General features: G+C 64.0%; 33 protein-coding genes and 1 CRISPR repeat array. Of the genes, 10 read left to right on the top strand and 23 right to left on the bottom strand.

Going from position 1 to position 43219, the window contains the following annotated elements:
* Window positions 1-271 precede the first annotated feature (271 nt).
* Together D779_RS22275 and D779_RS13110 are read left to right on the top strand one after the other, a co-directional pair.
* Complete coding sequence (locus D779_RS22275) at window positions 272-952, top strand: hypothetical protein (protein WP_157726399.1); 681 nt, start codon at window positions 272-274, stop codon at window positions 950-952.
* A gap of 112 nt (window positions 953-1064) precedes the next feature.
* Window positions 1065-1475: a VOC family protein gene (locus tag D779_RS13110; RefSeq protein WP_043754734.1), complete on the top strand. Its 411-nt coding sequence runs from the start codon at window positions 1065-1067 to the stop codon at window positions 1473-1475.
* 165 nt (window positions 1476-1640) lie between these two features.
* Here the strand turns inward: D779_RS13110 and D779_RS21180 are convergent, their stop codons facing one another.
* The 5 genes from D779_RS21180 to D779_RS21175 all read right to left on the bottom strand — a co-directional run bounded on the left by D779_RS21180 (window position 1641) and on the right by D779_RS21175 (window position 5657).
* The gene (locus tag D779_RS21180; protein WP_052348118.1) at window positions 1641-2483 is read right to left on the bottom strand and encodes an OmpA family protein; all 843 of its coding nucleotides are present in this window, start codon (window positions 2481-2483) and stop codon (window positions 1641-1643) included.
* A 58-nt stretch (window positions 2484-2541) separates the two neighbouring features.
* Window positions 2542-3513 (bottom strand): SLAC1 anion channel family protein, encoded by a 972-nt coding sequence (locus D779_RS13100; protein WP_043754733.1) that lies wholly within the window; start codon window positions 3511-3513, stop codon window positions 2542-2544.
* Between the two features lie 277 nt (window positions 3514-3790).
* Entirely contained in the window at window positions 3791-3970 is a 180-nt protein-coding gene (locus D779_RS13095) for a YgaP family membrane protein (RefSeq protein ID WP_043754730.1), read from the bottom strand.
* Window positions 3971-4087: 117 nt separating this feature from the next.
* The gene (locus tag D779_RS13090) at window positions 4088-4774 is read right to left on the bottom strand and encodes a Crp/Fnr family transcriptional regulator (RefSeq protein WP_043754728.1); all 687 of its coding nucleotides are present in this window, start codon (window positions 4772-4774) and stop codon (window positions 4088-4090) included.
* A 43-nt stretch (window positions 4775-4817) separates the two neighbouring features.
* Window positions 4818-5657 (bottom strand): hypothetical protein, encoded by an 840-nt coding sequence (locus D779_RS21175; protein ID WP_052348117.1) that lies wholly within the window; start codon window positions 5655-5657, stop codon window positions 4818-4820.
* A 90-nt stretch (window positions 5658-5747) separates the two neighbouring features.
* Here D779_RS21175 and D779_RS13080 point away from each other — a divergent pair, with 90 nt between their 5' ends.
* Window positions 5748-7037: a dicarboxylate/amino acid:cation symporter gene (locus D779_RS13080; RefSeq protein WP_043754726.1), complete on the top strand. Its 1290-nt coding sequence runs from the start codon at window positions 5748-5750 to the stop codon at window positions 7035-7037.
* 76 nt (window positions 7038-7113) lie between these two features.
* Here the strand turns inward: D779_RS13080 and D779_RS13075 are convergent, their stop codons facing one another.
* Together D779_RS13075 and D779_RS13070 are read right to left on the bottom strand one after the other, a co-directional pair.
* Window positions 7114-7479 carry a 4a-hydroxytetrahydrobiopterin dehydratase gene (locus tag D779_RS13075; protein ID WP_043754724.1) on the bottom strand — a complete coding sequence of 122 codons (366 nt, stop codon included), beginning with the start codon at window positions 7477-7479 and terminating at the stop codon, window positions 7114-7116.
* A gap of 40 nt (window positions 7480-7519) precedes the next feature.
* Entirely contained in the window at window positions 7520-8461 is a 942-nt protein-coding gene (locus tag D779_RS13070; RefSeq protein ID WP_043754722.1) for a CysB family HTH-type transcriptional regulator, read from the bottom strand.
* Between the two features lie 123 nt (window positions 8462-8584).
* On the opposite strand from D779_RS13070, the gene D779_RS13065 reads away from it, so the two are divergent.
* Complete coding sequence (locus D779_RS13065; RefSeq protein WP_081763502.1) at window positions 8585-10798, top strand: VTT domain-containing protein; 2214 nt, start codon at window positions 8585-8587, stop codon at window positions 10796-10798.
* On the top strand, window positions 10788-11564 hold the full coding sequence (locus tag D779_RS13060) for an endonuclease/exonuclease/phosphatase family protein (RefSeq protein WP_043754719.1): 777 nt from the start codon (window positions 10788-10790) through the stop codon (window positions 11562-11564). Before D779_RS13065 ends, D779_RS13060 begins: the two co-directional genes overlap by 11 nt.
* Here D779_RS13060 and D779_RS13055 read toward each other — a convergent pair.
* Both D779_RS13055 and D779_RS13050 read right to left on the bottom strand, forming a co-directional pair.
* Window positions 11559-12302 (bottom strand): glycoside hydrolase family 19 protein, encoded by a 744-nt coding sequence (locus D779_RS13055; protein ID WP_043754717.1) that lies wholly within the window; start codon window positions 12300-12302, stop codon window positions 11559-11561. The two genes, D779_RS13060 and D779_RS13055, sit on opposite strands and share 6 nt — an antisense overlap.
* A gap of 272 nt (window positions 12303-12574) precedes the next feature.
* Window positions 12575-13630 carry a ribonuclease T2 family protein gene (locus tag D779_RS13050; RefSeq protein ID WP_232424177.1) on the bottom strand — a complete coding sequence of 352 codons (1056 nt, stop codon included), beginning with the start codon at window positions 13628-13630 and terminating at the stop codon, window positions 12575-12577.
* A gap of 266 nt (window positions 13631-13896) precedes the next feature.
* Here D779_RS13050 and D779_RS13045 point away from each other — a divergent pair, with 266 nt between their 5' ends.
* Window positions 13897-14568, top strand: coding sequence for an RBBP9/YdeN family alpha/beta hydrolase (locus D779_RS13045; RefSeq protein ID WP_052348116.1), 672 nt, complete (start codon window positions 13897-13899; stop codon window positions 14566-14568).
* 2 nt (window positions 14569-14570) lie between these two features.
* Here the strand turns inward: D779_RS13045 and D779_RS21170 are convergent, their stop codons facing one another.
* The 3 genes from D779_RS21170 to D779_RS21730 all read right to left on the bottom strand — a co-directional run bounded on the left by D779_RS21170 (window position 14571) and on the right by D779_RS21730 (window position 18644).
* Window positions 14571-16949 carry an FG-GAP repeat domain-containing protein gene (locus D779_RS21170; RefSeq protein WP_157726398.1) on the bottom strand — a complete coding sequence of 793 codons (2379 nt, stop codon included), beginning with the start codon at window positions 16947-16949 and terminating at the stop codon, window positions 14571-14573.
* 83 nt (window positions 16950-17032) lie between these two features.
* Entirely contained in the window at window positions 17033-18478 is a 1446-nt protein-coding gene (locus tag D779_RS23140) for a methyl-accepting chemotaxis protein (RefSeq protein ID WP_269747387.1), read from the bottom strand.
* Window positions 18468-18644 carry a hypothetical protein gene (locus D779_RS21730; RefSeq protein WP_198295715.1) on the bottom strand — a complete coding sequence of 59 codons (177 nt, stop codon included), beginning with the start codon at window positions 18642-18644 and terminating at the stop codon, window positions 18468-18470. Before D779_RS21730 ends, D779_RS23140 begins: the two co-directional genes overlap by 11 nt.
* Window positions 18645-19058: 414 nt before the next feature.
* On the opposite strand from D779_RS21730, the gene pabB reads away from it, so the two are divergent.
* Both pabB and D779_RS13020 read left to right on the top strand, forming a co-directional pair.
* A complete protein-coding gene (gene pabB / locus D779_RS13025; RefSeq protein ID WP_043754738.1) occupies window positions 19059-20447 on the top strand; it encodes an aminodeoxychorismate synthase component I in 1389 nt (462 codons plus the stop codon).
* A 701-nt stretch (window positions 20448-21148) separates the two neighbouring features.
* A complete protein-coding gene (locus tag D779_RS13020) occupies window positions 21149-21622 on the top strand; it encodes a hypothetical protein (protein WP_043754711.1) in 474 nt (157 codons plus the stop codon).
* 124 nt (window positions 21623-21746) lie between these two features.
* On the opposite strand, the gene D779_RS21165 is transcribed toward D779_RS13020, so the two are convergent.
* The 11 genes from D779_RS21165 to cas3 all read right to left on the bottom strand — a co-directional run bounded on the left by D779_RS21165 (window position 21747) and on the right by cas3 (window position 42138).
* Window positions 21747-27407 (bottom strand): PAS domain S-box protein, encoded by a 5661-nt coding sequence (locus tag D779_RS21165; RefSeq protein WP_052348114.1) that lies wholly within the window; start codon window positions 27405-27407, stop codon window positions 21747-21749.
* Window positions 27408-27769: 362 nt separating this feature from the next.
* A CRISPR array of direct repeats spans window positions 27770-32497; the repeat unit is 29 nt; unit sequence CGGTTCATCCCCGCAGGCGCGGGGAACGG.
* A gap of 93 nt (window positions 32498-32590) precedes the next feature.
* Window positions 32591-32890 (bottom strand): type I-E CRISPR-associated endoribonuclease Cas2e, encoded by a 300-nt coding sequence (cas2e, locus tag D779_RS13010; protein ID WP_043754709.1) that lies wholly within the window; start codon window positions 32888-32890, stop codon window positions 32591-32593.
* A complete protein-coding gene (cas1e, locus tag D779_RS13005; protein WP_043754707.1) occupies window positions 32871-33788 on the bottom strand; it encodes a type I-E CRISPR-associated endonuclease Cas1e in 918 nt (305 codons plus the stop codon). The genes cas2e and cas1e overlap by 20 nt, the downstream gene beginning before the upstream one ends.
* Window positions 33789-33857: 69 nt before the next feature.
* The gene (locus D779_RS13000) at window positions 33858-34286 is read right to left on the bottom strand and encodes a PIN domain-containing protein (RefSeq protein ID WP_043754706.1); all 429 of its coding nucleotides are present in this window, start codon (window positions 34284-34286) and stop codon (window positions 33858-33860) included.
* Window positions 34276-34503, bottom strand: coding sequence for a hypothetical protein (locus D779_RS12995; RefSeq protein ID WP_043754704.1), 228 nt, complete (start codon window positions 34501-34503; stop codon window positions 34276-34278). Before D779_RS12995 ends, D779_RS13000 begins: the two co-directional genes overlap by 11 nt.
* 119 nt (window positions 34504-34622) lie before the next feature.
* On the bottom strand, window positions 34623-35252 hold the full coding sequence (gene cas6e / locus D779_RS12990; RefSeq protein WP_043754701.1) for a type I-E CRISPR-associated protein Cas6/Cse3/CasE: 630 nt from the start codon (window positions 35250-35252) through the stop codon (window positions 34623-34625).
* Window positions 35249-35932, bottom strand: a complete 684-nt coding sequence (gene cas5e, locus D779_RS12985) for a type I-E CRISPR-associated protein Cas5/CasD (protein ID WP_043754698.1) — start codon at window positions 35930-35932, stop codon at window positions 35249-35251. The genes cas6e and cas5e overlap by 4 nt, the downstream gene beginning before the upstream one ends.
* 11 nt (window positions 35933-35943) lie before the next feature.
* A complete protein-coding gene (gene cas7e, locus D779_RS12980; RefSeq protein ID WP_043754695.1) occupies window positions 35944-37119 on the bottom strand; it encodes a type I-E CRISPR-associated protein Cas7/Cse4/CasC in 1176 nt (391 codons plus the stop codon).
* Window positions 37120-37578: a CRISPR-associated protein Cse2 gene (locus D779_RS12975; RefSeq protein ID WP_043754693.1), complete on the bottom strand. Its 459-nt coding sequence runs from the start codon at window positions 37576-37578 to the stop codon at window positions 37120-37122.
* The gene (gene casA, locus D779_RS12970; protein WP_043754692.1) at window positions 37575-39092 is read right to left on the bottom strand and encodes a type I-E CRISPR-associated protein Cse1/CasA; all 1518 of its coding nucleotides are present in this window, start codon (window positions 39090-39092) and stop codon (window positions 37575-37577) included. Before casA ends, D779_RS12975 begins: the two co-directional genes overlap by 4 nt.
* 397 nt (window positions 39093-39489) lie before the next feature.
* Window positions 39490-42138 (bottom strand): CRISPR-associated helicase/endonuclease Cas3, encoded by a 2649-nt coding sequence (gene cas3, locus D779_RS12960; RefSeq protein ID WP_043754689.1) that lies wholly within the window; start codon window positions 42136-42138, stop codon window positions 39490-39492.
* A gap of 151 nt (window positions 42139-42289) precedes the next feature.
* Between cas3 and D779_RS12955 the strand changes: the two genes are divergently transcribed.
* Both D779_RS12955 and D779_RS12950 read left to right on the top strand, forming a co-directional pair.
* On the top strand, window positions 42290-42940 hold the full coding sequence (locus D779_RS12955) for a type IV toxin-antitoxin system AbiEi family antitoxin domain-containing protein (RefSeq protein ID WP_043754687.1): 651 nt from the start codon (window positions 42290-42292) through the stop codon (window positions 42938-42940).
* Window positions 42937-43182 (top strand): nucleotidyl transferase AbiEii/AbiGii toxin family protein, encoded by a 246-nt coding sequence (locus D779_RS12950; protein WP_043754686.1) that lies wholly within the window; start codon window positions 42937-42939, stop codon window positions 43180-43182. Before D779_RS12955 ends, D779_RS12950 begins: the two co-directional genes overlap by 4 nt.
* Window positions 43183-43219 lie beyond the last annotated feature (37 nt).

The following is a 43219-nucleotide window of genomic DNA, read 5'->3' as shown; positions in this document are numbered from 1 at the left end:
TTCGTTCACAACGCTCGCGTACGCGGCAAAGGGCTGCTACCTGCTCTCCTGGGAACGTTGGTGGCGTAACTGTCCGGAATGCAGATTGAGCCATTGGCTTTACAGTGATCGGTCGCTCACCAGTCGATAGACAGGGAAAGCCATATCCGCTGTTGCATATGGCGCTATAAAATTTAACAAAGCTAGGCACGGCGAAGTATTTTTCGTTGCGGCTTCGTCTTCACTATAAGGTCGCGCGTGCTGGCGGCGTTAGCGTAATCAAGGAAAGAGAATGCAGATAGTCAAGCTAGAGAATTTGTATTCGGATTTTCGATTGCGTTGTTTTGACCTGACAAACAATGTTCAATGGGCAATTGATAGACTCGAGCGGGGTGAGGATCTTGGGGATTATGAGATAGCGGTTTTGGCAAGCGCTACTGAGGATGGCGAAATTATTAATTTGACCCGCAGATTAATAGTAAGGTACGGAGACTTGAGAAAGCTGGAACCAGATAAGGGTGAATTGGTAAGCCGCATATATCAGTGCTTTCCTGTGAATCCTATTCCACAAGCTATCACCGAGTATTTTGATAATGACCCTAGAGACTATGATGGGGAGGGCCAATCAGTAACGGACTTCTTTTTAAGCAAAGCATGGCCTGAAGTAAAACTCGACAATATCGGCGGCTATGTTCTCACGTATATGCGTGAAGGAGCATTGCTGTATTACTTGCCGTCATTCTTGATGTACGTTGTGACAGTTGATAAAGTATACAAGGATTTATTCGGGCGTATCTATTCGTTGTTTGGTCACGCAACAGATTGGGAAGCCCGAAAAGCGAGTAAGGTCGTTGATATGTTAGATTCTGAGAAGATATGCATTGTACGTCAGTCGTTAGAATACGGATCTGTAAAACAGGGCAATATCCCTAAATCAGAGCTGTGCCGTATAGCAAGTACTTTAATGTGCTAACAGGCGGCTCAAGGTGAGCGTATACTGCGTCGTTGAGTGCGTGAGTTAATTAAGTTAAGTCAGTGCTAAGCCTGAGCCTTCACGTTAGGTATAATCTGAAGTGGAGGAATTAATGGAAGTCAAGTGCATAGCCGGTTTTGCGTCAATCACCAAAGACCCGGAGGCAAGTGCATCGCTGTACCAGAAAATGCTGGGTCTGCCACTGGAGAAAATGGACGATTACCGCTTCATGGATAACTTTCCTGGGGCGAATCATTTTGGTGTATGGCCTCTTGCAATGGCAGCTCAGTCTTGTTTTGGGCGGGATGAATGGCCCGAGAATGTTCCAGAGCCGACAGCTACGATCGAGTTCGAGCTAGCGGATGCCGCTGCTGTCGAGGCGGCGGTGCAAGAAATGAAAGAGAGTGGACAGGAGTTCGTCCACGAAGCCCGTGTCGAACCATGGGGACAGACAGTGGCAAGGTTCATGAGCCCCGAGGGTGTATTGGTGGGACTGAGTTATGCGCCATGGCTCCATGACTGACCACCCAAACATGGCGTCAACGTGGACCGGCTTTTCGCTGGCGCTACAGAGAAAAGGGGATGTCTTTATTTCCCAGTAGCCGTTGCTAATCGAAACGGTGGCATTCAGCCAAGTGGATGCGGGTGATCCGCATACAACTTGGCGGAATATCGCGAGCGACAAACCTCAGGGCTGGGTCAGATAGATATCCACACGGCGATTCCGCGCGCGTCCCTCTTCGGTCTCGTTGGTGGCGATGGGGACGCCTTCGCCCAATCCCTCGGCCCGGATGCGGGTCTCCTCGATCCCGGATGCGGCCAGGAGCGTCTTGACCGCGAGGGCGCGCCGCTCGGAGAGTTCCAGGTTGCCTGTTGCACTGCCCTGGCTGTCGGTGTGGCCGCGCAGCAGGATCCGCACATCCGGGCGCTCGGAGAGCAGCTCGGCCACCTTGGCCAGGGTCGCCGGACGGCCGTCGGGCAGATCGGCCGAGCCCGGGGCGAAGCGCAGCTCGGACTCGGCGAGCGAGATCCGCAGTCCATCGGGCGTCTGGCGGGGCTCGAGCATGGCCAGCTCCTCTTCCAGGGACGCTGCGGGTGCGCTCTCTTCCTGGGCCTCGGGTCCCTCCTCGGTGGCCGGCCGACTGGCACGGACGAGATCGGCCAGTTCGGCCGCGAGACGTCGATGCGCGTTCTCGAAGGCGGCGGCCTGATCCCGTTCGAGCGAGACCAGTGACTCCTCGAGCCTGTCCATGCGCTGCCGGGTCGTCGCCATCTCCTGCTCCAGCTGCTCCTGGGCGCGCGCGAGCTCCGCTTCGGGGGCCGGTTCGGCGGTTGGCGAGACGGCCGCGTCGGTGGCGGGTGCTGTCTCGGCGGCCTTGGGTGTCGACGGCGCGGGCGATTCGGCCGTCTCGTCGTTCGGGATGTAGGCACCGACCGAATAGACGAACAGCAGACCGGCCGCGAAGCTCAGGGCCAGATAGCCGATGGCGAGACCCGATTTGGGGGACTGTTTGGGTTGGTTTTCGGACATGGCAGTCTCTCGGAATGAATGGGGCGACGGCAGGGGCGGGCGGCGTCTGGCCCTCGGCTCAATGATCGGGCGAGCAGATCCGGCGATTGCTTACCGCTTTCAGCGTGTTCGCGAGCAGGACCAGGATGATTCCGGTGAGCATGGTCAGCATGCCGACCCCGAGATAGCGGTAGAAGTCGCCACCGGTGCGCTCGAACATCAGCATGCTGGCGATGCTGAAGGCGGCCAGCGGGAAGGAATAGGCCCACCAGGAGAGGAAAAAACCGAGCTTGAGGAAACGCTGCACCTGGGTGAAGAGCAGCAGGGTCAGGAAGAAGGCGCTGTAGTAGAGCACGCGGGCGAAGGTGTCCAGCTCCTCCACCAGCCGCAGATAGGCGATGAAGCCGACCGCCGGCGGTGCGATGAGGATGAAGAGGGTCGGCATCAGGCGTTCCTCGATCGGCTGATGGAAGAGCACCCGGTTGAAGATGATGGTCATGAGGACCAGCCAGAACAGCATGCCGACGCTGAAGAAGAACCAGGACACCTCGGGATGGCCGAGCGGCACGCCGGCCACCGGCACCAGGACGTTACCGACCGCCGGGATGAACCAGGCCGGGTTCATATGGTGGACCTGGAAGTGATCGTGATGGATCCAGACGCTCACGACATAGAGGGTGAATATCAGGTGCAACGTGGCGCCGGCGGTCCAGAGCGCGGCACTCACCTGCTGCGCGAGCGGCAGGAAGGCGATGGCCAGCAGCAGCAGGCTGATCGAGATGGTCGGAAAGAAGTTGAGCTTGACCGGGTGCCTGAGCTCCTTGACGACGAACGCGCGGTACAGCGCCAGCTTGGTGGCGTAGAGGAACGCCAGGACCAGGAACAGGGTCGAGCTGAGTCCGACCAGCCAGGGGCTGATGCCCAGGTCGAGGTGCAGGATATGCTGGGCCTTCTCCCAGCCGATGGTCAGGCCGGTCAGGCCCATGACCATGGCGAAGAAGGAGATCGGAAAGTGTTGGATGCGCGAATGGGATTCTGTCGTCGTGGTCATGGGATCTCCAGGCGTGGATCGCCCGCGTGTCGGTCTTCGAGATGGGCCAGCGGCCTGGGGATGCGTCTGAAATCTCCGCGTCCGAGCGATTCGGTCCGCACGGCGTCCCCTGGAGTTGCCGCTTCGGTAGGGTCCGCTGTGCGGACCGGACCTTCGGCGTCAGGTTATCAGACGGTCCTTGAACGAGGGAGACTCGGCCGTCCCTGGCCGAGTCTGTTGCGTCCCTCCTCGGGGAGGGACCATGCTGCCAATGGCGCTGGCGATCCGGAGCGAAAGATTACTTTTTAGTGTTGAGACCGAGCGGCGTGTAGGCCGGGCACCAGCCGATCAGGCCGGTGGCGAGCGGGATCAGGCCGATGGCACCGAGCCAGTTCTGGGCGAAGAGGCCCCAGGCGGCGATGAGGATGCCGGCGACGATACGGATATTGCGGTCGAGCTTGCCGATGTTCTGGGTCATGGGTGAGTCTCCTGAGTTGCGCTGGCCCCTGGGGGCCGTTTCGTATGACGGTGGTAGGAGACTATCCAGCTCGGTTTTTCGGCTCAGTGACTTTGTCACTCAGGTTTGAATTTTTCCTCAGCCCTCGCGCGCGCGCCGCTCCAGCTCGGGAATGTCCAGCAGCTCGATGTGACCGCGGGTGATGCGCAGCAGGCCCTGTCCCTCCAGTCCCTTGAGGACGCGGCTGATGACCTCGCGCGAGGATCCGAGCTCTGCGGCCAGTGCCTGATGGGTCATGCGGATGTCGCGCCCGGGCGCGGCCTTGCGCATGCCCAGCAGCAGGGCGACGAGGCGTTGATCCAGACGCTGGAAGAGTACCGCGTCGAGAACGCCGAAGACCTCCTGGAGCCGTCCGGCGATCAGACCGAAGACGTATTCGCGCCAGGGCGTGGAGGTCCCCATCCATTGACGCACCTCGCTCGGCCGCACGACCAGTGCCTCGACCTGGGTCTCGCACTCGGCGATGGCGGGGAAGGGGCGTCCGCTGAGGATGCAGGAGGCCGTGACCACGCAGCTCTGGCCCGGCTCGACCCGGTAGAGCGTGATCTCGCGGCCGTTCTCGCCGAGCTTGTAGACGCGGCCGATACCCGAGAGCACCAGCGGCAGCGCGGCGCACTCGGATCCGTCCTGGCAGATGAGATGGCCCGCCGGCAGCCGCATCAGGGTTCCGCTGTCCAGGAGCGTGTCGCGGAAATCGGCCGATGCCGCGCGCAGGAAGGGGAAGGTGTCCAGGATGCGCCCGCGTTGAGTGGGATCGGTGATCATGGAGTCCGGTCCTGTCGTAAAGAGCCGCCAGCCGTCGCTTGCGTCAGTAGCGGTGGCCGCGGCGGTCGTTGCGCATCGCCCGGTCGGCCTCGAGGATCTGTCCGTCGCGGCAGCTCGGATGCGCGCCGGTGCGGCGGTCCGAGTGGTCGTAATGGACGACGCACCGGTCCTCGAACACGACCTCGGTTCCGCCGTGGCGTCCCGGCAGGATCTGCGGCGGCAGCTCGCGCTCGCGTCTGTGCGCGCGCAGATAGTCGGCGATCGTGTCGTCGGCATGTCGCATCTCGCGGGGGCCGCAGTCGCGATCGCGCCGGACGAGGTCTCCCCGGTCGTCATAGATGGCTCGGCAGCCGACGGGGACGCGCACCTCGATATCGCCCGAGGCGAGCCGTCTCACCCTGACCGAGTCGTCGCCGGGCCGTTGCGGGCGAGGTCCACGGTAGCGGAGGTCCACCACCTTGCGGTCGTCGACCTCGCAGTGCCAGGGATATTGCCTGTCGTCGACCTCGGTCTTGCCCTGGACCCTGTAATGCTTGTCGCCCGGTATCTGCACCGCATGGGCGTCGCGCAGATCCCTCAGGCCGTATTCGCTGCGCAACCGGCTCTCGCAGGCGCGAATGGCATCCTTGGTGTCGTAGGCCATGGCGGTCCCAGGGCCGGCGAGCGCCGCGGTGGTGAGGAGCAGAGTCGTCAGGCGTCGGATGAATGGGCGGCTGGTCATGGATTCGGTCACCCCTGTCTGTGGAGGAACATCCTGTTTAGTCGTCATCGCCGCCGAGGGCAAGTCCTGGATCTCCAGACTTTCGATCGGCAGCGATCCGGAATTCGGGCCGCTCGTCTCGGATGCGGCGTCATTGCCCGCCTGGTCACGATCTGACATCATCCAGCCGGACTCATTTCTTGGTGCGGTAATGGGTTTTTTCCCGCCAGGCCGGGCTGCCCGAATCCGCCGACGCAACCAGGGTAGCCGCAGATGTCTCTACTCAAGCTCAAACTCCACTGGCAGATCCTGATCGCCCTGGGTCTCGCCGTGCTGGTCGGACTGCTGGTCGGGCGTGACGCCGGACTCTTCGGGGTCAGCTTCTACGCGATCTTCGATTTCATCGGGAAGCTCTTCCTCAACGCGCTCAAGATGCTGATCGTCCCCCTGATCGTCTCCTCGATCATCGTCGGCGTGTCCGGTCTCGGGAGCTCGGACAGCCTCGGCCGTCTGGGCGGCAAGACCATCGGCTATTACGCCATGACCAGTTTCTTCGCCATCCTGGTCGGTCTCGTCATGGTGAACCTGATCCAGCCGGGCGTGGTGGACGGGGATCCCAAGGAAGTCTTCGGCTTCGATGCCGACGTCCAGGCGCTGGAGGACACGGTTGGGGGCAAGGACGGCGGCGACGTGGTCGAGGTCTTCCTGCGCATGATCCCCACCAATGTGGTGGCCGCCGCCGCGGCCGGTCAGATGCTGGGGCTCATCTTCTTCAGCCTGCTCTACGGCTACTTCATCACCCGTATCGCCGAGCATCACGCCAGGGCGCAGACGCAGTTCTTCGAGGGCATGTTCGAGGTCATGATGCGCATCACCGATCTCATCATGCGCTTCGCGCCCATCGGCGTCTTCGCCCTGGTCGCCAAGACGGTCGCCGATACCGGGCTCGAGGCCTTCGGACCGCTGGCGCTCTTCTTCTTTACCGTGGTGCTCGCCCTAGCCACCCATTTCCTGGTGGTCCTGCCGCTGCTGCTCTATTTCATCGGCGGGGTGAACCCGCTGCGTCACTACGCGGCCATGGGCTCGGCGCTGCTGACGGCCTTCTCGACCGCCTCCTCCTCGGCCACCCTGCCGATCACCATGGAATGCCTGGAGAAGAACGCCGGGGTCTCCAATCGCACGACCAGCTTCGTGCTGCCGCTCGGCGCGACGGTCAACATGGACGGCACCGCGCTCTACGAGTGCGTCGCCGCGCTCTTCATCGCCCAGGCCTACGGGCTGGATCTCACCTTCGGCACCCAGTTCATCGTGGTGATGCTGGCGCTGCTGACCTCGATCGGGGTCGCCGGCATCCCGGCCGCGAGTCTGGTCGCCATCTCCATCATCCTCGGCGCCATCGGACTGCCTCTGGAGGGCATCGGGCTCATCCTGGCCGTCGACCGCATCCTCGACATGATGCGCACCGCCGTGAACGTCTTCAGCGACTCCTGCGGGACCGTCATCATCGCCCGCAGCGAGGGCGAGACGCAGGTGCTGCAGTCGCCGCAGCCGCAGCCCGTTTGAACCGGACGTCGATCCCCGGCCGGAACGACCGGGGATCGGCGCGGCGGCAGGCGCCGTCGACTCGTCAGGGCGCGACTCAGTCGTACTCGAGATAGGCGTAGCGTGGGTCCTCGGGCGTGCCGTCCAGCGCGCTTTCGGCACCGGGTCGCCACATGAGGGTCTCTTCGATCCTGCCCGCCAGCTCGAAATCCTTGTCGGTGATTCCGTTGGCCGAATGGGTCGTCAGCGTCACGGTGACGGAGGCGTAGGATACCGCCAGATCGGGATGATGCCAGGCGGCCTCGGCCAGATGGCCCACCGCATTCACGACCATGAGGCTGGCCTTCCAGCCGCTGGTGCGGTACTCCCGGCACAGGCGCCCGTCCGCATGACGCCAGCGTGGCAGCTCGGTTTGCAGCCGTTTCTGAATCTCGGTCTCCGAATGGATGGTTTCGTCCGACATGCTGGGCTCCTCCTCGGGGGCGGTTGGATTGGCCTTCCGGTCAGATGGTGTATTCGCTGCCGCCCGCCTTCAATGCACGCTCGATCAGGCCGCGGGTCAGATGCGGTGCGAAGCGTTCGATGAAGTCGTAGGTATAGCCGCGCAGCCAGGCGTTGCGGCGCAGGCCCAGATGGGTGACGCTGGAGTCGAACAGATGTCCCGCGTCCACCATCCCCAGCCCGACGTCGAGACTCGCGTCGTAGGCCATGCGGGCGACGATCCCGATCCCCAACTCCATGCGCACATAGGTCTTGATGACGTCGGCGTCGAGCGCGGTGAGCACGACGCGGGGCTCCAGCCCATGGCTCTTAAAGGCGCGGTTGATCTGGTTGCGTCCCGTGAAGGCTGAGTCGTAGGTGACGATGGGCCAGCGCGCGACGGCCTCCAGGCCCAGCGGTGAAGCGGCGAGGATGGGGTGGCCGAGTGGCGCGATGATGCAGTGGTTCCATTCGTAGCAGGGCAGGCTCAGAAGCTTGGGGTAATCCCTGACCGATTCGGTGGCGATCACCAGGTCGGCCTGTCCCGAGACGACCAGATCGCAGACCTGCGAAGGGTTTCCCTGCTGCAGGCAGAGCGCAACCTGGGGATAGCGTTCGATGAAGGCCCGGATCACAGTCGGCAGCACGTAGCAGGCCTGGGTGTGGGTGGTGGCGATGCAGAGCCGGCCGCTCGACTCCTGGCTGAACTCGGCCCCGACCTGGCGCAGATTGTCCAGATCGCCCAGCATGCGCGCGGCGATCGCCAGCACCTCCCGTCCGGGTTCGGTGATGGCGACCAGACGCTTGCCCTGGCGGGTGAAGATGTCGACGCCCAATTCCTCTTCGAGCTGCCGGATCTGTTTGGAGATGCCCGGCTGCGAGGTGAAGAGGGCCTCGGCCGCCGCCGAGACGTTGAGCCCCTGGCGCGCGACCTCGTGGATGTATCTGAGCTGCTGCAGGTTCATGGCTGTCTCGATTGGCGGTGCCGGCGAGAGCGGCATATGCATCAATAGGTTGGAAGCTGGCGCCACTGAGCTGAGGGTCGGCTGCCTTTGAATATTCACCCCTCATCCTCAATATCGGTCCCCATGATTCAATCCACTACCCTTTCGGAGCGAGACGCGTCCGCCGACGAAGATGTGTCGCTCCGGGCGTTCGATTCACTGCTGGAGCCGGGACGCAACTGCTGGCGCCTGGAGCGTGCCGAGCGGCTGTCGGTGCTGGTCGACGGCGAGGCCTATTTCGACGTCGTGCGTCAGGCCATGATCCAGGCCCGTCGGCGCATCGCCATCGCCGGTTGGGACCTGCATAGCCAGGTGCGCCTGATTCGCGACGGGACCGACGACGGCCATCCGGTCCGTCTCGGCGAGCTGCTGTGCCATTTGCTGGACCGCAACCCGGATCTGGAGGTCTGCGTCCTGCTCTGGGACTATGCGCCCATCTATGCGCTGGAGCGCGAATCCCTCCTTCTCGGGGATCATCCCTGGGGCGAGCATCCGCGGATGCGGTTCGTCAAGGATGCCAGCCATCCGCCCCTCGCCAGCCAGCATCAGAAGCTCGTCGCCATCGACGGCCGCATCGCCTTCTGCGGCGGCTTCGATCTGAGCCAGTGGCGCTGGGACACCAATGCCCATCCGCCCGCGGACGCGCGCCGGGTCGATCCGGACGGCGAGCCCTATCAGCCGTTCCACGACCTGCAGATGCTGGTCGACGGGCCGGCGGCGACCGCCATCATGGATCTCTTCCAGGATCGGTGGCGCTGGGCGACCGGGGAGGTATTGGAGGCCGTGGCGCCATCTCCGGAGGAGCCGGATCCCTGGCCGCGCGACGTCGCGCCCATGCTCACGGATACGCGGGTCGGGATCGCCCGCACGCTGCCCGCCTACGAGGACCGCCCCGAATCGCGCGAGGTCGAGCGGCTCTATCTGGATATGATCGATCGGGCGCGGGATTTCATCTATATCGAGAACCAGTACCTCACCTCACGGTCGCTGGTCAGGGCGCTGTGCCGCTCGCTCCAGCGCCGGAAGGGGCCGCAGCTGGTCGTGATCCTGCCCCAGCGGACCGGTGCCTGGATCGAGCAGCACACCATGGACGTGCTGCGGGCGCGCATGCTGGAACGGATGCGCAGGGCCGACCGGCATGACCGGCTCGCCGTCTACTATCCCGACGTCCAGGGGCTGGACGACGGCTGTCTCATGGTTCACGCCAAGCTCATGATCGCGGACGATGCCGTGCTGAGGATCGGATCCTCCAATCTGAGCAACAGGTCCATGGGGCTCGACAGCGAATGCGATCTCTGTGTCGTCGCCGAGGATCCCGAGGAGGTCGGCGTCATTCGCGCCTTGCGTCAGCGTCTGCTCGGTATCTTCCTCTCGGTCGAGCCGGAGCGTCTCGATCGGGCCGAGCGCCAGGCGCGCGAGCGGGGCGAGGGGCTCCTCCAGGCGATCGAGCGGCTCCGGGAGCAGCCGTCGGCGCCGGATGCGGAGCCTCCGATCAGGCTCTCCAAGCTCGACGGCGAGGTGGATCCCGAATGGAACCGCCAGTTGCCGGACGAGCGCATCCTGGATCCCGACCGGCCGATCGACGGCGATCTGGTCACCCAGGTCGTGGTCGGCGGCGAGGCGCAGGCGCGGCATGCGCGCTGGCGTCTGGTGTTCGGTACCCTCCTGGTGACCCTCTTCGTCGCATTGGCGGCCGCCTGGCGCTGGACCGGGCTGGGGGACTGGCTGACCCCCGAATCCCTGGCGAGCCTGGTCCAGGGCCTGAGTCATGCCTATTGGGGTCCGCCGGTCGCCGTCGCGGCCTTCGTTCTGGCCGCCGTGCTCGCCGTTCCCGTGACCCTGCTGATTCTGGCATCGGTCCTGGTCTTCGGCTCTGTGACCGGGGCCGTGGTCGCACTGGCCGGCGCTACCCTCTCGGCCTATGTCAGCTATGGGATCGGCAGCTATCTCGGTCGCCCGGCGGTGGAGCGCATGTCCGGCGGCGGGCTGGGCCGGCTGAGTCGGCGCCTGGCCCGCTATGGGGTCCTGACCGTCGTGACCGTACGCATCGTCCCCGTGGCCCCCTTCGTCGTCATCAATCTCTTCGCCGGCGCCTCGCATCTGCGGCTGCGCGATTTCATGATCGGCACCGCGATCGGCATGACACCGGCCATTCTGGCCATGGCGATCTTCGCCGAGGGACTCATGTCGCTGATCGGAAAGGCCGATCTGCGCGCCGTGGCGCTGGTCTTCGTCGGCGTGCTGGCGATCGCCGGATTGACCTGGTACGGGAGGCGGATGCTCGCGGATGACCGATAGGGACGTGACCCTGAGTGTCGCGACCTACAACATCCATCGTTCGATGGGCGTGGACCGGCGTATCGACGATGGACGCATCCTGGACGTGATCCTGGGGCTGGATGCGGATCTGGTCGCCCTGCAGGAGGTCGAGACCCCGCTGAAGCCGGAGCCGGAATTCGTGTCGCTGATGCAGCGTCTGAGGCACCAGGGCTATCGGCCGGTGCCTGGGCCGACGGTTTCCTTCGAGCGCGCGACCTACGGCAACGTGCTCCTGAGCCGTCTGCCGATCCAGGGACGGCGCCATGTGGATCTGAGCTATCCGGGGCGCGAGCCGCGCGCTCTCATCGACGTATCGGTGGAGATGAAGGGCGCGGACATGAAGGAACCCCCGGCGGACTCGGTGGGATGCCCTCTGCGCTGTTTCGCGACCCATCTCGGCTTGAGCGCGGCCGAACGGCGCTGTCAGCTCGCCCGGATCTCGGAGCGGCTCTCGCGGCTCGAGCGGCGGGCGGAGGGCATGCATCCAACCATCCTGCTCGGCGATTTCAACGAATGGCGCCGGCATCCTCGACGTCTTGCGGTCATCGATGCATGGCTGCGTCCGGCGCCGATCCCTTCCACCTTTCCCGGTTGCCTCCCACTGCTCCCGCTCGACCGCATCTGGTACGGGGGCGGCCTGAGGCTGGAGCGCATCGAGGTGATCCGGACCAAGCTCACCCGAGTCGCCTCCGATCATCTGCCGTTGAAGGCGAGCCTCGTCTACCGGGGAGGATCCTCGCTATAGCCTGCTCAGATACTTTTTGGCGATGTTGGCGATGGTCTCCGCCTTGTCGGTCACGTTGATGCAGCGTCGCGCATTGATGAAATCGGTCCGGTCGCGGTCGATATAGTCCGAGATCTTACGGCCCGTGAAGGTCCCGGTCTTGAACCCGTGGACCAGGACGAAGAGGGCGATATTGGGGCGCATGGCGATATCCGGGTCGGCCACCAGATCGAGGCCGAGGATGCGCGAATATTTTTCGTAATTGGTCTTCCAGGTCAGCTGCACGAAGCCCCTGCCGTAGTAGGGGTAGTAGTGGAAGTGTGTCCTCCGCCATTCCTCGCTGCGCCAGAATGACTCGCGCACGGGCTCGAAGGTCTGAGCGGTTTCCCATTGGGTCGTCGCCAGGACATAGGCCACCTGGGTGTCGAGACCGATTCCCTGTGTCTTGCACTCCCATTTGATGGCCTCGATCGTTCCCGGTTTGCTGGTGAAGTCGTGGGTGCCGGTCTCCGCGAGCTTCGCCAGCTGGTCCGCCAGCATGCCGATGGATTCGAGGCCGATCAGCTCCGGATTGCCCGGAAAGACGTCGGTCTTGTACTCGGCCCAGGCATTGCGGGTCCTGGGGCCGATCAGACCGTCGATATCGCCCACCGGATAGCCCAGCAGGGCCAGACCGGTCTGCAGTTCCATCAACTGCGCCTCGGTCAGATCGGATAAAGGAACGGGACCGGAGACGGACAGGAGCTCTTTGAGTTTCATGGTGAGTTCCTCACATGATTTGCAGCAAGCGTTCCTAGGGACCGGCCTTGGCGGCTGGCGGAGAGAACAAATTGTGGACGATTGACCCCTCAGGGTCGTTGACCCAGCGCATGCACGCATCGATATGTTGCCGATTGGCGTGCTCGGCCTCTCATCGCGCAACGGCTGGAATCGTACGCAAACAACCATCGTCCTCGATGCCGGAACGCTTGCGAATCACGGCGCGCGAGGGAGGGGCTGCTTGGTCAGCAGCGCCCTGCTGATCGTCGCCTTCAGCGCACCTCTCGCACACGTCCGCTGGCGCAGCCCACCTCGTGCGTCGACCGAGAGATTGGCGGTGCGGCCTGGATCAGACTGCCGAGATCGGCCGGGGTATCGATGTCGCCCTTGAGGTTGATCCAGAGTTCGGAGACGAGGTTCTCGCCGTCGACCCTGGTGCAGCGGATCAGAACGCGTTGCCCGGCCCCTTGGCCGAAGGCGGCATCGAAGGCGGCCAGGATCCGATCCCGGGTGAGGATCTCGCCCAGGCTGTCGGCGAAGAGCCGGCGCACGCCGGAGCCGTTGAGCGCGTCCAGGACCGCCATGGACTCGGTGAAATATTCGTCCGGGTCGGCGCCCGCATCCGGCCCGCTCTTGTCGTCCTCGTAGCAGCTACCGTGCTTGGACCATTCGTGCAGGTGCAGATCGGATCGCATGCCGGGCATGGCGATCTCCAGCCGGCTCTCGACCTCGGGCGAGATCGCGATCCTGGCATCAGGGCCCTGTTTGCCTCTGCAACCGATGGGGCCGCCCCGATCGCAATAGCAGGGGAAGATGGCGAAATCGTCGAGGTCGTCCGGCCAGAGACCGTGGAGCGAGAAATGGGTGGCATCGAAGCGGTCGGGCGTCTGCGAGCGGCATTCGGGCTTGGAGGCTCCTCTCGCCGAGGCGCAGAAGGCCGGTTGCCAGCTGGCGGCGAGGACGAATTCGATGCTGTCCGGGGCGAGCCCGATGGGTGCCGGATCCGGTCCCGCAGCTGGCAGCGATGGGGTCAGCGTCGCGTCGCGATCCATGTCGGAGACGTAGGTTCCGCAGCTCATTCGGACCCAGCGATCCTCCGTGACCGGAGCACCCGGCACCCTGATCCGATAGTGGGTGCCCGGGGTGGCGTTGCGTCCGATCATGGCGTAGGTCGTTCCGGCCTCAAGTCGGATGTTTCCCGGGTTGTCGGCGTCCTTCTTCTTGGTCGCCTCGCAGCTCGCAAGGGCGGTGAAGCGGCCGTGCAGCCGAACCTCTTGGGCGATGGCCGAGGGGCTCATCGCCAGTGTCAGCAGAGCGATGGCGAACATGGATGCGCTCATCATTGCATTCCGTCCAGATGTACATCGAGTCGGTGGGGGAGGTCGATCGCCGGTTTCCGGTGGCCCGGACCGACTTGAGCATACTTCCGACCGTCAGGCGCTGCCCCTCTGTGTGGTCTCTTTATTCCATTCGATTATGAATAAATCGAAATATATTCTTTCTCAGGCCGGATCGAGCCTTCTATTGTCGAGTCCAGGCCGGTTCGCCGTTCGAATCGGATCTCTAGACGCCAATACAACCCGGAGCGAACGCCATGCCTCACTCGACCAAGCTCGCCGAGCTACCGCCGCATTCAACCCTCATCATCCCCGGCTATCAGGGCAGCGGTCCGGGGCACTGGCAGACCTGGCTGGAGCGCCAATTGCCGAACGCTCGGCGGGTCTCGGGGATCGATTGGAATAACCCCCACCTGACCGACTGGGCCGACTCGGTGCGTTCGGCCATCCGGAGCGCGTCGGGCCGGATCTGGCTGGTCGCGCACAGCTTCGGCTGCCTCGCGGCCGTGGTCGCGGGCAATGATCTGGCCGCGCGGATCGCTGGCGCCATGCTGGTGGCCCCGGGCGATCCGGAGCGTTTCTCCCCCCAGGGGCTGCGGGAGTCCTCCGGCCAGGGGGCGGGCATCGCGCGGGCCCTGCCGCAGGAGCTGCTGGGATTTCCGAGTCTGATCGTTGCGAGCGGCGACGATCCCTGGATGCGTCCGGCGCGGGTCGCCTATTGGGCGGACCGCTGGGGCAGCACCATCGTGCACGCAGGAAGGGTCGGGCATCTGAACGAGGCGTCCGGGTTCGGACCCTGGCCAGAGGGCCTGGCCCTGTTGAAATCCTTTCAGGAGTCACAGGCGCAGGGCCGGGGCGTTCCGGCCCGGATCCGGCATGCCGCCGCATCCCCCGCGGGCGCCGGGCTCGCCGAGCGGCGGATCGCCTGACCTCAGCCGCTGTCTGGATGCCAGCGCCCAGCGACTGGCTGGGCGCGGTTGCCGCCGAAGGGGGCGCTCGTCGGATCGGTCTCGTCGAGCCGGCGATCTCCGTTCAGATCCAGTCTGAAGCGGCGATCGGCCGGACGGTAGACCCCGATCTCGTCGCGTCCGTCGCCGTTCCAGTCGCCCGCGAGCGCTCGGTCCCCCGGTTGGCCGAGCCGGAAGGTGGCATCCGTTTCAGGCGTCCAGCGCCGATCTCCATCCAGATCCAGATAGGCCCTGGCCTCGCCGGGGCGCCAGACCCCTAGATCGTCGTCACCGTCGCCGTCCCAGTCGCCGACCAGCGGTTGAGCGTCTGGCAGACCGAAGGGGATGCCTTGGGTTTCGGCCGAGGATGGGCCGAGGTCGGCGTCCAGATCCAGCACGAAACGGCCCGAGGCCGGGAGAAAGAGCCCGATCTCGTCGCGTCCATCACCGTTCCAGTCACCTGCGACGGGCAGTGCCGATCCTCCGGGGCCGTACGGCTCGCTGATGCGGTTGGAGGCGCTCCAGCGACCGTTGCCGTCGGCGTCCAGATAGAAGCGGCGCTCGGCCGAACGATAGAGTCCGGTCTCGTCGATGCCGTCGCCGTTCCAGTCGCCGGCCAGCGCCACGTCCAGCGGCAGGCCGAACGGACCCGGGCGGAGGTCGGCGTCGCTCGGGCTCAGGTCGGCGTCCGTATCCAGCAGGAAGCGGCGCTGGCCGGGCAGGCGCACCCCGATGCCCGCGGCCGGCACGCGCTCCGGATCCCGGGGTTCCGGGTCGATGCGGTCGGCGAAACCGTCGCCGTCGTCGTCCGGATCGCGCAGATCGTCCAGTCCGTCGCCATCGGTATCGGCGAGCCGGGGGCAGTCGGCGAGTCTTGGATCGAGCGTCTGGGGGCCGAGCCCGGCATTCTCGACGCGTTCGACCCGGCCGATCCGCATCTCTGTCAGCAGGATCGCGGCGGGCGTCTCGGCGAAGCCGTCCAGTCGCAGCCCGATCCGATGCCCGCCCGGCGGGAGCTGGCCCAGATGGAGGCGTTGCGGGACCGGCGAGCGTTCCGGCAGCGTGCGCCGATCGAGCATCCCAACCAGCCGCTCGTCGGCGAAGATGCGCAGCAGGCTCTCTCCATCCCCGATGAACCGCCAATCGAACTGCAGGCTGCTGACCGCTTCTCGGGTGGTGAAGAGGAGCTCGACGGCTGAGGGTGAGCCCGGGCGAGACTCCAGCTCGATGCGTTCCGGAAGGCCGTCTCCGATCCCCGGAGATACCTGGCTCGAGCCCAGGTGTGCGTCGACAGCCAGATCGTCCGCGGTCGCCGTGACGAAGCGCCAGGCGCCTGGCGGGCGGTGCTCCTGCACGCATTCCATAACATCGATCCGACAGCCCTGTCCGGGCGGAAACTCGACGCGCAGTCGCTCCAGGGGTACTCCGGCCTCGACCGACAGCGGGTAGCCGAGGCCGAGCGTGTCCAGGATCGGGTCGGCCTCGGTCTCGCCGAGCTCGGTCTCGAGGGCGGGATCGACCGAGAATCCGTAAAACCGATAGGGTCTGCTATGCCGGCAGATCGCGCTGTAGGGAAAGAGGATATCGCAGCCTTCCGCCGCGGGCGTGACCTCGACCGAGAAGGCGTAATCGGGCGTCAGCTTGGTGAAGTCCATCGCCTCGGTGACGACCGTGCGGGCGTCGAAATAGCTGTCGGTCCAATCGGCGCAGGCGCCGTAGGGAGTGGTTTCCCGGTGCGGGTCGTAGGGGTCCAGCAGGGTTTCGTGAATCTCCGGGCCGGGCTGGTCCGACAGCCGCGCCCAATGCCGCAGCCAGAGGGTCAGCTCGTCGATCAGCGCGGCCCCGGCGCTGAATCCGATCAGGTGCAGCTGGCGATATCCCAGATCGCGCAGCGGACTGGCCAGGGACGGGGCGACGGCGATGCCGCCGACATAGGCGCCGAAGGGATTGGTGAGACCCGTCCGCGACCAGCTGCGCCAGTCGATGGCCCACAGATCCCAGTCCCCGGCCTGGCACATGAGGGTCGCACTGTCGGCCTCCGGGGAACTCTCGATTTCCTTGGCGCCCAGGTCCCTGCAGATGGCTTTTGCCATGTCCTTGGCCCAGTCGGTGGCGTCGCTGTTGGCGCCATGGGTGATGAGGATGGCCGCCGTGCCTGGCGTCGCGGGACGTCCCGCGATGTCCAGCCATGGACGCTTCGGTGCGGCCGGGTCTGTCAGCCGGCTTTCGAGAGCCGTGTCGGCCCATGAGGCTCCAGACGGGATGGCTAGGAGCGCCAATGCGATCGCGGCTACCAGATGTCTCTCTGGCCGCTTGGCGCCCGGTGCGTTCGGGAGACGGGCGTTAGGAAGAGCGGTGTTCATGTCGGGATCCGCATCTGTGTCGGCGACCGGTCTCTTTACGGCTCGGCGGGTCCTGACGGGAAGCCCCCGTTCATGAACCCGAGTCAGCCTTCGTTTTCCTGCTTCTCCACGACCATGCGGTCGACCATCTCCATGACCTGAAGACTCGCGGCCTCCGTTTGCCGCATCGACTCCAGGATGGCCTCCTGAACCTCCAGGTCGCTTTCCCAGCCCTGGTCGAGCTGATCCAGCATCTGGTGCACCTGGGTATGCACCTGGGCATGCGGACGTTCCAGCGCCTGATAGCTGCGGGTCGCGCCGAAGGATTCGCGTCCGGTCGACTCGTACCATTTTCCGAGACGGCAATTGTGGTGGTCGACCTTGACCGCCTCGCGGTAGCTGCCGTCTTCATCGCCGACGTGAATGGCCATGTAGGCGCGCTGCTTGTAGATCACGTGATCGACCTTGACCAGGGAGCCGAAGCCCATGTCGCGGGCGCGGGTGGCGCGCTGCCGGGTCTCCCGGGCGGAGTCGGCGAAATGGGCGAAGCGGCCTTCCATGTCGCCGATCACCTCGCTGGAGGTGCTGGCCATCTCGCGCATGGCGTCCGAGTCCTCCTGCATCCCTCGGGTGGCGGTCGCGAAGCTGCCCATGATCTGTCCGATGGATTCGGAGGCGCTCTTGGTGTTCTCGGACAGCGTGCGGACCTCGTCGGCGACCACCGCGAAACCGCGTCCCGCCTCGCCGGCCCGGGCGGCCTCGATGGCGGCATTGAGGGCGAGCAGATCGGTCTGGTTGGCGATGGCCGTGATCAGCTGCACGGCCTTGGTGATCTCCTGGCTGCGGTCGTTGAGTTCGGCGACACCGTTGGCCACGTACTGAATGCGCTGGCTGATGTCGTTGAGATAGACGACCACCTGGCTCACCGTGTTCTGGCTGTCTTCGGCGTCGGCCGCCGTGGCGGTCGCAAGCTCGAGGACGGCCTGCATCTCGGTGTTGACCTTCATGAGGTCGTCCTGATTGGAGGCCAGGTTGGTGAGCAGGTTGCTGCTGTTGAGCTGCTGGATCCGGGTGATGAGGAGGTTGCGCATCTTCTCGCGCTGTACCTCGGCGATGTTGTCGAGCAATTGGTTGTGGCTCTCCAGACCCTTGCGGAAACCGCCATGCAGCCCGTTCGGGAATGCCTTGCGATAGAAGTGGCCCGACAGATGCTCGCGGAAGGCCGTGGTCTCGTCGCGGAAGAATGCCTCCAGCTGATCGAGCATGTCGTTGACGTTCCAGCAGAGCCGGCCGATCTCGTCCTCGTGGCGGATGTCGGTGATGCGGTTCTCGAAGCGGCCCGCGACGACCTCCGAGGTGAGTCGATTCAGACGGGCGATGGGTTCCAGCCAAGCGCGGATCCGATTCTGAGCGAAGAGGGTCAAGCCGACCGCCAGGACGAGGATGGTCGCCAGGATCCAGTCGGTTCCCGATTGCCACAGCGCATAGAGGACGCCGACGAGGGTCAGGGCGCTGAGCGACCAGAGCAGGGCGAAGAGCCTAGATTGCAAGGACCAGTTCGTCATAGCTCATACCCTTTTCGGTCAGCAGGTCATCGAGGATCTTGGTGGAGGCGTCCATCGCCGCTTTGGGGCCGGCCCTCCGCTCGGCTTCGAGCATGGTGCGATAGAGTTCGCTCAGGGTCGCGACGGCCTGCGCCTCGGGTTTGCGGCGCACCGAGAAATATCCGCTGTCTTGCCCCGATGATCGAGGGTCGGCGTGATGTTGGCGAATGCCCAGTAGAAGCTGCCGTCCTTGGCCATGTTCTTGACACCGGACAGGCGATCCTGGCGATGCCCTCAGAGCCATCGTGGATGGCCTGGGATCTCGAAATGGCACGAAAATATATTTACCATTCCAAATGTCGGAATTCGGCATGCTACGCTGCGCCCCCACGGGAGACAAGTCGAGGGGGGGCGGCATGCGTTTTATCATGGCGTTCCTTCCTCGGCGGTGTTTCCGTCCGCCGATTGTGACCATCATCGCAGTCGGGAACTCTGGGAGACGGGAGTGTCCGCTTTCGCTCCATCCCCCGGTTCCCCCTCCTGTCCCTTCCGGAAACCAGCGCTCGACCTCCGCGTATTGCAGATGATGTCCGCCCCATTGATTCGAGACCTTCCCTATCGCGCCGACAGCAGCCTCCTGTTCGGACCGCTCGTTACACGCCAATGGCCAGTCTTTCTCGACAGTGGTCGGCCTGGATGCGACCAGGGCCGCTTCGATATCCTGAGTGCCGACCCCAGGGTCCGGATCCTCACCCGTGGTCTCGAGACCGAGATTCACTCCGATGCGGGGCGCCGGCTGTCGACGGCCGACCCTTTCGATCTTCTGGCCGAGACGCTCGAGCCGCTGCGTTCGGCACCGGCTGCTCTGCCCTTCCTCGGCGGTGCCATCGGCTATTTCGGCTATGACCTGAGCCGGCGCCTGGAGTCTCTGCCGAGCCTCGCGCAGGATGCGGAGAACATCCCCGACATGGCCGTGGGCATCTACGATTGGGCACTGGTCGTCGATCACTGGAAGCGTCGCAGCCATCTGGTCGGGGTCGATGGGAGGAGGCTCGAGCGCTACGCCGGACTCTTCGCAGGGGTCCTCGCCGGACGTCCCGCCGATGCCGGACAGCGCCCATTCAGGGTTGTGGGCGAGGTCCGCTCCAACATGAGCCGCGACCGCTATCTGAGCGCGCTCGCCCGCATAGAGCGGTATCTGCGCGCGGGCGATTGCTATCAGATCAACCTCGCCCAGCGGTTCGCCGCTCCTGCAGAGGGGGATCCATGGCAGGCCTACAAGCTGCTCCGCAGGCTCAATCCGGCACCCTTCGGGGCCTATCTGGATATCGGCGAGTGTCAGGTGCTGTCCTCCTCGCCGGAGCGTTTTCTGCGGGTCGGCGAGGAGGGGGTCGAGACCAGGCCGATCAAGGGGACCCTTCGGCGCGGGGCCGATCCGGCCGAAGATCGGCGTCTGGCCGAGACACTGCGGAAGAGCCCCAAGGATCGGGCGGAAAATCTCATGATCGTCGATCTGCTGCGCAACGATCTGGGCAAGGTCTGCGAGATCGGCAGCGTGCATGTGCCCAGTCTGTTCGCGATCGAGAGCTTCGCCCGCGTGCACCATCTGGTCAGCACGGTCAGCGGCCGTCTGGCGCAGGGGCGCGGCGCGCTCGATCTGTTGCGCGCCTGCTTCCCGGGCGGATCCATCACCGGGGCGCCCAAGCGCCGCGCCATGGAGATCATCGAGGAGCTGGAGCCGCATCGGCGCGGTCTCTATTGCGGAGCGATCGGGTATATCGGCTTCGATGGGGCCATGGATACGAACATCGCCATCCGTACTCTGGTCAACTCCGCCGGTCTGGCGCGCTTCTGGGCCGGAGGCGGCATCGTGATCGACTCGGACCCCGAGTCCGAGTACCGCGAGACCTATGACAAGGCCGCCGCCTTGCTGGATCTCCTCGAGCGATTGCGCTCGGGTCCCCTGGAGGGATGACCGCACGCAAGGAGGGCGTGTCCCTTATGATCGGTCACCTCTTGTGCTTCGCGAGTTCTTGACTAACCTAGTCGGTGAAGACGCTCGGTGGAGGTGGATGCCGGGTTCTCTGGGCTGGGACCGCCAATCCCAGCGCAGGGGCGGACGCTCTTCTCATCCGCGTGCTTCGATTCGGCTCGAGGCCGTTCCCGGAGCGGCCATTCTGGGGGAGGCAATGATGCACCGCCTCTTCGAACGCCAACGACAGCAGGTGACCCCCCATGTATGCACAGACACGCGACCTCATCAGCATTGCCGCCATCGTCCTGACCCTGCTTCTCATCGCCGGTTTGGAAACGCTGTATTGACGAACTTTTCGGATTCCTTTCAGTCATATACGTAGGCTGATATCTCATCGCAGGTGCGTCGCAATCGCCCGTTTCCGGGCCTTTGCGGCTCGGGATGGTGCCCTGGAGGGCGATGAATCCGTCGACGTTGTGATGAAGATGTCAGAAAATTTCCGTAAATTGAGTATCCTTAAGTGAAAAGGACAATGCGCGATGGGAGCCGGCCTGAGCAATCGGCGCCATCGATCGCGTGAAAGTCGGCGAGGTTCCGACCCTCCTGTCGGTAGGTCGGAGCCGGAGCGGCAATATGAGGATCCAGGGCATCGTTCAACATGGAGAGCGGGTATTCCCTGAATCCGGGTCAAGGTAAACACGATGATCGCCTCTTCCATTTCCTCGTCTGCGCTGCCTGCTGCCGTATATGCCACCAATCGCTATTCCAGCGACACGGACCCGGCGTTGGCCGAGGCGCGCCAATCCGTGGCTCCGCCTCCCCAAACCGCCGACGAGCCGGAAACCCAGCGTCCGGTCGAAGAGGTTACCGCCGCGCAGCCCGATAGGCTTGCGGCCACGACCGAGGATGCATTGCGCTCGCGCTATCAGACGCAAGGGATCGATGGCGCGGCCCAGCTCAATGGCGGCGGCCTGATTCCGGAGGCCGCGGATTCCGTGGCCGCCTCAGCGGCGAGCGACTCCGAGACCCCAGCCCAAGGCGTTCAGGGTACCCGTGGGGATGAGATTCAGGCCCAACCCGCTACCTGGGCGCGAAATACCCCCTACTCGGGAGCCGTAGCCGGACAGGGTCAGACCTCGGCGGAAGGTGGCTTACCGATCAATCTGGTCGCCTGAACCAATTCTCCCCCGCTCGATTCCGGTCCTGCTCTCGTGTCGCCATGGATGGCGATGAAGGGCGGATTGGTCATGTGGGCTTCGTACCGCACGTAGCTCCTTTCTTTCGCGCGCCGATCCCTCGCTAGCTCGGATCATTCTGGCGTACGAATATCTCGATCCTCTCCGCGGCCCTGTCCAGGGCCTGCTGCAATGCCTCCGGATCCGGTGATGGATCTTCCGTTTCTTCCTTGAGCGCGCGCTCGAACGCTGCGGCGATGCGGTTGACCTCGGCCAGTCCCAGCGACCCGGACGCCCCTTTGACCTTGTGGGCCTGCTCGCGGGCCTCGGCGCGTGCGTTATGCCGGAGCATCTCGGCGATCTCGTCCCCAGACGTTCGGTAGGACTCGACGAAGCGGTTCAGCAGACGGCAGAGCAGGGTGTCGTCGCTGATGATGCGGTGCGCCTGGTTCAGATCCAGTGTCTCGGGAGCCGTTTCTTGCGCAGACTCCGGCTCGGGGCTGGTGGGGGGCCGAATTTCCGTTCGCGAGAGCCAGCTCTGCAGGGTGGAATAGAGCGCGTCCGGATCGACGGGCTTGGCGATGAAATCGTTCATGCCCGCCGCCATGCATTGTTCGCGATTCTCGGCGAAGGCGTTGGCGGTCATGGCCAGGATGGGGAGTCCCTCGGCTGTCGGCAGGGCGCGAATGGCGCGCGTCGCCGCCAGACCGTCCAGGTTGGGCATCTGCATGTCCATGAAAATGAGGGCGTATCGGGTTCGCCGAGCCATCTCGAGCGCCTCCGCCCCGTCGTTGGCGATATCGACCTCCAGCCCGACTGCGTTCAGCAGCCCCTTGCTGACCTCCTGGTTGATGGGGTCGTCCTCGGCCAGAAGCACCCGGGTGCCCTGATAGTCGAGCGACAGACTTCGCTCCGCGTCGGTTGTGTGGACATCGAGCCCGGTCGATTCCAGGTCGGATCCGGACAGGACCCGGTTCAAGGCGTCGTGGATGACCGAGGGGGTGATGGGTTTGATCACTAGGCCGGCGAATCCGGCATCTCTGGCCATCCCCTGCAGCTCTGGAGCGTCGTAGGCCGTCACCATGAGCAGCCGGATGGACTGCTGCGCCGGATGGGTGTGGGCGAGGCGACGTGCCGTCTCGATTCCGTCCATCCCCGGCATGCTCCAGTCGAGCAGCAGCAGATCGAAGGGGGACGCGTCCTCCTGGAGCCTTTCCAGGGCCGTCTCTCCGGAATCGAGCGTCAGTGTCTCGATGCCCCAGTTTTCCAGGATGCCGCTCAGAACCTCGCGAGCCTCGGATTGATCGTCCACCACCAACGCCCGGCGGCCCTGGAGCACGGGTATCCGGGGCCGTTGGCGAGCGGGCGAGGGCGTCTTGCCCAGACGGGCGGTGAACCAGAAGGTGCTGCCTGCGCCGGGTCGGCTTTCGACGCCGACCTCGCCATGCATGAGTTCGGCGAGACGGCGGTTGATGGCGAGTCCGAGGCCCGTGCCCCCGTAGCGGCGCGTGGTGGAGCTGTCGGCCTGCTCGAACGACTGGAAGAGCCGTCGCAGATTTTCCGCAGCGATCCCGATGCCGGTATCCTGGATCTCGAACCGATAAAGCAGGTGCTGCGGATGCGCCTCCGCCACCCGCACGCGCAGACGGATCGATCCCTGTTCGGTGAACTTGATGGCATTGCCGAGGAAATTCAGCAGGATCTGGGTCAGGCGGGTGGGGTCGCCGAACAGCGTCTGCTCGTCGCTCATGCACGGATCGATGTCCACCACCAGCTCCAGCCCCTTTTCGTAGGCCTTCTCGCCGACCAGGGTGCAGACGTTCTGCAAGACCTCCGGCAGATGGATTCCGGTGGTCTCCAAGGTCAGTTTGTGCTCTTCGATCTTGGCCAGATCCAGAATGTCGTTGATGAGTTGGAGCAGATGACGGGAGGCGTTGGTGATCTTCCCCAGCTTTTCCTGGCGCGAGGCATCCGGCTCATCCTGCTGCAGGAGATGGGTCATGCCCAGGATCGCATTCATGGGCGTGCGGATCTCATGGCTCATGTTGGCCAGGAAATGCGACTTGGCGCGGTTGGCCTGCTCGGCGGCATCCTTGGCGGCGGCCAGCTCGGCCTCGGCGCGGCGGCGCATGACGATGCGCCAGAGATCGTCGCCGATCAGCTGCAGCTCGTGCTCGTCGGACGCATCGTAGTCGGTTGGCTTGTTGCCCACGCCGAGCAAGGCGCGCACCTTGTCCCCCTCGACGACCGGTACGCCCAAATGGCGGATCAGATGGGCGTGTCCGGGGTGCTGGCCGCGTCCGTGGGACTGGCTCTGATAGTCGTTGTGAACGACCGGGCGTCTCAGGCGTGCGGTATCGGCCCAGATGCCGGCGTCTCCGATCGGACAATGGCCGTCATGGATCGCGTCGCATTCCACACGGGTGCCGCTCGAACCGGTATAGAGCTGGATGCTGTCCTGATCGTCGTTGACGAAATGCAGATAGCCGACCTGGCTTCCGGTGAGCCGTACCGCCTCGTCGATGCCCCGTTGCAGCAGCTCGCGCTCGTCCATGGTCTCGGCCAGCTGGCTCATCTCGAACATGGCCTTGAGCCGAAGATCGCTGATCATCAGCTGGCGGTTGGCGGCCTCCAGGTCCACCGTGCGCTCGGCCACCAGCTCCTCCAAATGGTGGCGGTGCTGCTCCAACTCGGCCTCGACCCGCTTGCTGTCTGTGATGTCGTACCAGATGGACGCAAGGAAGCGTTTGCCGCGAATCGTGACGACGCGATTGGAGGTGCGCACGATGCGGGTCTCGCCGTCCTGATGGCGATGGGCGACATCGAAGATACCCCCGCCCTGCTCCAGCAGCTGCCACAATTGCTCCCTGACCTTGTCCGGTCCCCAGACGGCCTGAATGTCCAGGAGCGTGAGTCGGGCGAATGCCTCGCGGCCGCAGCCCAGGCTCTGACAGGCGGCGTCGTTGAATTCGCTGAAGCGCAACGTCTCCACGTCGATCAGCACGATGCCGTCGGACGCCTGATTGATGATGGCGCTGTAGATCTCCTCGCGCTCGCGCAGGGCCTCCCGCACCCGTTTCTGTTCGGTGATGTCGCTCCAGACCGAGAGGATCCGATCCTTGTTCAGGGTTCTGATCTGGCGCAGATGGAGGAGCGAGTCGACCAGGCTGCCATCCTTGCGCCGATGCTGCATCTCCACGCTGAACTGCTCGCCGGTGGCGAGTTTGGCCAAGGTCTCGTGGAAGATGGGGGCGAAGTCCTCGGGCGGCATGGACTGGATTTCGGGCAGCCGCAGCTCGGCGAATTCGGACGCGCTATAGCCGAGCAGGACATGGGATGCCCGGTTGAACTGAACGAAACGCAGGGTCTCGACGTCCACGAGCTGGATGCCGACGCCGACCTGACTGAAGATGGCCCCGAGCAGCATCTCGCGTTCCTCCAGCGCGCGCTGCTGGGCCTTGCGGTCGCTGATGTTGCGGGTGGTCGAGACGAAGATGCTGCGTCCACCGATGCGGGCGCCTCGGACGCTCACCTCGACATCGAACAGGCTGCCGTCCTTGCGCCGATGACGCGTTTCCAGAGTGGTGTTGACCGCCAAGGGATCGGCGAATCTGGAGCGGACCTCATCCTTGACCATGGTGGCGTCCAGATCCCAGGCATGCAGACCGAGCAGCTCCTCGCGGGAGTAGCCCAGCATCTCGGCGAAACGCGGGTTGTGGTCGATGACACGATGGTCCTGGCTGAAGATGGCGATGCCGTCTCGCGAATGCTCGAACAGTGCGCGCCGCCACTCGGCCTCGTTCTCCAGCGCCATCCGTGCGGCCTTGTCCTTGCCGATATCTCTCCAGATGGCCAGAAAATAGGGCTTGTCGTGCAGTCGGATGGTCTGGACGTTGACCTGGACGTCCAGGACTGCGCCATCCTTGCGGCGGTAGCGGTTCTCGAATACCGCGCTCCCGTCGTCAATCAGCCGCTTCGCCCTGGCGTGGATCCGCCCGGAATCGGCATCGGCCTCGGTATCCAGAAGTGTGAGTTCGAGCATCTCGTCCCGGCCGTATCCCAGCATGCGGCAGGCCGCGTCGTTGACCTCGACGAAACGCAGCGTCTCGGCATCCAGGAGCTCGATGCCGTCTCCCGCCTGGTTGAAGATGGCGCTGTAGATCTCTTCGCGCTCGCGCAGACGTTCTCTGATCGTTTGGGCCGTCGTGATGTCGCGCGCGATCCCCAGCACGCCGACCAGGGCGCCGTCGGCATCGAACATGGGGGTCTGCAAGGTCTCGAGATAGATCCGCCGGCCGTCCAAGTCGATCCATGCCTCGTTGGCGCACGGGACGCCCGCCGCGACAGTGGCCTTGTCCTGGTCTTGAAACATTTCGGCCAGTTCGGGCGTGACGAGATCGAAATCGGTCTTGCCGACGACATCGGCCTCGCGCTTGCCGAAACGCCGCTCGAAGGCGGGGTTGCAGTTGAGATAGACACCCGTCGGATCCTTCAGCCACACCAGATCCGGAATGTTTCCGATCAGTGCCTCCAGATGTCTCTGAACGTCCTCCAATCGGCGCTTGGCCTCCGTCTGATCGCTGATGTCGAGTCCGATGCCCACCACATAGGGCTCGCCCTCGATGAGCGTTCTGCGGCTGGAGAACTGATAGGGTGCCTCTTGGCCATGGTGCCGGAGAATGCGAGCCTGGATCGAAGAGCCCCCCTGCTCCAGGGTCTGGCGAATGGACTCGGCAATGCGGGGCTTTTCCTCGTCGGGAAAAAAGTCCGCTGCACCCATGGCGGCGATCTGCTCGTCGCTATACCCGGTGATGCGTGAGAGGTTGGTCCAACGGATCAGGCGGCCAGTTTTGTCGAGCAGGTAGAAGAGTCCGGGCAGGCTCTGGATCAGATCCTCCGAAAAACGTCTCTCATCACGCAGGGCCTCCTGCTGGCGGATCTGCTCCGTGATGTCGCGCAAGACCCCCATGATGGCGGGTTGGCCGTTCCATCGACACGAGGTGGCGCGGATATCCACCAGCATGCGTCCGCCGTCGGCCCGGAGCAGCGGCAACTGGAACTGTGCTTGCTCGATATCGAGTATCTTGCTCAACAGACGCTCGATCTCGGCCTCGTACTCGGGTGGATGAATTACCCAGATGGGCTGGCCCAGCAAGCCGTCTGCGTAACCCAGGTCGGTCTCCACGACCGGGTTGTAATGCAGAATGCGGCCTTGGGTGTCGAGCACGAAGACATAGTCGCTGATCGCCTCGAAGAGACCGAGCAGATTCTGACGCTGGCTCTCGGCATCCATTCGAGCCTGCGAGCCCGCGAGCGCTTGGGTGAACTGCCTGGTCAGGGTGTCCAGGGCGGTCAGGGTCGAGGGTCCGATCGCTCCCGGCCGCTTGCTGGCCAGGTTGAGACAGGCCACAGGTTCGCCGTCGACATGGATCGGCAAGACCACCAGGGAATGGATGCCCTCCTCGATCAGCGGTGGCTGGAGAACCAGGGCGGGATCGGTGCAATGATGGTGGGGAGGTGTGCAGCTGAACTGCATCTGGCCGCCGCGAACGACTTCGGCTTGCGACGAGTCCTCCGAAAGATGCTCGACCTGAGCGAAGAAGGCCTCGGAGAGTCCTCGCTTGACCGTCAGCCGATAGCCGCCGTCCGGCTCGCGCCAGTAGAGTCCGCCGCCATCGAGTTCCGGCAGGCGCAAGGCGCTGTCCAAGATCGCCGCGAGCAGATGCTCCCGGTCCAGTTCCGAGCCGAGCGTCGCGGAGAATTCGTGCACCACGTCCAGGCGCATTTGCGATCCTGGAAGCGGCGCACCGCCTACGCCCGCATCGGCGTCTTTCGCTCGCTCGGTATCGTTCGGAGCACTCATAAGGGATCTCTTTCTCGAGACAGAATTTCTGCGGCGCACCCCGTATGCCACAGATCTCAAGCCTGATAAGCGCTGAACACAGTAAGGACTTGGGGCGCACACGGACAGATGATCGAATGCTGCTATGGTCGGTCACGGAAAGCAATTTCAGTGGGCAAACGGACATATTCCATTGTCGCTATAAGCCATCTGATGACCGAGAGCAGCCGCAGTGCGCTGCACTTCACGCACTTCACCAAGGAGTGGGGATCGAGGCCATCTTTTAGGGTTTTTCGCTGATCTGGCGGCTGATCTCCGCGGGCGCGGGGAACGGGGCGAGGTCATCAATTCGCATCAGGCCCAAGTCGGTTCATCCCCGCAGGCGCGGGGAACGGTACATCTCCTACAACAAGGACATGACCGCCACCGGTTCATCCCCGCAGGCGCGGGGAACGGGACCAGGGCCGGCGGCATGTGTTCGGGCAGGACGGTTCATCCCCGCAGGCGCGGGGAACGGTTACTTCTCCGGTATCGTGTCAATGGAAGATACGGTTCATCCCCGCAGGCGCGGGGAACGGCATAATTGCGCGACCCCGGAAGTCCTGATGTACGGTTCATCCCCGCAGGCGCGGGGAACGGTGATCGGCGAGTTCGAGCGCGTCGATCAGGGCCGGTTCATCCCCGCAGGCGCGGGGAACGGTGATCGGCGAGTTCGAGCGCGTCGATCAGGGCCGGTTCATCCCCGCAGGCGCGGGGAACGGTCCGGCAGCGTCATGTCCGACTCGGGCCTCTGCGGTTCATCCCCGCAGGCGCGGGGAACGGAGCGCCCCGGCCGGCGAATACCAATTCAATTGGCGGTTCATCCCCGCAGGCGCGGGGAACGGGGTACGAGTTCTCGGACGAGGACCATCGTCGGCGGTTCATCCCCGCAGGCGCGGGGAACGGGACCCTTTACGAGTGGTCCGGCTATTCCAATCCGGTTCATCCCCGCAGGCGCGGGGAACGGGTTCCTCGTGCAATCATGCGGCACTCTCGTCCCGGTTCATCCCCGCAGGCGCGGGGAACGGATGCCGTAGATCTCGGCGAACGCCAGCCAGTCCGGTTCATCCCCGCAGGCGCGGGGAACGGCTGTATCACGAAAAGCGGTGTTTATCGCTGGGCGGTTCATCCCCGCAGGCGCGGGGAACGGCGCCGATCTGGGCTTCGTCTTTGTGGTCATCACGGTTCATCCCCGCAGGCGCGGGGAACGGTGCACACCGGGCGGAATCAGCACCGTGCCGCGCGGTTCATCCCCGCAGGCGCGGGGAACGGAGCGCGTCGGTGACGGCCGCCGAGGGCAGGATCGGTTCATCCCCGCAGGCGCGGGGAACGGGCTCTGGAGAAGCATCGGCATAAGGGCCTCGACGGTTCATCCCCGCAGGCGCGGGGAACGGTGGCGAGTGACGAGGTCCGGATGGCGTTCGATCGGTTCATCCCCGCAGGCGCGGGGAACGGTCCGTCGCCGCTTTCTCGCCCTCTTCTGTCAGCGGTTCATCCCCGCAGGCGCGGGGAACGGCCGTTGCAGTGGCGCACATCGAGGCCGCGGTCCGGTTCATCCCCGCAGGCGCGGGGAACGGCCATTGACCCGCGCCGGCGAGGTTCACGAGGACGGTTCATCCCCGCAGGCGCGGGGAACGGCGCATGTTCCATATCCAGATTGTCGGTCGCGTCGGTTCATCCCCGCAGGCGCGGGGAACGGCACACCCGAACTCGATACAGCGCATACAACGCCGGTTCATCCCCGCAGGCGCGGGGAACGGCAGAGCGTTCGGATCGATCCCGGCCTGCCAACCGGTTCATCCCCGCAGGCGCGGGGAACGGTTCATCTGCGGTCGCAATGGTCTGGCCGGACCCGGTTCATCCCCGCAGGCGCGGGGAACGGTCATGGCTGTCTATGCCGCCGGCAACTGACTACGGTTCATCCCCGCAGGCGCGGGGAACGGGTCAGCCAGACCAGCATGGAGAACGACGACGTCGGTTCATCCCCGCAGGCGCGGGGAACGGGCCGGAGCTGTTGCCGGCAGGACGTCGTAGACCGGTTCATCCCCGCAGGCGCGGGGAACGGCGGCGCGATCGGCTCCTCAACCGAGTGGACAACGGTTCATCCCCGCAGGCGCGGGGAACGGGGCGGCAAGGTCGTCCACAGCGAAGCCAAGACCGGTTCATCCCCGCAGGCGCGGGGAACGGTCCCCGAGTTCATTGAGTCGCTCAAGCCGCGCCGGTTCATCCCCGCAGGCGCGGGGAACGGTCGTATAGGACAATAGTGGCTAATCCAGGGTCCGGTTCATCCCCGCAGGCGCGGGGAACGGTCGCCGGCTCGGTGGTTGTTGTGGTGCTCATGCGGTTCATCCCCGCAGGCGCGGGGAACGGCAAAGCCGACGTCAAGCAGGTCGAGGTCTCCGCGGTTCATCCCCGCAGGCGCGGGGAACGGGCGTTACGCATCGCCGTCACGACTTGGTCACACGGTTCATCCCCGCAGGCGCGGGGAACGGGCCATCACGGGTTACGACTGAGACGGTTTCATCGGTTCATCCCCGCAGGCGCGGGGAACGGCAGATCGACCTGGCCGGATGTAGCCGTCGTGACGGTTCATCCCCGCAGGCGCGGGGAACGGATCATCAAAGGTGCGCTCGCTGGCGATCATACCGGTTCATCCCCGCAGGCGCGGGGAACGGGCGGGCCGTTCGCCAACGTGCTCGGGCACTCGCGGTTCATCCCCGCAGGCGCGGGGAACGGTGAGGGCACTGGTGAAGGTGATGTTCAAATACCGGTTCATCCCCGCAGGCGCGGGGAACGGGGCCCCGATGAGGATCGGCTGCTGCCCTACAACGGTTCATCCCCGCAGGCGCGGGGAACGGACTCCTTCGGTGTTCACGGCCGTTTTCCCGGTCGGTTCATCCCCGCAGGCGCGGGGAACGGCGCATCGGGGACATCGTCCCGGGAGAGCCGGTCGGTTCATCCCCGCAGGCGCGGGGAACGGCGGACGCCGCGCAGGCATTGGATCAGTTGGACCGGTTCATCCCCGCAGGCGCGGGGAACGGCTGTCCAGATGGTGAAACGGAGCACAATAATCCGGTTCATCCCCGCAGGCGCGGGGAACGGTTCCATTCATCGCCGTTGAGCCAGGAATGAACCGGTTCATCCCCGCAGGCGCGGGGAACGGGCCGTGAGCCAGGCCAGAGAAGAGCCAGGCGACCGGTTCATCCCCGCAGGCGCGGGGAACGGTTCTGTCTTGCCTTCACTCCAGAGGCCCAGGACGGTTCATCCCCGCAGGCGCGGGGAACGGCTGATGGACATCCTCCAGGGCATCATCGATTTCGGTTCATCCCCGCAGGCGCGGGGAACGGCCCTTTGGGGCGAATCCCTCTCACTCAGCTGGCGGTTCATCCCCGCAGGCGCGGGGAACGGTCAACGGACAACCGCCATAGGTGCACTCATGGCGGTTCATCCCCGCAGGCGCGGGGAACGGGTCATTCTGTTGATTCTGAGCCTACCCCTGACCGGTTCATCCCCGCAGGCGCGGGGAACGGGCCTCGGCCCAGGTAATGCCGGTCCGGCGGCCCGGTTCATCCCCGCAGGCGCGGGGAACGGGGGTGCACGACCTACCGAAGGCTCTGGGGGCACGGTTCATCCCCGCAGGCGCGGGGAACGGACACTGCTCGCACAGCGCATCCGGCAACCTGACGGTTCATCCCCGCAGGCGCGGGGAACGGTCTGCAGACAGGACCCCGTGCAACCGCGAAATCGGTTCATCCCCGCAGGCGCGGGGAACGGATTCCTCTAAAAAATCAGATTCAGTCATACTACGGTTCATCCCCGCAGGCGCGGGGAACGGGCAAGCTTCGACATCCCCGCGGGCCTGGCCTACGGTTCATCCCCGCAGGCGCGGGGAACGGCTGAAGAAGGTCCAAGAGCCAGGCGAAGAGGTCGGTTCATCCCCGCAGGCGCGGGGAACGGCACATACCTCAGAGCGCTGAGGCCGCATATGGAGGTTCATCCCCGCAGGCGCGGGGAACGGACGCCGAATACGAGGCAGGCTGAATAGGCGATCGGTTCATCCCCGCAGGCGCGGGGAACGGCTAACCAAAGAAGACGGTGATCTACTCAGAATCGGTTCATCCCCGCAGGCGCGGGGAACGGTACTACGGCCAAGATTTTTGAAACGCTGCCGTCGGTTCATCCCCGCAGGCGCGGGGAACGGGTCACGCACAAGCCTCGACGAGCACAACATACGGTTCATCCCCGCAGGCGCGGGGAACGGGATCGACTCGATATAGGCGGCATATGCCTGGACGGTTCATCCCCGCAGGCGCGGGGAACGGTCGTCAAACGCATACAGCTCTCTAGTCTCCAGCGGTTCATCCCCGCAGGCGCGGGGAACGGCAAATCACCGGCGTCGCGCGTCCTGCATGCACCGGTTCATCCCCGCAGGCGCGGGGAACGGAATCCAGGTTCAACCATGTATTCGAGGATGAACGGTTCATCCCCGCAGGCGCGGGGAACGGGCGATCCCGGACAAAACGGATTCGGGTATTGCAGGTTCATCCCCGCAGGCGCGGGGAACGGATCTGGATGCAGCAAAACAGCGAGAGTCGGATCGGTTCATCCCCGCAGGCGCGGGGAACGGGACTCGATGGCCGTTTTGCATTGCTTCGATGGCGGTTCATCCCCGCAGGCGCGGGGAACGGCGAGCTGTTCGCCAGCGTGCTCGGGCGCTCGCCGGTTCATCCCCGCAGGCGCGGGGAACGGTGCCGATGCATTGAAATGAATTCGATCTGATCCGGTTCATCCCCGCAGGCGCGGGGAACGGTTGATAGCGCGGATAGGCGCGGATCACGGAATCGGTTCATCCCCGCAGGCGCGGGGAACGGGTGATCGGCGATCGCGTCGAGGTCAAGCGCCTGCGGTTCATCCCCGCAGGCGCGGGGAACGGGATTGACAGCGAGAGCAGCGAGACAAGCGCACCGGTTCATCCCCGCAGGCGCGGGGAACGGACTTCCCGTATTTATCTGATTTTCATGTGGAAATCAGACGAGAAGAAATCTACCAAAAAAATCCCCCTTTTCAAAGGGGATGGTTCTCGATTGTCAAAGATCGTTCTGTGGCTCATTGGGCGGCAGGAAACTGACCAGGCGGAGGCCGTCGAAATCGACCGGGATGCGTCGGTTCGGGCCGACGGTGAGGAAATCGTAGCCGGATTCGGTGTTGGTGCTCCAGGCCATCACGGCGTTGCCTTCTTCCACACCTTCCTGCACCTGAGCCCAGATGAATTCGCGCAGCCGCTTGGACGGGGTGCCGATATAGACGCCGGCGCGGATCTCCAGCAGCCAGACGGCGAGCCGGCCGCGCAGTCGGGGCGGGACGTTCTCAGTGACGATGACCAGCATCGCCCAGGGGCTTCCCGTCGTCGATGGCCGGGGCGACCGCCTCCGGTGCCGGTTCGGGTGGAGCGATCTCTCCGGCGGCCAGCACCTCCTCGATCATGGGGATGATCTTGCCGAGCAGCTTGCTCTGGCGGAAGACATCGCGGCAGGCCAGTCTCACCCGGCGCTCGGCCTCCGACTTGGGCGGATCCTGGGCCGCGATCTTGAACGCCACCGGTACCACGGTCTCGAATTTGACGATGTCGGCCATGTCGTAGACGAACGATTGCGGCTTGCCGGTGTGGATGAAGCCGACCGCCGGGGCATAGCCGGCTGCGAGGATGGCGGCCTCGGTGATGCCGTAGAGACAGGCGGTCGCCGAGGACAGGCAGGTGTTGGGCAGGTCGCTGCTGTCCCATTCGGAAGGATCGTAGCGACGACCTTTCCAGGTGACGCCGTACCTCTTGGCCAGGTTCTCGTAGGTCTTCTTGACCCGCGCCCCCTCGATCCCGCGCAACTGCTCGACGCTGCGCCGCTCCGGCGGCTTCTCGCCGAAACGCAGCTCGTACATCTTGCGCACCACCTTGAGTCTGGCCTGGTCGTCGAGCGCCAGCTTGGCCTGATAGAGCAGCCGGTCCGAGCGCGCCCCGCCCGGCTGACCGGAGGCATAGAGACGGACGCCCGCCTCGCCGACCCACACCAGCAGGGTGCCGACCCGTGCCGCGAGCGCCGCCGCCTTGTGCGAGACGCGCGTGCCCGGCTCCAGCATGATGCAGGCGACGCTGCCGATCGGAATGTGGGTGCGCACGCCGGTCTTGTCGATCACCACGAAGGCGCCGTCGAGCACGTCGATCTCGCCGTACTCGATGAAGATCATCGAGATGCGTTCCTTCATGGCGATGGGCTTGAGTGGGGGGAGCATAGAGGAGTCAGTGCAATTCCTTGTTGAGCCGGCCAGTGCTCAAGCGCTATGAGCAGTGGCTGGCTCCGATCAGATGGTTTCCGCGAGCAAGGGGTTCATGATCGTCAGCCTGTGGTCGACGACCTGTCCGTGCTGCATATCCTCCGAATAGAGCCGACGACAGTTGGCCTCCAGCGCTGCTGCAACGATCAGGCTATCCCAGAAACTGAAGCTATGTTCGCTCCTCAATCGACTGGCTGTGCGATGACATTCCAGATCGGTTTGGACCACTTGGCAACGCCGATAGAGCCCCTCGATGACGGCCAGCAGAGATTTTTCCTCCATGCCGGCCTTCTTCAGCAGGTTTGCCGCGACCTCGGAGATCACCTGCGTACTGATGACGTAGCGGGTCGTTGTCTCCACCAGTGCCAGGGCGCGAGCATGCTTGGCTTCCTCGCCTGGTCTCAGAACAAAGGCGTAGAGCCAGAGATTGGAGTCGACAAACGGGCTATCGTGCATGGGCCTCGTCCCGCGAGAGGGGAACGAAGTCGGAGATCACAAGCGGATTGCGTGCGAGCCTGATTAGCGCGTCGTCGTCCGCCGCAGGCTGATCCACCTTGGTGGCCGAGTCGAACATCACCACGACTCGCACACGCTGCCCGGTCGAGAGGGTCGTGGACTCTGGTAGCGGGATGGATTGGTCTTGCACGAGGGTTTCGAACTCGATGGCTTGCATCTGCGTCACTCCAATGAATCATGCGGTGACCTCGATCTGATCGACCTGGCCAGTTGGTGTGGGCAAGGAAAACGAGGTATCGCCCTCCAGTCATTCCAAGATATCCGAGACTTCTATAGCTAAGGCGTGATCCGGCGCACCAGTAGTAGACCACAGCCGAGCGACTTGGCAGGACCAAGGCCGTTCTCCAGTCGCGCGACGAGCGCCTTCGGATCGAGGACCGTCAAGAGCCCCTCGAAGGTCGCACAGAGAACCTTTCCGCCTCGGTTGGCCTTGCGGAAGTAAAGGGGCGGATGCGGTGTAACGGAGACGACCTCGACTTCGGCGACATCCTTGAGTCTCTGTATCAGCCAGGATCTTTGGGTTTCCTCGGTGATCAGCGGAACACGGCAGGTATCGCGAGTCTTTCCTGGCTTGCTGTCTATCTGTCGATCCTTGATGGTCTTGATCGGGTTCGCCGTCAGAATGAAGGCGAGCCGTTGGCCTTGCGATGGTTGCGGATCGATCTCTCGGCTACCGATGAGATTCATGGATGCCTCGGGTTGTGGCATGCGTCTGGATTGAATTAAAACCTGGGCCGATCGGCCGGCTCGATGCTGCTCCACCCGGAACAGGAATCCCTGACGCGGCTGATCCTGCGTTCGGCGTGATTCCGCCGCTTCGCCGGGAAAGAGCCGCCAGATGGCACGGTGCATATCATAGGGGTTGCGCGTCTCGGACCAGGGGATTTCGGCGCGGCTCAGGATCATGAGGATTCCTCCTCGCGATGCAGATAGATGCGGCGGTTCGCGAACTGGCGATGACGGCCGTACTGGGGAACGTCGCGGATCGAGGTCGGGCGGTCGGAGACGAGCTCGCCCTCGGAATAGATGAGCCCCTCTGCGGGAGGAATTCGAGCCAACGCCTCGATGGCGTTCGCGGCATCGATGCAGTCCGGGCGTTCGAGCAAGGGGCGGCCGAGCGGGCAGGAGCGTCTTCCGAGAACCGGAGTGAAGTAGGGCCGCCGCAGCGATTCGGCGATGCGGTCCAGGCCGAATCGGGCGCCGGATCTGGATCCGATGGCGACGGTGAAGGCGGCGTCGTAGAGATATTCACGCTGTGACTGGATGGGATATCTGTTCGTGGATCCGTCGACCTTTCGGGCATCCAGAACGGTGTGGTAGTCGGACAGCTTGGTGCCGCGCTTGGAGGCGAGTTTGTCGATTCCGGGACGCGGGGCGCCGGTATCGAGTCGAACCGTGAATTCGACGCTTTCTGCAAGCGCCTCGAGGCCCTGGATATCGGCTCGGTCCAGCCCGAGGCAGGCACCCAGGAGACCGAGCAGCCCGCTACGGGTCGGAAAGAGATTGCTGGGGCGATAGTCCTCGAAGGTGTGCGTTCCCCATGCCTGCATAGGGCCGTCGAGTCTGAGAATCAGATAGCTCGGCATGATGGCTCGCCTCAGGCTCGGCCGTCTTCGGCAAGCCAGTTTTCGAGATCGGCGATCGAGGTCATGGCCTCTTGGCCGCCCAGCTGGACACCGTTCCGTAGCGCGAAGGCCCGTGCCTGCTCGTCGAGTCCATAGGCGGCGTTGACGCGCGTCCAGTAGTCGGCGAGGGCGCCGATGGAGGGTTTGAGAAAACCGCCGAGCTTCCAGTCCCGCTCGATGGGCTCCTCGAAGGCGTTGGCCAGCGAGACGGGCTGGTCGGCGAGGCTGACGATCACGAAATCGGCCAGGTTGTGCGCGGCGAACGACTGCTGTTTGGCGGAAGGCACCACGGTGGCGATCAGATGCAGGACATGGCGTGCGACCTCGAGCGCGCGGGCGCGCGATTGCGCCGTCTCCTCGGCGTCGATGCGCGACAGCAGCCCCAGGTTGACCTGAAGCTGGCGCAGATTGAGGCTGGCATAGCGATAGAAGACGCCCGCCGAGAACTGCTGGGTGTTGAGGTGTCCGGCGCCGGTTTCGCCGGCATCCTGGGTCAGGTCGTCGACGGCGGTGAACCAGTCGATGTCCTGGGGCTCCACCGTGTGGGTCGTGATGGCGTGGGCGACGGCCAGCGCTCCATCCACGGGATAGACGAGATCCGAGTTGGCCATGCGTCCGGAGAGGGCGACGTCCAGGTCGATATGGGCGCGCTGCTCGCGCTCCAGACGCTGGATCTCGGTCTTCAGGTAGTCGATGCGTCCCTTTTCGGACTTGGCGGCGGCCTCGGTCAGAAGTTGGCGGATGCCCTCGATCTCGGCCTTGCTGAATGGAATGATCTGGGTCTCGATGTGGCCGCTCTTGGCTCGCTCGTATTTCTTGATCTCGTCCGGTTTCGTTTTGCCCTCGAAGATGGCGGCTGCGAACAATGCGCATTGCTCCAGCGCGTCCCCCTGCTCGGCGGATTCGGCCGCCTCGCGCAGCTCAGCCGCCATCGCGTCGAGTAGGCGCCGCGTCCGCACCGACCGGTTGAACTGCTCGGCGTAGTAGGGACTGAACCGAAAGGCGCGCTTGAGCGACTGGCTGGAGATGCGCACCCGCGTCTTGCCGCCGAAGATGGCGGTCTTCTGCATGTTCATGTCGTCCCGGTTGAGACAGGAGGGGCTGTGCGAGATGAGGACGTGGAAATTGACGAAATTCCTGGCGGTCATTCATTTGTCTCCCTGATCGAGCTTGTGGAGGGCGATGTAATAGCCTTCGATGAAGCGGCGCTTGGTCGGTCCTTTCTTCTTCCTGCCCCAATACCAGGCGAGCGGGGCCAGATCCAGCCAGCCGACGTCGGGATGCAGTTGCATCACGAGGCGTCTCAAGGCGACGAGGTCGTCCGGCGGGTTGGCGCGGGCGATCTGGATGATTCGCTCTTCCGAGATGCGATCGGCGCACAACGCCATGAATCTGGTGCCGGTGGCGAGTTTGGGGCACCAGGGCAGGAAGAAGGCGGCCTGCACTTCCTGGTCCGATGGTCTTCCACCTGGAAACAGGCGGTAGAGTCCAGGCGTATCCCTCAAGTCGTCCGGCTCCGCGACGCGTCGCAGGTCTGCCTGCGCGCCTTTGGGCAGACGCTTGAAACGGGCGTGGTATGCGGCAAAATCCGTCTCTTCGGTGCTCATTTGCCCTCCTTGAGTTTCTTGAGATCGGCGTTGAGGCTGCGGCGCGCCCAGGCGATGATCGGGATCAGCTCGGGCTTCATGGTATAGGGGTCGGTCAGCTCATCGAAGATGCCGCGGCAGTCGGCGGCGAGCCTGTCGACATAGATCGAGCGCCGATCCCGCCAGTCGTCGAATGTGGCCCGGTTGGAGAAGGTCGCCAGGATCTTGCTCTCGGTTCTGGCGTAGAAAAGCCGCTCTCCCGTTTCGTGGAGCGGAACGCCGATGCCCGGCAGGTCCTTGTCCTTATAGCCCTGGCAGGCGAAGTAGAGCTTGCCGCGAAGGGTCTTCTTGGCCGACAGGCCTAACTCGACCAGATCCTTCAGTCGCCCTTCATCGTCATCCCAGCCCGCAGCCAAGGTGATGAGTTCATGGCGGCGTTCCAGAACCGAGGCTTGCTTGTTGCGGTAGCCGCCGACGATCAGGTGAAGCGGTCGTCTTTCGCTATCCGTTGCCGCCAGCGTTTTGGCTTGGGCGATGGGTGCGGCCGGCCGGCTGCCTTCACCTTTGGCGCCATCGATACGAATGACCATTTCGGTGAGTCGCGTCCAGGCAGGTGCCTGCGTGGTGAAGGAGGCGAATTTCATCTCCAGCGCCTTCTTTTTGAGGTTCATGTGGAGCACGCCATGCGGATGGGGCCAGGTGTTCGTCAGCGTGAAGTTGAACTTCTCCTTGCGAAAGCCCGTGTAGAGCGGACCGGCCTCGATGCCGAGCAGATCGCAGACGCCGGATTCGCCGGCGGGCACCAGCTCGACATGGGCCGGCTGCCAGAAGAGTCCACGAGCGAGACCGATCTGGCTGGCGTGGATGGTTTCCTTTTCGCGAATCGGGTCGATCCAGGTGGGGCGATCCCGGGTCGGGTCGTGGGTCCAATCCGGGAAGTCCTTGCGAATGAATTCCGGGATCAACACGTTGCGCCAGACCCGCTCGCGCAGGTTTCTGCCATCGACGAGCGTGGTGATGGGCGCACCGCCGCGCAGGCTGCCCTTGAAGCCGCCGCCGAAGCTGGGGCAGTTGGTCGCCTGGTGGAAGAGTGCGATGGCGGCGATCGGTGCAGAGATCGCTCCGACCTCTCCGGGGGCGTTGAAGAAGGCGTGATTGGTCCCTTCCGGCAGCCCGATCAGGAGCTTCTGGATGGGGGTGACGTCCTTGGCGACGACCCCGCGGGTCTGCATGAAGGGCTGAGTCGGATGATCGAGATCGAACCAGTCCCGGCAGGGTGAGATGCCTGCTTCGAACTCCTCTGGCGTGAGCGGCGTATCGAGGCGTTCCAGTAGGGCATCGTCATCGGTGGGGAGGAACATGATTTGTGTCATGCAGATCAGGAGCTGCAGACAGGCCAGTTCCAGGTCGTCCCGAGACAGGCTGATCTGCCAGTCTTCGTCCGTGCAGAGCAGTTCCCGGTAGGTGAGCAATCGGAAGGCGCCGCTTCCGTTGTTGGCTCGTACCGGGATCCAGGGTGCTTCCAACAGGTCCATGTTCGTTTCCTTAATCGACGCGAATGCTGAGAATTCGGCAGGAGTCTCGGAAGGCTAAAGCAGTAGATAAAGGGTTGTTGGCAATATGGAAAATATAAAAATCAGCAGAACAAGTCTGGTCATCAATCTAAGTGCGACGATCCCGTCAGGGCCCATTCGGCCAAGTTCGACTGCCAACTCTCTTAGGGCCTTGACCAGCTCAAGCATGATGACGATCACCAAGCGGTAGTACACGTTGAGGTGAAGTGTAGCCAGATTTGAAAATATAGCAAGAGTTGAGATGTTCGTAAAAAACGACGCTAGGCTATACTCTCTTCGGTTCCCTCGCTTGCGTTTAGCGAGGGATGATCCGAGTTGTGATGTCCGAGTGGCATTGGTGCTTGGGTTGTTCCCCGCTTCAGCGGGGTGTCTCTGACGGCGGATCCATGAGGTCCGCCGTTTCTCCCTTCGCCAGGCCAAGCTCGGTGGTGTAGCAGAGTCCCCCGTCGAGACTCTTCCAGCGCTCTTCTCCATCCTTCTGCAGCGTCAGCCGAATTCGGCCATCCTCATCGCGATCATGGCCTGCGAGCTGCTTATCGTTCCAACTGCTGGGCGCGGGAAGGCTGTTCAGCATCATGGCCTCGGCTCTGGCGCGATCGTCCATCTGGCCCGGGTCTTCACCGTCCAACAGGCAACCGTCTTCTCTGAGTGGCAGAACGGAGAGACTCATCTCTCCGTCGCGGGTGAGCGAGGTGGCACGCTCGTCGTCGTCTCGAAACTGAGTCAGGTTCATGGTCGTGAGGCGCTGTGCTTTCTTTTCTGCCTCGGTCTGATCGTCTCGCCACGCCAGATGTTTGCCGTAGACCTGCTCGGGCTCCTCGTCCCAGGGATCCTCTTCGTAGACGGGCTCGATCCATTCCCGATACGCCTCCGGAAAAGATATCCGTTGGTGTTGTGACAACATGGACTCGGTCCGCCACAGGAGTCGTGCATCGCCGTAGATCAGTTCCTGCAGCTCGTAGTCCTCGGCTTGAACGGACAGGATCGTGCAAGCCGGCTCCTCGAAGCCGGGTGGCCGCCAGTCGCGCAGATGTCTGTGCAGTCGTCCGATCCGCTGGAAGAGGAGGTCGACCGGACAGATCTGGGTGATGAGCCAGTCGAAATCCAGGTCGAGACTCTGCTCGATGACCTGGGTGGCGACCAGGATGTGTCCAGACCCACGTTCAGCCATGCGCCCGTAGCGCTCGATCACGGTCTCTTCGATCCGCTGCCGGTCCTTGAGTCGGAAGCGGGCGTGGAAGAGGTCGACTGGCGTCTGGATCTTCCGGGCCTCCTGGCGAAGCCGAATCCACAGCCGCTGGGCGTCGTCGACCGTATTCATGACGATGCCGACCAAGGCGCCGGATTGGGCCGCTTGGAGGATGCGCTGGATCAGTGCCTCGTCGGGCCGAGCGCCCGGCAGTTTGGAAAGCGTGATCGAAATGGTGCGTTGGGATGGGCGCTCCGAATCGGGCAAGAGCAGCGGGGCGTCGGATTCGGCCAGCGCGGTCGTATTCCAGATGGCCGGATAGGCGGCCTGCTCCGCGATCGTTTCGGTACCCCAGGCGCTCAGCAGCTTGGATCGGATTCTAGCGGGCAGTGTCGCCGACAGCAGGATGACGCTTCCTCCAACCGCCTTTTGGCGCTTGAGCACCTCGACCAGCAGGCCGTTCATGTAGGCATCGTAGGCATGGACCTCGTCGACGATGAGCACCGAGCGGTGTAGTCCGAATGCCCGGACGAAGTTGTGCCGGACCGGGAGCACGGAGAGCAGGACCTGATCGACCGTGCAGACGCCGATCTGACCCAGAAAGACCCGCTTGCGGCTGCTTGCGAGCCAGGCGGCACATTGGGCGCTGGCCTCGGGCTCCTGTTCCGTCGCTGCCCTTGAGCCGGTATCGACGAGCCGCTGGAATTCCCGGTTGAGTCGGCTGTGACCATGGGCCAGAACCAGATTCGCTCGCCCGAACGCGGTCTCGGCGAATGTCTCGCAGCGCCCGAGCATGGCATTCGCGGTCGCCTGGGTGGGCAGGGCGAAGACGATCGACTCGGCGAGTCCGGCTTCGAGCAGGCGCCAGGCATAGGCCAAGGCCGCCTCGGTCTTGCCGCTGCCCGTGGGCGCCTCGACGATCGTCAGTCCCGCATCGAGCGGGAGACGGTCGATCATGACCTGGACTCCGCGCGGGTGCTCGTTTCCTTTGAGTAGCGCCGACAGTCCTCGATAGGGCTGCGCAGGGGCGATCAGGCCGAAGCGTTGGAGGATGTCTTCCCTGGCGATCTGCTCGAGCCGCGATTCCAGATACTCCGCTGGAGAAGGCCCCGGGGCCGAATACTGGAAGACGTCCGCGTTGGAGCCGATCCAGTCGCACAGGCTGCAGAATCCCGCGATCAGGTTTCTCGCCTCGGCGTTGCATGCCGGGGGCGGGTCTTCGAGTGTCAGCTCGGCGCTTCGCAGGAAGAGTTCGGTCGAAGTCTCGACCCAGGCTTGGCGGGCATTGGCATCATGGGCTTTGATCGCCGTATCGGCATAATCGGTTGGAAGTAGGTCGTCATTCTCCGGGATCTCCCCGTGATGTCCGGTCACGGGGGCGAGCCATGAGACCCAGGCTTTCTTGGCCCGGCGGCTTCTCGGTGTGAACCAGCTGTGGAGTTCTTCGATCGACAGACGAAACCCTTCCCTGCCGTGGTCGTAGTGCCCCAGCGCTGTGTCGATCAATCTGGAGGAGGAGAGCTCGGGCCAGGTCAGGGGCAGGATGTCAGGCGACTTGACCTGAAAGAGCGCATGCAGCTTGCCGATGTCGTGGAGCGAGACGAAGAAGAGGACCCAGGGGAGGAGCTGAGGCGATGATTCCTCGGTATCGAGCGCGACGGCGAAGGTGCGTCTGACGGCGGGGGATCGGCTCCAGAATGCGGAGGCGACGGCGGCGACATCGAGCGAGTGGTAGGCGAAGGGGTGCCATTTCACGGGGCCTTCGATTTCTTGGTCCGCCTTGCCCCAATAACACCAGTAGCTTGCTGTTGCCTCCATGATTTCCGACCTCCTTGCGACTTGTATGGAGCTGAGCATAACCGCGAGCAGAAGCCTCTGCATTGCTTTGAGTTTCTGTGGTTTGTTCGGGTCGATCCAAGATTCGATAAAATGTTGGAAACTTTCATTCGATGAAAGTATCTTGCATTTTATGGAGACGTTGACCGAATCGATCATTGCCGCGGGCTGGGCTGAACGCATCCTCACCGAGGGGCAGTTGGCGCGCCTGCTCGATGGCACTGCGCAGCGGCGTTACAACCTGGTCAACCGGGCCTTGCATCGCGGCGAGCTGATGCGGCTGCGGCGGGGGCGCTATCGTTTGGCCGCCTCGGTGTCCGGAAAGCTGGCGCATCCCTTCGTGGTGGCTCAGGCGTTGCGGCCGGGCTGCTATGTGTCTCTGGAGTCGGCCTTGAGCTTTCACGGCTGGATTCCGGAGGCGGTTCCCATGACGCTCGGCATCCTTCCGGGCCGTCGGCGCGAGGAATACGAGATTCCTCGACTCGGAACCTTTCGGTTCTGGCCGCTGGCGGTGAATCCGGGGTTCTTTCTCGAGGCGGTCGAGCGGGTCGTGATCGATGGGCAGACGGCGCTGGTGGCTCGGCCGTTGCGGGCCTTGCTGGACCGGTTCTGTTTGCTCAAACGGGATTGGCCGGGAGCCAAGGAGCTCGCGCACGACATGCGCATCGATCCGGATCTGATGGCGTCGCTGGGCCGCGATGAGCTGGATGCCTTGCGTCCGCTGTACCGGCATCGCCGGATGCGGGCGGCGATCGATGCCATGGAGCGGGAGCTGGTGTCATGATCGATCTGCTGCGCCGTCGACTCGAGGACTATGCGGCGACCGATGCCTGGCGCGAGGAGCAGGTCCTGAGGGAAATTCTTCAGGAGGTGGTCCTGTACGCGCTATGGCGCGCCGATTTTTTCGCGGTCACGGCCTTTCAGGGGGGCACCAGCCTGCGGCTGATGCACGGCTTGCGCCGTTTCTCGGAGGGGGTGCGGCCTCGAAATGATGTCGTTTCGAGGGTATGCTTTGAGCTTCTGTAACAACGAGAGAAGGCTTCGTCGTGGCGAAAGTGGTCAG

The organism is Imhoffiella purpurea, from assembly GCF_000585215.1.
In the GTDB taxonomy this organism is placed as follows: domain Bacteria; phylum Pseudomonadota; class Gammaproteobacteria; order Chromatiales; family Chromatiaceae; genus Imhoffiella; species Imhoffiella purpurea.
The sequence above is the reverse complement of the archived record's forward strand: the minus strand, read 5'-3'. Positions and strand labels throughout refer to the sequence as shown.

What these genes read in the sequence shown, in the direction of transcription:
- D779_RS12950 (WP_043754686.1), top strand. Translation starts at nt 42,937, where the DNA reads ATGATCGATCTGCTGCGCCGTCGACTCGAGGACTATGCGGCGACCGAT.
- D779_RS13110 (WP_043754734.1), top strand. Translation starts at nt 1,065, where the DNA reads ATGGAAGTCAAGTGCATAGCCGGTTTTGCGTCAATCACCAAAGACCCG.
- D779_RS13055 (WP_043754717.1), bottom strand. Translation starts at nt 12,302, where the DNA reads ATGAAACTCAAAGAGCTCCTGTCCGTCTCCGGTCCCGTTCCTTTATCC.
- D779_RS13100 (WP_043754733.1), bottom strand. Translation starts at nt 3,513, where the DNA reads ATGACCACGACGACAGAATCCCATTCGCGCATCCAACACTTTCCGATC.
- D779_RS21170 (WP_157726398.1), bottom strand. Translation starts at nt 16,949, where the DNA reads ATGAACACCGCTCTTCCTAACGCCCGTCTCCCGAACGCACCGGGCGCC.
- D779_RS12975 (WP_043754693.1), bottom strand. Translation starts at nt 37,578, where the DNA reads ATGAGCACCGAAGAGACGGATTTTGCCGCATACCACGCCCGTTTCAAG.
- pabB (WP_043754738.1), top strand. Translation starts at nt 19,059, where the DNA reads ATGTCCGCCCCATTGATTCGAGACCTTCCCTATCGCGCCGACAGCAGC.
- D779_RS13090 (WP_043754728.1), bottom strand. Translation starts at nt 4,774, where the DNA reads ATGATCACCGATCCCACTCAACGCGGGCGCATCCTGGACACCTTCCCC.
- cas5e (WP_043754698.1), bottom strand. Translation starts at nt 35,932, where the DNA reads ATGCCGAGCTATCTGATTCTCAGACTCGACGGCCCTATGCAGGCATGG.
- D779_RS21165 (WP_052348114.1), bottom strand. Translation starts at nt 27,407, where the DNA reads ATGCGCCTGGACGTGGTGCACGAATTCTCCGCGACGCTCGGCTCGGAA.
- D779_RS13075 (WP_043754724.1), bottom strand. Translation starts at nt 7,479, where the DNA reads ATGTCGGACGAAACCATCCATTCGGAGACCGAGATTCAGAAACGGCTG.
- D779_RS13065 (WP_081763502.1), top strand. Translation starts at nt 8,585, where the DNA reads ATGATTCAATCCACTACCCTTTCGGAGCGAGACGCGTCCGCCGACGAA.
- cas2e (WP_043754709.1), bottom strand. Translation starts at nt 32,890, where the DNA reads ATGCTGGTCATCGTCACTGAGAACGTCCCGCCCCGACTGCGCGGCCGG.
- D779_RS13060 (WP_043754719.1), top strand. Translation starts at nt 10,788, where the DNA reads ATGACCGATAGGGACGTGACCCTGAGTGTCGCGACCTACAACATCCAT.
- D779_RS12955 (WP_043754687.1), top strand. Translation starts at nt 42,290, where the DNA reads ATGGAGACGTTGACCGAATCGATCATTGCCGCGGGCTGGGCTGAACGC.
- D779_RS13000 (WP_043754706.1), bottom strand. Translation starts at nt 34,286, where the DNA reads ATGCACGATAGCCCGTTTGTCGACTCCAATCTCTGGCTCTACGCCTTT.
- D779_RS21180 (WP_052348118.1), bottom strand. Translation starts at nt 2,483, where the DNA reads ATGTCCGAAAACCAACCCAAACAGTCCCCCAAATCGGGTCTCGCCATC.
- cas6e (WP_043754701.1), bottom strand. Translation starts at nt 35,252, where the DNA reads ATGATCCTGAGCCGCGCCGAAATCCCCTGGTCCGAGACGCGCAACCCC.
- D779_RS12995 (WP_043754704.1), bottom strand. Translation starts at nt 34,503, where the DNA reads ATGCAAGCCATCGAGTTCGAAACCCTCGTGCAAGACCAATCCATCCCG.
- D779_RS13045 (WP_052348116.1), top strand. Translation starts at nt 13,897, where the DNA reads ATGCCTCACTCGACCAAGCTCGCCGAGCTACCGCCGCATTCAACCCTC.
- D779_RS13080 (WP_043754726.1), top strand. Translation starts at nt 5,748, where the DNA reads ATGTCTCTACTCAAGCTCAAACTCCACTGGCAGATCCTGATCGCCCTG.
- D779_RS21175 (WP_052348117.1), bottom strand. Translation starts at nt 5,657, where the DNA reads ATGATGTCAGATCGTGACCAGGCGGGCAATGACGCCGCATCCGAGACG.
- D779_RS13070 (WP_043754722.1), bottom strand. Translation starts at nt 8,461, where the DNA reads ATGAACCTGCAGCAGCTCAGATACATCCACGAGGTCGCGCGCCAGGGG.
- casA (WP_043754692.1), bottom strand. Translation starts at nt 39,092, where the DNA reads ATGGACCTGTTGGAAGCACCCTGGATCCCGGTACGAGCCAACAACGGA.
- D779_RS13050 (WP_232424177.1), bottom strand. Translation starts at nt 13,630, where the DNA reads ATGTTCGCCATCGCTCTGCTGACACTGGCGATGAGCCCCTCGGCCATC.
- D779_RS13095 (WP_043754730.1), bottom strand. Translation starts at nt 3,970, where the DNA reads ATGACCCAGAACATCGGCAAGCTCGACCGCAATATCCGTATCGTCGCC.
- cas3 (WP_043754689.1), bottom strand. Translation starts at nt 42,138, where the DNA reads ATGGAGGCAACAGCAAGCTACTGGTGTTATTGGGGCAAGGCGGACCAA.
- D779_RS22275 (WP_157726399.1), top strand. Translation starts at nt 272, where the DNA reads ATGCAGATAGTCAAGCTAGAGAATTTGTATTCGGATTTTCGATTGCGT.
- D779_RS13020 (WP_043754711.1), top strand. Translation starts at nt 21,149, where the DNA reads ATGATCGCCTCTTCCATTTCCTCGTCTGCGCTGCCTGCTGCCGTATAT.
- cas1e (WP_043754707.1), bottom strand. Translation starts at nt 33,788, where the DNA reads ATGCTCCCCCCACTCAAGCCCATCGCCATGAAGGAACGCATCTCGATG.
- cas7e (WP_043754695.1), bottom strand. Translation starts at nt 37,119, where the DNA reads ATGACCGCCAGGAATTTCGTCAATTTCCACGTCCTCATCTCGCACAGC.